This window comes from Planococcus sp. MB-3u-03 (assembly GCF_002833405.1).
Lineage (GTDB): Bacteria > Bacillota > Bacilli > Bacillales_A > Planococcaceae > Planococcus.
The window spans coordinates 3,332,269-3,378,540 of sequence record NZ_CP025135.1 but is presented as its reverse complement, the minus strand read 5'-3'; the positions used below and the strand labels follow the sequence as shown (position 1 = coordinate 3,378,540).

The window sequence follows — 46,272 nt, the reverse complement described above, 5'->3', positions numbered from 1 at the left end:
TAGCGTATCTCCTTTATATGTAAAGATTTTTTACAGTATACCATACACAAAACCACAGCCTGTGGATAAGATCTATAAACAGGCTTGGGGAAAACTATCCACACCTTACCCACAATATGTGGATAACTATTTCGGGATAGAAATTGTTAACAAGTGAAAACAAAACAATGTTATCAAAAAACGATAGACATTACAAGCATTTCTTTCACTTATCCACATGACAGCTTTTGTGCACATTTTTGATATCCACAGGCAGTTCCTATGTGAAAAACCTGTCGATAAGGCATGTGGATAAATCAAATTCGCGAAAAATGAGATCACAGGAAGTTCACCGAAGATCCTCCGTGATTGTGTATAACTTTCCTTTTCGGATTGCCTGGCGGATCTCTTGCATTTAAAAGAAATGATTGACATGGACAAGCCAGCGCCCTTATAATAGTCGAGACTGTCTTTAGAAAATAGTTAACTTTTATATAGGAGGTGTAAGGTCATGACATTGCGCACATACCAACCAAATAAACGCAAACACAGCAAAGTGCACGGCTTCAGAGCACGCATGAGCACAAAGAACGGACGTCGCGTTATCGCTGCCCGTCGCCGTAAAGGAAGAAAAGTACTATCAGCTTAAAGTCCACTGACCGCATCAGTGGTCTTTTTTTCTTTTTCGCGGAATTTGAGCGAAAATGCATCAAAATAAGCAAGTAGCAGGTGAAAAAATGAATAAGCAGCAGCGGATCAAGAAGAATACGGAGTTTCAGCGCGTTTTCAAAAAAGGAAAATCATTTGCGAATCGGCAATTCATCGTCTATTTGCTGAAAGGTGAGCAGGAGGAATTTCGCCTGGGCCTATCCGTCAGCAAGAAAGTCGGCAATGCGGTCGCTAGAAACCGCGTCAAGCGCTATATCCGCCAAGCCTTCTTGGAATTGAAGGATGATCTCCTGCCGAACGCGGATTACATTATCATCGCCCGACCACAGGCGGCCAATTTAGATTTTCATGAAAGCAAGAAAAGTCTGGAGCATGTGCTGAAAATCGCACGCGCTTTGCCGAAGAAGTAGATGCCGGATCAATCCGGATGTTACTATAGGAAGTAATTGAATAGAGTTTGGAGGAAGCAAAGTGAAGAAGAGAATAGGATTGCTCTTCGCCTTGGTGGCTGTTGCCCTCTTATTATCGGGCTGTATGGAGTTTGATCAGCCGATCAGCGACCAAAGCGAAGGGTTTTGGAATGAGTTTGTCGTTTGGCCGTTAGTATCGATCATCGTATTCTTTAAGGATTTCCTAGGCACGTATGGATTCGGGATTATTGCAGTAACGATTCTCATCCGTCTGGCCTTATTGCCATTGATGATCAAGCAGACGAAAAGTTCGAAACGCATGCAGGAAATCCAGCCTGAACTGGCTAAGTTAAAAGAGAAGTATAAATCGAAAGACGCCGTCACCCAGCAGAAATATCAGCAGGAAATGATGGCGATGTTCCAGGAAAAAGGCGTCAACCCGATGGCCGGCTGCTTGCCGATCGTCATCCAGATGCCGATTCTGATCGGGTTCTATCACGCGATCAGCCGCATGAATGCGACGCCTGAAATCGATCTTGGCACATTTTTGATCTTCCCGCTGGCAGAACCGAGCATTATCCTGGCCGTTACAGCCGGTATCATGCAATTGATCGTTCTGCGCACGGGCCCTGCGATGGACAACCCGCAAATGAAAGCGATGATGTATTTCATGCCGGTCATGATTGCCGGATTCGGGATCATCTTGCCATCCGCATTGACGCTTTACTGGGTAATCGGGAATATCATCTCGCTGATCCAAAACATGTTCATTTACCGTCCATGGGAAAAGAAAGAAGTGCAACAGCCTGTTAAAACGAAAACAGGAGGGGCTAAAAAGTGAAGCATCTTACACAAACGGGGAAAACGGTCGAACAAGCGATTGAAAATGCGTTGGAAATACTGAAGAAATCACGGGACGAAGTAACGGTCCGCGTTATCGAAGAAGGAAAAAAGGGGTTTTTCGGATTCGGGGCAAAAGATGCGGAAGTTGAAGTCACAGTGATGGAAACAGGACAGCCAGAAACTGAAAAGGCGCCGCAGCAGACGGAAAAAACGCCGGAACAAGCGGACAGCGCCAAACCTTCTGAAGAAGAAATTGCGGCAGAGATGCCGTCAGCTCCGACGGAAGAGGGAGAAGAGCCGGATTTCGGCGGATCAGCTGAAGAACCGGCAGTGAAGCCATCGAATGATAAAGCGATCGAAGAAACGAAAACCTATTTGCAGGACGTTGCAAAAGGCATGAAGATCGACGATTTGACCGTTGCGCATGAAAAACAAGGCAAAACGGTGCGTTTTAAACTGGAAAGTGAAAAAGTGGCGATGCTCATCGGCAAAAGAGGACAGACCTTGAATTCGCTCCAGCAATTGGCGCAATTGGTGGCAAATCGCCACGCTGAACAATTCATGATCGTCGAGCTGGATGCAGAGAATTACCGGGAGCGCCGCCAGGAAACCTTGGAACAATTGGCGGACCGGATGGCGGACAAAGCGATCCGCACCGGAAACCGTGTCCAATTCGAACCGATGCCGTCTTACGAGCGGAAAGTGATCCATCAGGCGCTGTCGCGGCGACTGGATATCGACACTTATTCGGAAGGCAAAGACCCGAACCGCTATTTGGTCATCGAACCGCATAAATAATAGAAGAAAATGCCCGCTGGCGTCATTCATATGACGCCAGCGGGCATTTTTTATGGAATGAAACAAAGAAGCGGCTATTTTACAGATGTATATTTATGCATATCATATTTGCGCAGTGAACCTGAAAAAAATACCAAAAACGAGCGCTGTATCTTTTGATTTTATGCATTTTGTGTTATTGTTGTACGTTGTACAGCCACGCGTATTTTGCCAGTTGTCCACATGTGGACAACTGTTTTAACCCATAAAAGCATGCTGTGGGCAACGTCAATTTGTTTGCCCTCGGTATTTTATTGCAAGAGGAGGAAACAGCATCATGATGGAATTCGATACGATCGCCGCGATTTCCACGCCAAGCGGTGAAGGGGCTATCGCCATCGTCCGTTTGAGCGGGCCGGAAGCGGTGGCCATCGCAGACCGTTTGTTCCGTGCGCCGTCTGCTAAAGCGCTCGCTGAACAGGCAAGCCATACCATCCATTACGGCCATATCGAAGATCCCGCGACGAAAGAAACGGCGGAGGAAGTAATGGTCGCATTGATGAGAGCACCAAAAACATTTACCCGTGAAGATGTTGTGGAGATTAATTGCCACGGCGGCATCGTATCGGTCAATCGTGTCCTATCACTCGCCCTAAGAGCGGGTGCACGGCTTGCAGAGCCAGGTGAATTCACCAAGCGCGCATTTCTTAACGGGCGCATCGACCTGTCACAGGCAGAAGCCGTGATGGACTTGATCCGCGCGAAAACGGACCGTGCCATGGACGTCGCCCTGACGCAGATGGAAGGGCGCTTGTCGCGCCTCATCAGTTCGCTGCGCCAGGCGCTATTGGAATCGATCGCACAGATGGAAGTGAACATCGATTATCCCGAATATGACGACGTGGAAGAAATGACACGCCCGATGATGCTCGAAAAAGCGCAATGGGTGCAATCGGAAATCGCCAAATTGCTCAAAACTTCCCAGCAAGGCAAGATTTTGCGGGAAGGCTTATCGACCGTCATCATCGGCCGCCCGAATGTCGGGAAATCGTCGCTATTGAACAGCTTGGTCCAGGAAAACAAAGCCATTGTCACAGAAATCGCCGGAACGACGCGCGATATCATCGAAGAATATGTCAATGTCCGCGGCGTGCCGCTGCGTCTCGTCGATACGGCAGGCATCCGGGAAACAGAAGACATTGTCGAGCGGATCGGCGTCGAACGATCGCGTAAAGTGTTAAAAGAAGCCGATTTGATCCTCTATGTATTGAATTACGCAGAACCATTGACAGAAGAAGATCTGCTGTTATTCGAAGCGGTCCGCGATATGAATTATATCGTCGTCATCAACAAGACCGATTTGCCGCAACAGATCGACTTGGATCAAGTAAAGGAACTGACCAGCGACACACGTCTCGTGACGACTTCTTTAATTGAAGAAGAAGGCATCGACCAGCTCGAAGAAGCGATCGCCGAATTGTTCTTTGAAGGGGAAATCGAGGCGGGGGATATGACCTATGTCTCCAACGTTCGCCATATTTCGCTGTTGCACCAAGCGCATCAAACGATTTCGGATGCGATAACAGCCGCTGAAATGGATGTGCCGGTCGATATGATTCAAATCGATGTGACCCGCACATGGGAAATCCTCGGGGAGATCATCGGCGATACGGCAGATGACGGCTTATTGAACCAATTATTCTCGCAGTTTTGCCTAGGAAAATAAATTTTTGAAGGGACTGAACGAACATGCCACAATACGAAGCAGGCACGTTCGATGTCATCGTCGTAGGCGCAGGCCATGCCGGAGCAGAAGCAGCACTCGCTTCTGCACGCATGGGCGCCAAAACACTCGTGTTGACGATGAATCTCGATATGATCGCCTTTATGCCGTGCAACCCGTCAATCGGTGGGCCGGCAAAAGGCATCGTGGTACGTGAAATAGATGCAATGGGCGGGGCTATGGGCCGCGTCATCGATAAAACGCATATTCAAATGAGAATGCTTAATACCGCCAAAGGGCCGGCTGTTCGCGCATTGCGTGCTCAAGCCGATAAAGTGCTCTACCAGCAGGAAATGAAGCGCTTGATGGAAGAACAGGAGAACCTGAGCTTGCACCAAGGCATCGCAGAAGAGTTGATCGTTGAAGATGGGGAAGTCAAAGGCCTCATTACACAAGTAGGCGGCATTTACCGCGCGGAAACGGTGGTCATCACGACTGGAACCTTCCTTCGCGGAGAAATCATCATCGGCGACTTGCGCTACTCAAGCGGGCCGAACCACCAGCAGCCGTCCATTAAATTGGCGGAAAATCTGGAGCACCTCGGCTTTGAGACGGTGCGTTTCAAGACCGGTACACCACCGCGCATCAACAGCAACAGCATCGACTATTCGAAAACAGAAATCCAGCCGGGAGACGATGTGCCGCGCGCGTTCAGCTTTGAAACGACGGAATTCATCATGGACCAAATGCCGTGCTGGCTGACGTATACGACGAGCGAAACACATCAGATCATCGATGAGAATTTGCATTTGTCGCCGATGTATTCCGGCATGGCAAAAGGTACAGGGCCGCGTTATTGCCCATCGATTGAAGACAAAATCGTCCGTTTCAGCGACAAGCCGCGCCACCAGATCTTCCTGGAGCCGGAAGGGCGCTCAACGCGCGAGGTTTACGTACAAGGCCTTTCCACCAGTTTGCCGGAACATGTTCAGCGTAAGCTGCTCGAATCGATTCCAGGGCTTGAGAAGGCCGATATGATGCGTTCAGGCTATGCCATCGAGTACGATGCCATCGTGCCGACGCAATTATGGCCGACGCTTGAATCCAAACAAATCACCAATCTTTATACAGCAGGACAGATCAACGGCACGTCCGGCTACGAAGAAGCAGCGGGGCAGGGGTTGATGGCTGGCATCAACGCCGCGGCGAAAGTGCTCGGCAAAGAAGAAGTCATCCTCAGCCGTTCTGATGCGTATATTGGCGTCTTGATCGACGATTTGGTCACCAAAGGCACAAGCGAGCCTTACCGCTTGTTGACATCACGTGCCGAATATCGCTTATTGCTGCGCCACGATAACGCAGACTTGCGTTTGACGGAACTCGGCTATCAGCTCGGCATGATCACAGAAGAGCGTTATGCACGCTTTCTGGAGAAAAAAGACCATATCGAAGAAGAAATCAAGCGCCTGCGCGGCATCATCATCAAGCCGAACGAACAAACGCAGGAAGCGATACGCAATGCAGGAGGCAGCGAGCTGAAAGACGGCATTCGCGCAGCCGACCTGTTGAAGCGCCCGGAAATGAATTACGATATGATCGCGTCCTTGACTGAATCGGATATCGCATTGAGCGACGAAGTGAAAGAGCAAGTCGAGATCCATGTGAAATACGAAGGCTATATCGAAAAATCTCTTCAACAAGTTGATAAGTTGAAGAAAATGGAAAACAAAAAGATTCCGGAAAATATCGATTACGATGCCATTTCAGGGCTTGCGACGGAAGCCCGCGGCAAACTGAAAGAAGTGCAGCCGCTGTCGATTGCACAAGCAACGCGCATTTCCGGCGTCAACCCTGCTGACATTTCGATTTTATTGGTGTATATTGAACAAGGAAGAATCGCAAAAGTCTAAATGGCATTTGCGCTTTACTGGGCGGCATGACCGCCAGCACATAACAGAACTCGAAATGGGCTGGTATCCGCCAGCCCATTTGCTTTTACATAAAAACGCTAATCCCGCTCCCGCAAATGTGCGGTGAGACAGGTGAGAGGGGGACATACAGTGAACGAACAGCAATTCGCGCAAGCATTGAAACAACAAGGCATCGAACTTTCCGAGCGCCAGTTGGAGCAATTCCGCATCTATTACAAGGAACTCGTCGAATGGAACGAAAAAATGAATTTGACGGCCATCACGGATCAGGCAGATGTCTATTTAAAGCATTTCTACGACTCCATTAGTGCCGCCTTTTACATGGATTTTACCAAGCCACTGTCATTATGCGACGTCGGGGCAGGGGCCGGCTTCCCGAGCATCCCGCTGAAGATCTGCTTCCCGCATATTGAAGTGACGATCGTCGATTCATTGAACAAACGCATCCAATTCTTGAATCATTTGAGTGAAGCACTTGGGTTGGATAAGGTTTCTTTCGTCCACTCGCGCGCAGAAGATTTCGGCCAGTCGCAGCACCGCGAAAGCTACGATATCGTAACCGCCCGCGCTGTAGCAAGACTCTCTGTGCTCGCTGAATTTTGTGTGCCACTCGTCAAGCAAGGAGGGGCGTTTGCCGCAATGAAAGCCGCATCCGCGCCCGATGAGCTGAAAGACGCTGAGAAGGCGATTCAAGTGCTTGGAGTGAAACAAGAAGCCGTGCATTCCTTCCTCTTGCCTGTGGAAGAAAGCGAACGCCATATCCAAGTGTTCCGGAAATTCAAGGCAACGCCGAAGAAATATCCAAGAAAAGCGGGCATGCCGAACAAATCCCCGATCAGCTAATGTTTCACGTGGAACATATGGAATTGCAAATGCGTCTTTGGAATGAAACAACAAGAGCAAGTTTTTAATAAGGTGGTGCCTGAGCATGAAAAGTCCTTTTGCCCGTCTTTTCGGAGGCGGAGATAAAGCAAACGATGCAGCAACAGCAGAAGCTTCAAGCCATGCTTCTGAAGAAGTGGTGAAAATACCGCTGGCTAAGATCCATGCCAACCAATTCCAGCCGCGGACCGTTTTTGACGAGGAGAAAATCGAAGAGTTGGCCCGGACGATCCACGTCCACGGCGTCATCCAACCGATTGTCGTCAGGGATTCGCAGCAGGAAGGATTTTATGAAATCATTGCAGGGGAACGGCGCTTCCGCGCGATGACATCTCTCGGCTGGGAAGAAGTTCCGGCGATTGTCCGTCAATTGAGCGATAAAGAAACGGCGTCGATCGCGTTGATCGAGAACCTTCAACGCGAGGAATTGACTGCAATTGAAGAAGCGCATGCCTATTCCAATTTGCTGAAAATCCAGGAAATCACCCAGGAGGCACTGGCGCAGCGGCTCGGCAAAAGCCAGTCAGCTGTCGCCAATAAATTGCGGCTGTTGAAGCTGCCGGAAGCCGTCCAGCAAGCGTTGCTTACACGAAGCATCACTGAACGCCATGCCCGTGCTTTGCTGCCGGTAAAAGACGCTGAACTCCAGCAGCACTTACTCGAACAGCTATTAGAAGAAGGGCTCAACGTCAAAGAGCTGGAAGAACGCATCAAAAGCTTGACGGAGGAAGTCCCGAAAAAGCCTAAGAAACGCCGGAAAGCTGTCAGCCGGGATATGCGCATTGCGATGAATACCATCAAAGAATCGTTGTCGATGGTCAAAAAAAGCGGCATTAAGCTCGATACAAAAGAGGAAGAACACGAGGATTATTACCAAATCACCGTGAAAATTCCGAAAAAACGCCCATAATCGCTCTTTCCGTTGAGGAAAGGGCTTTTTTTGGCAGATTTATCTCTATGAAACAGGAAATTTGATACAATATAGAAATGGAAGCTGTCGCGGATAGCCATAAAGGCGTTTCCGCAGTAAAATGAAGACAGTATCGAAGAAAGTTGGTGCACGTGTGGGTAGAACGATTGCCATCGCCAATCAAAAGGGCGGTGTAGGAAAAACAACTTCATCAGTGAATTTAAGCGCCTGTCTTGCATACTTAGGCAAGAAAGTGCTGTTAATAGATATCGATCCACAAGGTAATGCGACGAGCGGCGTCGGCATCAATAAAGGCGATGTCGATCAATGCATCTACGAAATTCTCATTGACGATGTGGATGTCAAAGACACGATCATGGAGACGAAAGTCGAAAATCTTCATGTGGTGCCGGCGACAATTTCACTGGCCGGTGCGGAAATTGAATTGGTTTCGACCATTTCACGCGAAGCACGGCTGAAAAATGCCTTGGCAGAAGTAAAGGACTTGTACGATTACATCATCATCGACTGTCCGCCATCACTTGGCCTGCTGACCTTGAATTCTTTGACCGCTTCAGACGGAATTATTATTCCAGTACAATGTGAATATTATGCTCTAGAAGGTTTAAGCCAGTTATTGAGCACCGTCCGATTGGTCCAAAAACACTTGAACCACGATCTGATGATCGACGGCGTACTGCTGACGATGTACGATGCACGGACCAATCTGGGCATGCAAGTCATCGAAGAAGTGAAGAAATACTTCCAGGATAAAGTGTATGACACTGTAGTTCCGCGCAATGTTCGCTTGAGCGAGGCCCCGAGTCACGGAGAGCCAATCATCATCTATGATCCGAAGTCCAGAGGCGCAGAAGTTTATCTAGAATTGGCGAAGGAAGTGATTCGTAATGGCTAAAGGATTGGGAAAAGGCATCAACGCATTGTTTCCAGGAGAAACAGTCAACGAAACGGATAAAGTGATGCAGATCAAATTGACCGATATTAAAGAAAACCCGCATCAGCCGCGCAAAGTATTCGACCAGCAAGCGCTTGAAGAACTTGCCGAATCGATTCGCGAGCACGGCATCCTGCAGCCTGTCGTGGTGCGGAAAAAAGGTACGAAATTCGAACTTGTCGTCGGGGAGCGCCGATTCCGTGCGGCGAAACTGTGCAAATTGAAGGAAGTTCCCGCCATCGTCAAAGATTTCAATGAGCAGCAGATGATGGAACTGGCAATCCTTGAAAACTTGCAGCGCGAGGATTTGACGCCGATCGAAGAAGCGGAAGCCTACCAGAAGCTGATGGATACATTGAATTTGACGCAAGAGCAATTGGCGTTCCGGCTTGGCAAAAGCCGCCCGCATATCACCAACCATATCCGCTTATTGACCTTGCCGAAAGACGTGCGCGAGCTCATTTCGGAGAAAAAGCTGTCGATGGGGCATGGGCGTACCTTGCTCGGTTTGCGCAGCAAAAAGGATATTTCCGAGACGGCGCAAAAGGCAGTCAAAGAAGGATTGAATGTCCGTCAGCTGGAGAACCTGGTGCAACGGTTAAACGACAATGTTCCACGTGAAACACCGGAAAAGAAAAAGGATATCTTTATAGAAGAAAAACAATCTGAGCTGCGTGACCGTTTCGGCACGAATGTACAGATCAAAAAACAGAAGAACAAAGGCAAGATCGAAATCGAGTTTTTCTCAGAAGATGATTTGGAACGGATCCTCGATTTGCTGAAATAATATTTCAACCGGCACAAGGCGCTTTTTGCGCTCGTGGCGGGTTTATCCAAATGAACCGTTACATCGGTATGAAAACGGCCTATTTTCCGGAGACGGAAAATAGGCGTTTCTTTGAAGCGGGAGAAAGCCGGGGCATTCGGAATATGGATCTGGCGCAAAGGCAGCTTAACGAACGGTTTATCGAACTTGATAAAAAGAGGGAGAAGAGCCGTGCGTTTGGCACATTCCGAAGCACGGAGAGGAAGGAGCTCGAATATGGTTCTTTGGGGAACATTGGTCAACGCGCTTTTAATTGTCATAGGAACACTGATCGGGCGGGCATTGCGCAATATTCCCGACAGGATGAAAGAGACGGTCATGTATGTCATTGGGCTTGTGGTCGTCGTGTTGGGCTTGCAGATGGGCTTTGAGAGCCAGAATTTCGTCATTGTCATCATCAGCCTGGTGCTCGGTGCGGTGATCGGCGAGTGGGCGAGGCTCGAAGACAAATTGAATGCATTCGGCCGTTGGATTGAACGGATGCTCGGCACGAAAGAAAGCCAGGGCAGCCTGGCGCAAGGATTTGTCACAGCAACGCTGATTTTCGTCATCGGCGCGATGGGCATTATCGGCGCATTGGAGAGCGGCCTCAGCAATGAGCACGGCGTTCTTGTATCAAAAGGCATCATTGATGGCTTTACATCGATCATCCTTGCCTCGACGCTCGGCATCGGGGTGATGCTGTCGGCGATTCCCGTATTTGTTTATCAGGGCTTGATCGCTTTGTTTGCGACGCAGATCAGCTTGCTTATCCCGGAAGCGGCGCTGGACTTGTTCATCACCGAGATGACGGCGACCGGCGGGGTGATGATCGCAGCGATTGGCCTTAATTTGATGGGCATCGTGAAGATCCGTGTGGCGAACTTATTGCCAGGGATCATTGTAGTTGCGTTTCTTGTCACGGCCGTGTTTAAATTCAATCTGATGTAAGTAATTTAAAGAAGGTGTAGACGTGTTTTATGAAAGAAGCGTTGTTGAAGGATTTGTAAATCGTGTGACAGCGAAGCTGATGGATGAGGAAATGTGGCTAGCCATTTCCGGAACAGCGTTGCGTGTCATCTTAATTGCCGTCGGTGCCTATATATTGACGCGTGTCATGCGGATCATCATCCGCAAATCGTTTTCAGTCCGTTTAAGAGGGCCGATCAAAACGAATGGGCGGCGTCATCAGACTTTGTCGAAGCTCTTGGAGAATATTGTTACATATGTCATTGGATTTATGGCGCTTGTCGCCATACTGTCGGCGTTCTCGGTCAACATCAGCGGGATTATCGCCGGTGCCGGGGTCGTCGGTCTCGCTGTCGGTTTTGGCGCACAGAACTTAGTGCGCGATGTGATTACTGGTTTCTTCATCATTTTTGAAGACCAATTCTCAGTCGGTGATTATGTTCGCATCAATCAAGCCGAAGGAACGGTTCAGGAAATCGGCTTGCGCACGACGAAAGTGCAGGCGTGGACCGGTGAGTTATTCATCTTCCCGAACGGCATGGTCACGGAAGTCGTCAATTTCTCGCTTCATAATTCGATCGCGGTCGTGGATTTGAGCGTTTCGCATGATTCCGACCTGGCAAAAGTGGAACGGTTGATTTTGGAGTTTTTGGAAACGGTACAGCCCACTTACGAAGAAGTCATCAGCCCGGCCGAACTGCTCGGCGTGCAGAATATGACGGCGACGGAAGTGGTCATGCGCTTGACGGCGGAAACCTTGCCGATGCAGCATTTTGCGGTTTCCCGCAGAATGCGCCGTGATTTGAAGGAGTTTCTCGATCAGCGCGGCGTTGAATTGCCGTACCCTCGCATGGTGGTCATGCACCGCGAGCCTGGTGATGCAGCCGCAATGAACGCGACTAAATGATGGAGGGACGCAGCCATGGAAATGAAAGAATTCGGGTTACATGATATTGTCGAAATGAAAAAAGGGCATCCATGCGGGGCGAACGCCTGGAAAATTATCCGCATGGGCGCCGACATCCGCATCAAATGCGAAGGCTGCCAGCACAGCGTTATGCTGCCGCGGGCCGAGTTCAATAAAAAAATGAAAAAAGTATTGGTAAAAGCCGAGGCGGAATGAGGAATGGACATTTCCGCCTCGTCTTTCTATAATGGAATGGTTGCAAAATTTGTGAGCGAAAAAGAAAGGTCGTGAATCCTTTGGCATTAACTGCAGGGATCGTAGGATTACCAAACGTGGGGAAATCCACATTATTCAACGCTATTACGAAAGCGGGCGCCGAAGCGGCGAACTACCCGTTCTGTACGATAGATCCAAACGTCGGCATCGTCGAAGTGCCTGATGAGCGCCTCGATAAACTGACGGAATTGGTCGAACCGAAAAAGACCATCCCGACAGCGTTCGAATTCACCGACATCGCCGGCATCGTCAAAGGCGCCAGCAAAGGGGAAGGGCTCGGCAATAAATTCCTTGCCCATATCCGCGAAGTGGATGCCATCACACAAGTGGTGCGCTGTTTTGCTGATGACAATATCACACACGTCTCTGGCGGAGTGGACCCGGTATCTGATATCGAAGTCATCAATTTGGAACTCGTTTTGGCAGACATGGAAAGCATCGAAAAGCGCATTGCCCGCAACGCGAAGCTGTTGAAGCAAAAAGACAAAGATGCCGTCGCCGAAGAGCCGGTATTGGCGAAGCTCCGCGAAGCCTTTGAAAACGGTGAGTTGGCCCGTTCGATCGACTTCACGGAAGATGAGCTGAAAATCGCGAAAGGCTTGAACTTGTTGACGCTCAAGCCGATGCTTTATGTAGCGAACGTATCGGAAGATGAAATTGCTGATGCGGCGAGCAACGAATATGTGCAGCAAGTACGCGATTACGCAGCTGGTCATGATTCCGACGTGATCGTCGTGTGTGCGAAGATCGAAGAGGAAATGGCAGAGCTTGACGACGAAGAGAAAGAAATGTTCCTCGAAGAGCTCGGCATCGAAGAGTCAGGACTTGATCAATTGGTCAAAGCCGCTTATAACTTGCTCGGACTTGCCACTTACTTCACTGCCGGCGTGCAGGAAGTGCGTGCTTGGACGTTCAAAAAAGGCATGAAAGCCCCGCAATGTGCGGGCATCATCCACTCCGACTTCGAACGCGGCTTTATCCGCGCAGAAACCGTCGCTTACGACGAATTGGTGGAAGCCGGTTCGATGGCAGCGGCGAAAGAAGCTGGAAAAGTACGCCAAGAAGGCAAGGAATACATCGTCAAAGACGGCGATGTCATGCTCTTCAGATTTAATGTATAAGGCTTACGCCTAATAGTTTATTGTCAGTCATTGCCATGGAAACAAGTTAAGAACGGATTGGCGGCTGGAAAAGAATACCGAACCGGGTGCTTTTTTGAGCATCCGGTTTTTTATGAGGAGGGAAACAAATGTATTTATTCGCATATGGAACCTTAAAAAGAGGCGGCAAATACCATTTCTATCTGGAAGAAGCGGAATTGGTGGCAGAACAAGTGACGATTTCAGGAAGCTTGTACGATACGGGGCTCGGCTATCCGGCGCTGGCACTGGCGGGAGACGATGTCATCCAAGGAGAGCTTTACGATATTCCGGATGTCTTGTGGCCGGCAATCAACGATTTGGAAGATTATTCGGGGAATGCAAAAACCGATATGTACGACCGTTTGACGATCGAGGTCGAAACCGAACGCGGCACAAAACAAGCGATTGTCTATACGGCGAAAGCGGAGCGATTGTTGAAGGAATATATCCCGGAAGGCGTATGGGATGTGGAACGGTCGTTTGTGAAATAAACAGTAAAAGGGAAGGGCAGTCCCAAAAGGTTATGTTTCATGACCTCTTGGGACTGCCCATTTTTTTATCCAAAAGAAATGTGAGATGTCCATTGCGACGGACGCTTTCCGCGGGCACGGCTTCAGCCGCTTCCCTCGCTGCGCTCAGTCCAGGGTCTTCAGCTCGCGTCGCTCCTTCGCTTTGCTCCGTCACTGCTCCCGCTGGAGTCGCCGTCTCCATTTCCATCTGCCATTCTATATACTGATGAGATCCTTCTTTCTCTTTTACATGCTGAGGATTATTCATCAAGTGGCGGATAGCCGGAATAGACGTGGAGGCGGGGGAGTTTCGGGTCGTCCCGTATCCACGCATCGTTCGGTTCTTTTCGCAGTTCACGGTACATGAGGAAGTCGCCGAATGCCCCGGCCGTCAGCATGGCGCCGAGCAGGACGAGCACTTGATCGCCAAGCCAAAAGCCGATGACGGTCGGCAAAACGGCTGTCGTCCAAAATGGCAATAGCAAGACCGCCCGCATGGCCCGGTTTTTCACGGGACGGTCGCTGGTCGCATAAGCGATGCCCAATTTTAAGTTGAGGCCGTATTGAAGTGAAGAGATGGGCACTTTTCCAAAGACGACGAAGCCGATCAAATGGAATAATTCATGCAGTACGATCAATAATGCGTAGCCGCCGAAGAAATAGAGGGTGCCGAACAGCGAAAAGCCAAAAGACAAAGGCTCGCGGAATAGCTGGTAGGCGAGCGCGAAGGCGACAACGAGCACTATATTGAACCACAGTGCTTTCGGTGCGATTTCTTCTATATTCAAATCGATGACTTTATGAGGTTCCATTGGCAACACATCCCGAACTTTGATGCTCCCAGTATAGCCTAAATTACAGCTTGCCGGAAGCCTGTGCGTATGCTACAATATATTGATGTGAGTAATATTTATGATTGCTTGCTCCTTGCCCGCTGGAAACAGCAGGGCCCAAGTCCATAAGGAGGTGACAATACGATGAGAGAATACGAAGTAATGTACATTGTACGCCCGAACATTGAAGAGGACGCGAAGAAAGCGCTAGTTGAGCGTTTCAGCGAAGTCCTAACTTCAAACGGAGCGGAAATCATCGAGTCGAAAGAATGGGGTAAACGCCGTTTGGCTTATGAAATCAATGATTTCAAAGAAGGTTTCTACCAGATCGTGAAAGCGAACGCTGGAACTGAAGCTATCAACGAGTTTACACGTCTTGCGAACATCAATGAAGACATTATCCGCCACATCGCTGTACGCCTAGACGTATAAGATAAGCGGAATACAGATAATACACGACTTGAAGAAGGAGGTTGAATTCTGATGATCAACCGGGTTGTATTGGTCGGAAGACTGACAAAAGATCCTGATCTTCGTTACACGCCAAGCGGGGCGGCGGTGGCTCGTTTTACACTTGCTGTAAACCGGACATTCTCCAATGCGCAAGGTGAACGCGAAGCAGATTTTATCAATTGTACCGTTTGGCGCAAGCAGGCTGAAAACACAGCGAATTTCCTCAAAAAAGGAAGTCTCGCCGGTGTCGAAGGCCGCATTCAGACTGGCAGCTACGAGGGTCAAGATGGCAAGCGCGTTTATACGACGGAAGTGGTGGCAGACAGCGTTCAATTCCTTGAACCGAAAAGCGCCGGCTCCGGATCTGGGGATCGTTCAAACGATCGCTCGTATGGACAGCAGCCATCTTATCAACAGAACCAACCGTCTAGTCCAAGTCAGCAAAACAATACTCGCGTAGATGACGATCCGTTTTCAAGCGGAAGCGGGAAGATCGAAGTTTCGGACGACGATCTGCCGTTCTAAACCAGGCGCCCATCAGCGAATAGAAAATTTGAAAACAAGGGAGGTAATTCGATATGGCACCACGTCGCGGAGGCAAGAAGCGTAAAAAGGTTTGTTATTTCACTTCAAACAACATTACACGCATCGACTACAAAGACACTGATTTGCTTAAGAAATTCATTTCTGAGCGAGGCAAAATTTTGCCACGTCGTGTTACGGGCACAAGCGCTAAATGGCAACGTCGTTTGACGATTGCAGTTAAACGCGCTCGTATCATGGCACTTCTACCGTTCGTAGCGGAAGAAAAATAAGATTGTCCAAAGAGGCCGGGAAACCGGCCTCTTTTTTATATGTGTTGGAAATGTATTCAAGTGAGTGGAAAAGCTAAGGCTGCGCTGCAAAGCTTACAACTGATGCGACAGAAATGAAAAGAAGCGAGGAAAAAGCTTCCGCTTTTGACTGCGTTGCAGGGGCACGCTTTCCGGAGGGCTCGCATTGAGCCGCTTCGTCGCTGCGCTCCTGCAGGGTCTCAATTGTCTCGCTGATCCTCCCGGAGTCGGCCCCTTCCACTCCGTCTCTAGTTCTAGAGGGGATGAAAACTTCTTCTGTCCACTCGATAGAAAATGAGGAAATGCTTCATGTTTTGTAGCTCAAGTTATCTATGGTCTAGAGAGGCTAGTTAGTTCTGATCCACCAACGTGCCAGACGCTGCATCCGGGAAGCGATTTCCTCGCTAGCCGGCAATTAGCTAAAGAAGTAGATCTATTTAAACGCACCCCAATCAATGAAATTACCAAGCCGCCCAGCGTAAAGAGGTGAGCCGATGCCGTAAGACAGGCGTTCTTCCTGGCTTATGGCAAGAGGCCAACCCAAAGCAAGGCGGCGAGTATTGAGAAGAAGCTTAAATAGAAGATCGGAACAGGTAAACAAGAAACTTCTTGCTATCTTCTTCTATGCTCATCTCAGGAAGCGATTTCCCCACTAGCCGGCAACTACCTAAAGAAGCAGATCTGCTTTAACGCACTCGACTTAACGAAATCTCTTAGCCGTCCAGCGTAAAGGGGTGAGTCGATGCCGTAAGACAGGCGTTCTTCCTGGCTTATGGCAAAAGGCCAACCCCAAGCAGGGCGGTGGATAATAAGATAAAGCTTAAATAGAATTCTGGAACAGTTCGACACGTAAACTCTCACTAGCTGCTCCAAACTTATCCCGGGAAGCGATTTCCCCGCTAGCCGGCAACTCGTAAAGAAGCAGATCTGATTAAACGAACCCGAATCAAAGAAATCTCTCAGCCGCCAAGCGTAAAGGGGTGAGCCGACGCAATAAGACAAGCGTTCTTCTTGGCTTATTGCCAAAGGCCAACCCAAAGTCGGGCGGCGAATAGTAAGATGAAGCACAAGTAGAATGCTAAAACAGTTCGACACGTAAACTCTCACTATCTTTTCATACATTTTCCCGGGAAGCGATTTCCCCATTAGCCGGCAACATAATAAAGAAGCAGATCTATTTAAACGCACCCCAATCAATGAAATCTTCAAGCCGCCCAGCGTAAAAGGGTGAGCCGATGCCGTAAGACAGGCACTCTTCCTGGCTTATGGCAGGAGGCCAACCCAAAGCGGGGCGGCGAATAGTAAGATGAAGTACAAGTAGAATGCTAAAACTGTTCGACAAGTAAACTCTCGCTAACTTCTTTTATATTTTTGCCAGGAAGCGATTCCCACACTTTATTTCCATCTACTATTTCCATCCGCCGGCGAATCAGCGATAATGATTTTCTATAGGCAGCCATTGCCGGAGGGCGCGAACTTTTTCCTTCTCGAAACGGGGCGATAGGTGTACAGTGAGGCAACCTCCCTTTTTTGTTCGGGGGCTTGAATCATGGTACAATTATACGGATGAAATAAACCCGAAAGAAGATGAAAAACGCAGATATGCCTAACCAAAAGACACGTCAGTTGACGAATGGAGCCATGATGACGGCGCTGTTTGCCGTCCTATTGGCTATTTCTGTATATGTACCGGTGCTGAGTTTAATCAGTACCCTGTTTTTGGCATTGCCGATTGCTTGGTATAGCGCCAAGTATCCGGCAAAGGCGTCGGCGCTGGTCGCAGCGGTCGGGGTCGTGTTAAGCTTTCTGATCGGCGGATTGCTGTCATTGCCTTTGGCGTTGATCCACATTCCGCTAGGGCTCATGATTGGGCTGTCGATCCATTATAAAAAAAGTAAATTGTTCATGTTCATGGGCGCGAGCATCGTCTTGCTGCTATCATTGATGTTGCAATATGTGGCAGCTATCGCCTTTTTAGGAATTAATTTCCTGGAAGAATTCATGGCGACGATGCGCAGTTCGTATGAACAGGCCGGTACGTGGCTGGAGCGCCTCGGATCGGAATCGATGCAAGAATACGAGGAGCTTGTGGCGCAGTTCATGCTGACCTTCGAGACCTTGCTGCCGACGCTATTGATTTTGTCGGTATTTACGACGGTGTGGATCTTGTTGTTGATTCTGTTGCCGATTTTGAAACGGCTTGGAATCGAAGTGCCGAAATTCCCGCCGTTCCGCGAGATGCGCTTGCCGAAAAGCGTGCTGTGGTATTATTTGATCGTCATTTTGGTGTCCTTGCTGTCGGATTTCGAGCAAGGGACCATGGCTTATTTGATTTTCGCCAATGCCTCGATGCTTTTGCAGTTCCTGTTGTTCTTGCAGGGGGTATCGTTCTATCATTTCTATATCCACCAAGAGGGCTGGCCCCGCTGGGTGATGGTTGTTGTGACGGTTCTGGCATTTCCTTTGCAGTCGTTTACGAGCATCATCGGGATTTTGGATCTCGGCTTCGACATCCGGGGCTGGATCAAGCGGGCGCACGAGTCTAAAGGAAAGTAAGGAGCTGAAGAGAAATGTCGGCTTTTTTCAGGAAACGTAATCTAAGATACCCATTGCTGGCATTGCTGGCTCTTGGCATGGCCGCTGTGATCCTCATCTCCCTTTGGTCTGAATGGGGCGCGGGCATTTTCGCCATCCTTTACGGGGCGGCGATCACCTCGGCGTGGGTACTGGAGAAACGCAACTATGAAGAGACCGAGAAGCATATCGAAACGCTGTCCTACCGGATGAAGAAAGTCGGCGAGGAAGCATTGCTCGAGATGCCGATCGGGATTTTGCTGGTCAATGAAAATCAGCAAATCGAATGGGCCAATCCCTATATCACCTCGGCGCTTGATTACGAGACGCTGATTGGTGAATCGATTTATAGCTTGACGGAAGAATTTAACCAATTGGTCAAGTCTGCCGAATCGAACGAAATGGTCATGTCGCTCGGCGGCCGCAAATACCGCGTCTATTACCGTGCAGATGACCGCTTGTTCTATTTGTTCGATATTACCGAACAAGTGGAGATTGAAACTTTGTATCATGCGGACCGGACCGTCATCGGCATCCTGTTCATCGATAATTACGATGAATTGTCTCAAGGGATGGACGATCAGGTACGCAGTAATTTAAATAGCCTGGTGACGTCCTTGATCAATCGATGGGGGACTGATAACGGCATTTTCGTGAAACGGATTTCTTCGGACCGCTTTATGGCAGTGTTCAATGAATCCATCTTGAAGAAATTAGAAGAAACCAAGTTCACGGTGCTTGATGACATCCGGGAAGTGACAGCGAAAGACAATATGGCGCTGACATTGAGCATCGGGGTCGGGGCAGGTTCTGCTTCCTTGATCGAACTGGGCGCCATGGCGCAATCGGGGCTGGATTTGGTGCTTGGGCGCGGAGGCGACCAAGTGGCGATCAAGCATCCGAGCGGCAAGGTCAAGTTCTACGGGGGCAAAACCAACCCGGTCGAAAAACGCACGAGGGTGCGCGCACGCGTCATTTCGCATGCGCTTCGCGATTTGATCCAGGAAAGTGACCAAGTCTTTGTCATGGGCCATAAAATGCCCGATATGGATTCGATCGGCGCAGCGGTCGGCGTTGCCAAAATGGCGGAAATGAACCGCGTCAAAGGCCGCATCGTCATTGATTTTGACGAATACGACCGCAGCGTCATGCGCTTGATGGAAGAAATCGAAAGTGATCCGGCCTTGTTCGAGCGTTTCATTACCCCGGAAGAGGCATTATCGGAAATGACCGAGCATTCCTTGCTGGTCGTGGTCGATACGCACAAACCGTCGATGGTCATCGATGAACGCCTGCTTCAGCGCATGGAGCGCGTCGTCTTGATCGACCATCACAGAAGAGGCGAGGAATTCATCACCAATACGATGCTCGTCTATATGGAGCCGTACGCATCGTCTACGGCGGAGCTCGTGACCGAATTGATCGAATACCAGCCGAAACACGAAAAATTGACGATGCTCGAAGCGACAGCGATGCTCGCCGGGATCATCGTCGACACGAAAAGCTTTACGCTGCGCACCGGCGCCCGGACCTTTGAAGCGGCCTCTTATCTGCGCTCGAACGGTGCCGATACGGTGCTTGTGCAGCGATTATTGAAAGAAGACCTCGAGACGTATATCGAGCGGGCGAAAATCGTCCAGAGCGTGGAATTTGTCGGCGACGGCATCGCCATCGCAAAAGGCGAGCCGGGGCGCATCTACAGCCCCGTGCTGATCGCCCAGACGGCGGATATCCTACTGACGATGAAAGACGTCAACGCGTCATTCGTCATCGCAGAACGGACAGAAGGCGGCGTGGGCATCAGCGCACGCTCGCTCGGTGAAGTCAATGTGCAGGTCATTATGGAAAATCTCGGCGGCGGCGGCCATTTAACGAACGCGGCCACGCAAATGCCGGATGCAAGCCTTGAAGAAGCGGTCGGGCAATTAAAGGCCGTATTAACGGAAAATGATGGAGGAGGATCTGAAGAATGAAAGTGATTTTCTTGAAAGACGTAAAAAACGTAGGTAAAAAAGGCGACATCAAAAACGTGGCGGACGGCTACGCGAACAACTTCCTGTTGAAGAACAATCTGGCTGTAGAAGCTGACCAGGCGGCGATGAGCAAACTCGCCGGCCAGCAGAAGAAACAGGAAAAGGAAGTCGAGCAGGAATTGAATGAAGCGAAAGAGCTGAAAGAAAAACTTGAAGCTTTAACGATTGAACTGACAGCGAAATCCGGTGATGACGGGCGCTTGTTCGGCTCGATCACGACCAAGCAAATAGCGAAAGAACTTGAAAAGACCCATGGCCATAAAATCGACAAGCGTAAAATGGAGCTCGACGACGCAATCCGCGCGCTCGGCTATACGAATGTGCCGGTGAAATTGCATCACGATGTAACCGCGACATTGCGTGTGCACGTTACTGAAGAAGCGTAAGGGGAATAGATATGAACGAATCGATCGACCGCGTCCCGCCGCATAACCAGGAAGCCGAGCAATCCGTCATCGGGGCCATTTTCCTGGAGCCACAGGCACTTGTTTCCGTAGCGGAAATCGTTATGCCGGAGGATTTCTACCGCGTCGCCCATCAGAAGATTTTCCAAACGATGATCGATTTGACGGACCGCGGCAAAGCGGTGGACTTGGTCACGGTGACAGAAGAGCTATCGGTCAAGAAAGAGCTGGAAGATGTCGGCGGCCTATCGTATTTGACCGAGATCGCCAATGCGGTGCCGACAGCCGCAAACGTTGGGCATTACGCCCATATCGTGGAAGAGAAAGCTTTATTGCGCCGCCTCATCCGAGTGGCCACCACAATCGTCGAAGACGGCTTTACGCGTGAAGACGAAGTGGAGGCTTTGCTTGCCGAAGCGGAGAAGAAAATGATGGAAGTGTCGAGCCGCAAAAATGCGGGCGACTTTATCCATATTAAAGATGTATTGGTGAAAACTTACGACAATATCGAGCTATTGCATACGCGTAAAGGCGATGTCACCGGCATCCCGACCGGTTTCCGCGATTTGGACAAAGTAACAGCGGGCTTTCAGCGCAACGATTTGATCATCGTTGCTGCCCGCCCGTCCGTCGGTAAGACGGCCTTCGCGCTCAACGTCGCGCAAAACGTCGCGACGAAAACCGAAGAGAATGTCGCGATCTTCAGTTTGGAGATGGGGGCAGAGCAGCTCGTCATGCGGATGCTCTGCGCGGAAGGCAATATCGATGCCCAAGTCATGCGGACCGGTGCGTTGCAGAATGAAGACTGGCGCAAGCTGACGATGGCCATGGGCAGTTTATCGAATGCCGGCATTTTCATCGACGATACGCCGGGTATCCGCGTCAACGATATCCGCGCGAAATGCCGCCGTTTGAAACAGGAATACGGCCTCGGCATGATCATGATCGATTATTTGCAGCTGATCCAAGGACCCGGCAAAGCCGGCGAAAACCGCCAGCAGGAAGTATCCGATATTTCCCGTTCTTTGAAAGGGCTGGCGCGTGAACTCGAAGTCCCGGTCATCGCCTTGTCGCAGCTATCCCGTGGGGTTGAGCAGCGGCAAGACAAACGGCCGATGATGTCCGATTTGCGTGAATCCGGATCGATTGAGCAAGATGCCGATATCGTATCGTTTTTATACCGCGAAGATTATTACGATAAAGAAACCGAAGATCAGAACATGATTGAAATCATTATCGCCAAGCAGCGGAACGGCCCGACCGGCACCGTTAAGCTGGCGTTTGTGAAGGAATACAATAAGTTCGTCACCATCGATTGGGCTGACCAAGAAGGCGGCGGCGATTTCTAGCACAACTATTAAACACGAACATTAAATGCAGACATGCATTTCGATGTTCGTGTTTTCTTTGATTTCATATTGACGCCGCGGCGCTCTATTGGTACAATAAAGACTGTTTGAAACAGGGCGACAAGCCTAACGGAGGTGCGGACGATGACATCAGTCGTAGTAGTAGGAACGCAATGGGGAGACGAAGGAAAAGGGAAAATCACGGATTTTCTGTCGGAACACGCAGAAGTAATCGCGCGTTACCAAGGCGGCAATAACGCCGGCCACACAATCATTTTTGGCGGCGAAACGTATAAATTGCATTTGATTCCATCGGGGATTTTTTATAAAGATAAAACATCGGTCATCGGCAACGGCATGGTCGTTGACCCGAAAGCGCTTGTGCAAGAGCTGAAAGGCCTTCACGACCGCGGGGTGACGACGGAGAACTTGCGCATTTCAAACCGCGCACACGTCATTTTGCCTTACCACATCAAGCAAGATGAAGTGGAAGAAGCGCGCCGCGGCGCCAACAAGATCGGTACGACCGGAAAAGGCATCGGGCCTGCGTATATGGACAAAGCGGCACGTGTCGGGATCCGCATCGCAGATTTGCTGGACCACGTCGTGTTCGAAGAGAAATTGCGCATGAACTTGAAAGAGAAAAACCGCATGTTCGAGAAATTCTATGAAACAGACGGCTTCACGGTCGAAGAGATCATGGAAGAGTATTATCAATACGGACAGGAAATCGCACAATATGTGACCGACACATCGAAAGTGCTGAACGATGCATTTGATGCCGGCCGCCGCGTATTGTTCGAAGGCGCACAAGGCGTCATGCTCGATATCGACCAAGGCACCTATCCGTTCGTCACGTCATCCAACCCGGTAGCGGGCGGGGTAACGATTGGCGCAGGAGTAGGCCCGACGAATATTTCCCACGTCATCGGCGTCTGCAAAGCCTACACATCACGCGTCGGCGATGGCCCGTTCCCAACGGAATTATTCGATGACATCGGCGATAAGATCCGCACAGTCGGCAAGGAATTCGGCACAACGACAGGCCGTCCGCGCCGCATCGGCTGGTTCGACAGCGTCGTCGTCCGCCACGCACGCCGCGTCAGCGGATTGACGGATTTGACTGTCAACTCGATCGACGTCTTGACGGGGCTTGATACGGTGAAAATCTGTACAGCTTACCGTTACAAAGGCGAATTGATCACGGAATACCCGGCGAACTTGCGCATGCTCGCAGACTGCGAACCGGTCTACGAAGAAATGCCAGGCTGGTCTGAAGACGTAACATCGTGCAAATCATTGGATGAATTGCCGGAAAACGCGCGCCATTACTTGGAGCGCATCTCGCAATTGACCGATGTCCAAATCTCGATTTTCTCTGTCGGGCCGGACCGCAACCAGACAAACATCGTCAAAAGCGTTTGGCGTTAAGCGAATACCCACAAGCCACTGCCTCTAATTAAGAGGGCAGTGGCTTTTTTTGCGTTTGTTACAAATTCGCCATAAATGAAAAAGCCGTCTCGCGTGCTTATATGTTGTTTATGACAACAAGGTCACAGGAAATAGCTGCCAAATGGAAAATAAGGACGGAAATCATAAGTTTTTTACCTCTATTTGCAGAATTAAAGAAAATCATGACAATAACTGGATAATACTGTATGGTAAATAACACTTCTGTAACAATGAGTTTATCGGGTGAGCCTTTGAAAACGGATGTGGTAGAGTGGGGAAGTTAAAAAAACGGAAGACCCCGCGATGGGAGAACGAAAGGAGCCAGACCCGCAACATGAACGCGAAACACCAGAACGAAGATAAGTTGAAACTGCGCAAATGGAAAATCGGAACCGCCCTCGTTTTAGCTGCCAGTGCATTCGGCGCCAACACGATTTTTGCCGAACCGAATGAGCCGCAAAACCTGGAGCCGGTTTATCATATATATCACAACACCAGTTACCTCGGAGCCGTATCAGACGACGCGCCGATCGACGAATTAATTGATGAAAAACTGGAAACGGCCTCAAGCGAATACGACAACCTGCGCCTCGCGCCGAGTGACAAGCTGAACATTTTAACCGAACAAGCCGTGGCATCCAGCTCGACGGACGACGAGGCGGTCATCAGCCAGCTGGACGAGCAATTAAAGGTTAAAGCGGAAGCCTTCGCCCTGCAAGTCGACGGTGAAGCGGCGGTCTATGTGAAAGACCGGAAAGCTTATGAAGAGACCGTCCAGCTCATGAAACAAAGCGCCTTAACAGAAGAAGAGCTCGAGCAATTCGAAGAGCAGCAAGATGAAAACGAACTGCCTGAGCTAAAAGCGGGCGAATCGCGCATCACCGATATTTCCTTTTCGGAACCGATCAATGGCTTGTCGAAGCAGATTGACCCAAAACAAGTGATGGAGCCGAAACAAGCTGCAGAACACGTAACAGATGAGCTCGGCGTGGACGTGCTCGTCAATAAAGCCGAAAAAGCTTTGAAGAAAATGCCATACGAAACGGTCGAAAAAGACAGCAAAGATGTCTATATCGGCGAAACGGAAGTCGGCCAAAAAGGCAAGCGCGGCGAAAAAGCCGTGAGCTACGCTGTACGCGAAGTCAACGGCGAACGCGTCGGCCGTTCCGAAACACGCGAGAAAATCCTGAAAGAGCCGGTCGACAAAATTGTCCTTGAAGGCGAGAAAGAATTGCCGGGCATCGGCACAGGCGAATTCACGTGGCCGGCAGATGGCGGCTACGTTTCAAGCAAGAAAGGCCAGCGCTGGGGCCGTGCCCATAAAGGCATCGACATCGCGCGGCCCGATACGCTCGATATCGTCTCCGCAGACCATGGGACGGTGACAAAAGCAGGTAAAGCCGGCACATTCGGCAACCGCGTCGTCGTCGACCATAAGAACGGCTATGAGACGATCTATGCGCACCTGTCATCGATTGACGTCAAGGTGGGCGATAAAGTATCCCCGCATACGAAACTCGGCGACATGGGCACGACAGGACGCTCTACAGGCATCCACCTGCATTTCGAGCTTTCCTACGAAGGCCAAGACCGCGACCCTTTGGATTATGTGAAGAAATAAACGATTGAAAAGCTGCCAGCGTGCTGGGAGCTTTTTTTTTTGCGTATTTCAGTATAGATAGCTTGTGGGATAGTTTGAAATGGGTGATTAGAAAAGCTTCCGCTTTTCGACTGCGTTGCAGGGGGCTGCTTGCCGTGGGGCGGGTGTTGAGCCAACGTGCCGCAAAGGGCGCGCCACGTTTGTCTCGCCAGCCCGCATGGTCCCACAGGCGTCAGCCCCCTTCCACTCCGTCTCTAGTTTTAAATGGGAAGAAAACTTCTTCTGTCCACTCGATGGGAAATGAGGAAATACGTCATGGTTTGTAGCTCGTATCATTTGGATCAAAGAGAATGCGATTTTCAATCCTCATCTTCCAGCAAGATATTCGGTTCAAGCACCTATTTGTCAGATGCTGCATCTTGGGAAGCGATTCCTCCACTAGCCGGCAACTCGTACAGAAACAGATCTATTTAAACGCACCTGAATCAACGAAATCTCTCAGCCGCATAGCGTAAAGGGGTGAGCCGAAGCCGTAAGACAAGTGTTCTTCTTGGCTCATGGAGAGAGGCCAACCCAAAGCAGGGCGGCGACTACTAAGCTGAAGCACAAATAGAATGCAAAAACAGTTTCTACAAGCAAACCCTTATCAGGCGTTTACGACTCTAGAACCCTCACGCCGCTGAGCCCCGCTGTGACCATCCAAAGGTGCGAAATGCTTGAAATAATGGTAAAGTAAAGGATAGCAAAGAATGTCAAAACGGCTGTGTACAGGTGAAACAAATGGGAATCAGAGGGGGAGAAGATAGATGAATAAAACAATATTAGTTGTGGATGATGAGAAGCCCATTGCGGATATTTTGCAATTTAATTTGAAAAAAGAAGGCTTTAATGTGGTCGTGGCTTATGACGGCGACGAGGCGATCAAAGTGGCGGAAGAAATTCAGCCGGACTTGATGCTGCTCGACATCATGCTGCCAAACCGCGACGGCATGGAAGTATGCCGCGAAGTGCGCAAGAAATTCGATTTTCCGATCATTATGCTGACGGCGAAGGACTCAGAGATCGACAAAGTGCTAGGGCTTGAGCTCGGAGCGGATGATTATGTGACGAAGCCATTCTCGACGCGTGAATTGATTGCACGTGTCAAAGCGAATCTGCGGCGCCAGAACGTCGTGCCGGCAGAAGAGGAAGGCGTAGGCTCGAACGATATCCAGGTAGGGTCGTTGACGATCCAGCCGGATGCATATTTGGTGTTGAAGCGTGAAGAGACGATCGAATTGACACATCGTGAATTCGAGCTATTGCATTATTTGGCGAAGCATATCGGGCAAGTAATGACGCGTGAGCATTTGCTGCAGACGGTATGGGGCTATGATTATTTCGGCGACGTGCGGACAGTGGACGTCACGATTCGCCGTTTGCGTGAAAAAATTGAAGACAATCCGAGTCACCCAGCGTGGATCGTGACGCGTCGCGGCGTCGGCTACTACCTGCGGAACCCTGAACAGGAGTAGGCTGAATGCTGAAAACCAGTTTTTTTAAGTCGATCCATGTGAAATTTGTGTTGATTTATATTTTGCTTATTCTCTTGGCGATGCAGATCATCGGCCTTTATTTTTCCGAGCAGCTTGAAGGAACATTGCGAGGGAACTTCGAGGATTCCATTAGAGACCGGATGGAAATCATCGAATTCAGCGTGCGCGAAGAAATGATCCGCAATCGGACAGATGAAGACTTGACCATCGAGCAGAGCCTGCGGTCGGTCCTTACGAATTTTGATTCGGGTGATATTGATGAAATCCGCGTGGTCGATAATCGCTACCGTATTTTGGGAACTTCCACGGGTGAGAATCAATCGCTCGTCGGCCAGCGTTCGACAGATGACCAAATTCGCCGTTCCATTATTGGCGAGACCTTATTAGAACAGACGTATATAGACGACAACCGGGAAGAACGGGTATGGGTCAGGACTTTGCCGATTACAGCGGTAGGGGGCGAAATGCTCGGTACGCTCTATGTCAAAGCGGAAGTTGAGAACGTCTATGACCAAATGGATACCATCAACTCGATTTTGGCAGGAGGTACAGCCATTGCATTGGTGATAACGGCTGTGCTTGGGGTGTTGGTCGCCCAGACGATCTCAAGGCCGATCGCTGATATGCGCAAGCAAGCGCAAGCGATGGCAAAAGGCAATTTCTCGCGCAAAGTCCGCGTCTATAGTGAAGATGAAATCGGCCAACTTGCCCGTGCATTCAACCATTTGACGAATCGGCTACAGGAATCCCAGCAGTCAACGGAAAGTGAGCGGCGAAAGCTCGCCTCGGTGCTTGCCAATATGACGGACGGTGTTCTTTCGACCGATCGCAGAGGGCGCATCATCTTGATCAACGAACCGGCTTTGCAATTATTGAATGTTTCACGTGAAACAGTCATCAACCGGCCGGTCACGACAGTGCTTGGTCTTGATGAATCCTATACATTTGAAGATTTAATCGATATGCGCGATGCAATCACGCTGGATATCAGTTCGCAGGATCAAGCGACGCTGTTGCGCACGACTTTCTCGGTCATCCAAAAAGAGACCGGTTTTGTCAACGGCTTGATTGCCGTTCTGCACGATAATACAGAGCAGGAGAAGATCGATATGGAACGCCGCGAGTTTGTGGCGAACGTATCGCATGAATTGCGGACACCGCTCACGACGATGCGCAGTTATTTGGAGGCGCTCGCTGATGGGGCGTGGCAAGATCCGGATCTTGCACCGAATTTCCTTAATGTGACGCAGACCGAGACCGAGCGGATGATCCGCCTCGTCAACGATTTGCTGAAACTGTCGAAGATGGATTCGAGCGAAGCGGATTTGAGCCGCGAAATGGTCGAATTCGGCGTGTTCTTCAATCGAATCATTGACCGTTTCGAGATGTCGAAATCACAAAACGTGTCATTTGAGCGTAAAGTGCCAAAATCGCAGTATTTTGTGGAAATCGATACCGATAAATTGACGCAAGTCATCGATAACATCATTTCTAATGCCTTGAAATACTCACCGGAAGGCGGTAAAGTGCGCTTTTCCGTCCGTGAGAAAGAAGGCGAATTGCTCGTCTCTATCAGCGACGAAGGAATGGGCATCCCGAAAGAAAACGTCGAGCGGATTTTCGACCGTTTCTACCGTGTCGACCGTGCGCGTTCGCGTGCAATGGGCGGAACGGGACTGGGCCTTGCGATTTCGAAGGAAATGATCAATGCCCATGGCGGCAGAATCTGGGCACAAAGCAAGTACGGCAAAGGGACTTCGATTTACTTCACCTTGCCATATGAAATTGATGATGGAGGTGAATGGGATTGAAGTATTTGGAGCATGTAAAATCCATTGCCCTGTTCATCCTGATTTTTCTCAGCTTAGCACTGACCTTCACAATCTGGACCTTCACCCCGTCGCTTGAAGAGATTGAAACGCCTACACAAGTGGACGTGGCAATCGGCGATAAGCGCAGTGCAGACGAAGTCGTCCGGCCGGTGAAAGTGCTGTATCATCACGAAGATAAAGTGACCGGCACTTTTTCCCAGACTGAAATCGAAGAGATGCTGGAAACAATCCAGCAATGGCAAATTTCCGATGTCCAGATATTTGAAGAAGAAGCAGGGACAGAAGTACTGAAGCAATATTTACAAAATCCAGGGCGCACCGTGCTGTATTATCCAGGTGCTGTGCCGTTCCCTGTGTTCGATGCCATTATGGACATTACCGATAATAATCTACCGGAATCGACCTTCAACCGCGTTGTTGTCGAATGGGGAACAGAGGAAGATCCCGATTCCGTCATTTATTTTATCAACACCGGCTCGGGCCGTGTATACGAGGCACAAGTATCGGAAACAGAGTTGGTAAAATTCCGCGGCGATTATGTGCAACAGTCGGAAGAATATGATCGCTATATCACGGATCCGCGCATCGGCAATTTGCCGGTTTATGTGCCGGAAGATCCGATAGAGAAGACTGGCTTTGACTACCTATTGGAAGAAACCTCGGCGGCCATCTTTGCGGATGCCATTATGGACAGCCCGTCTGCAGAATTTGCAGGGGATCTGCAAAGTGAGGAGTTCACCGATGATTCGGGTGCGATCATGCGTGAATTGGATAGCCAGAAAAGCATCAATTACGTGCAGCCTAAAGCCGAAACCTCTGACCCGGCGATTCCGTCCGATCTCGTGTTCAACTCCATCAACTTTGTTAATGAGCATGGAGGATGGACCGATCAATACGTGTATTTTGGCATGAAATCGGTCAATCAGCAGATCAGCTATCAGCTGTTTTTCGAAGGTTCCCCGGTTTTCAGCAATATGACAGCTGTAAGTTTAGATGTTGAATGGGGTATAGACAACGGCATTGAGCAGGCATTCCGCTATAGCCGCCCGACTTACTTGCTTGATTCGGTCGCAGAAACCCGCACAATTGAAATGGCGTCTGGCGAAGCGGTATTGGATGCTTTGGCCCGACTTGAAATGGACCTATCGACAATTGAAGCGGTAACGATCGGCTACGAACTGACTGAATCAGAGCCTTTGATCACCTTTCAACCCGCTTGGTATTATAAAGCAAATGGCAAATGGACACGGCTATCTGACGAATCAGTAGGAGGCGTGAAGCTTGGATTGGAGTAAAACAAAAACCATTTTCATAGTTGTCTTTTCGATTCTAAATGTCTTCTTGTATTCGTTGTATATCGACCGCTATACGGAAGCAGAACGAATTGAATTGCTTCCGGAATCGACCATCGATGAGAAATTACGCGGTGATAATATCACTTATTCCGCTTTGCCGGAAGTCTCAGAAGACAAGCCATACGTACGCGGTGAATCGAAATCTTTTGCTGGCACCGAATTGGATATTGATGGCATCGTCAACGTCCTGGAAGACCGGATGCTGCAAGTAACTTACGATGAACCGATTGACTTGGAGGGCGACAAAGCAGACGCATTGGCAGCTTTCATTGAAGAGGAAGTACCGGAAAGCTCGGAATACAGCTTTTGGCAAATCGATGAAGATCAGAACCACGCGGTGTTTTTCCAGCAGATGGCGGGTGTCCCGTTGTTTTATAGCAAGGGCGGCCAATTGACCGTGTTCTGGGATGAGAATGACGCCGTTATCGGTTTTGAGCAGACCTTATTCGACAACATCATCGAAAATGAAGAACAAAAGAAATTGATTTCACCACTTCAGGCAATCCATACCCTTTACCAGAAGAGCTTATTGGAGACAAACAGCCGCATCACCGAAGCTGAACTTGGCTATTCGACACATGTTCAAGTATCGGAGAACCGGCAAATGTTCGTCCCAACTTGGCGCATCCGCGTGAAGGATTCCGAAGGCGAGGAAACGGATCATTTCGTCAATGCCATCAAGGACGGTGTCATTGAGCTGAACAAACAGAAAGAGGAAACAGCAGAGTAAGGAGATTTTAACTATGCGCTTTAGTGTATTGGCCAGCGGTTCGACTGGCAATGCCATCTATATAGAAAACGACGAGCATGCGTTTTTAGTGGACGCAGGGCTTAGCGGCAAGAAATTGGAGTCGTTATTCGCCTCCATCGGCCGCGATATGGGCAAGCTCGACGGCATTCTTGTCACCCATGAGCATAGCGATCACATTAAAGGGCTCGGCATCGCCGCGCGCCGGCATAAAGTGCCGATTTACGCCAACGCCAAAACGTGGACGGCGATGGACGGGCTGGTCGGCGAGATTCCGGTCGAGCAGCGCTTCCATTTTGATATGGAGACGACGAAATCGTTTGGCGGCCTCGACATCGAGTCGTTCGGCGTGTCGCATGACGCGGCGGACCCGATGTTCTATGTGTTCCACGAGAACGGCAGGAAGCTTGCGCTGATCACCGATACGGGCTATGTCAGCGACCGCATGAAAGGCATCATCGGCGCGTCCGATGCTTATGTGTTTGAGAGCAACCACGACATCGGCATGCTGCAGATGGGGCGCTACCCATGGTCGGTCAAACGACGCATCCTGAGCGACGTCGGGCACGTGTCGAATGAAGATGCGGCGGTGGCGATGTCGGAAGTGCTCGCGGAGAAGCCGACGCGCATCTACTTGTCGCATTTGAGTAAAGACAATAACATGAAAGACCTCGCGCGCATGAGCGTCGAGCAGACCTTGCAGACGAAAGGCATCTTCGTCGGCGATTATGTCGATTTGTTTGATACCTCGCCGACTGAAGCGACGCCTTTGGTTGTGGTGTGAATAGATGTAGAGAGAGACTGTTCTGGAAGTCATGAAAATGGCTACTGGGACAGTTTTTTTAGATTTTTTGAACCGCTGATGTCCGTGAAAGTGGACGCTTTCCGGAGGGCTCGCATTGAGCCGCTTCCTTCGCTGCGCTCAGTCCAGGGTCTCAAATGTCTCGCTGATCCTCCCGGAGTCGCCACTTTCACTCCCATCAGCTAGAGTGGAATGAATATAGATAGCGCAGCAACAGTTGCTGGAGTGCATCACCTAACTGCGTTGCGACCAATCATCCAGTTAAAAAGTGTACAAAGTAAGTTGAGTGATGACTTCCTGATGGGCTTGTACAGGTAGGATTGCTTGCATTTTAGCGGGTACATCTTATGATAAAAAGAGAGGCATAAGAGAGGATGGAGGCTATGGGTTATTACAATCAAACGCCGAATGGCAGGCAGCCGAAGCCGAGCCATGCAGGCAGTTTCTTTGCAGGGGTGTTCGGCGTGCTGGTCGGGGCGCTATTGATGTGGCTATTGTTTTCGCAAGCACCGGGCTTATTGCCAGGGACCGAGTCAACTGATTCCGGCACCCAGATCCAGCAGCAAAACCGTGAGCAGCAAGGCGCGTCGCTTGATATCACGACCGATGTGACGAAGGCCGTCGATGAGGCGTCGGATGCGGTAGTTGGCGTGTCGAATCTCCAGACAGGCGGGGATTTCTTCTCGCAAAGCCAGGAACAGGCAGTCGGCACGGGTTCTGGCGTCATTTATAAAAGTGAAGGCGATACCGCGTATGTCGTGACGAACCATCACGTCGTTGACGGCGCGAGTGGCATCGAAGTGACATTGGCCGACGGGACGAAAGTCGATGCCCAAGTAGTCGGCAGCGATATTTGGACTGATCTGGCTGTCCTTGAAATGAGCAATGACAAAGTGCAAGGCGTTGTGGAGCTGGGCGATTCGGATGCATTGAAGCGCGGAGAAGCGGTCATTGCGATCGGCAATCCGCTTGGCCTTGAATTTTCCGGTTCTGTGACGAGCGGCGTCGTATCAGGGACTGACCGGGCCGTTCCGGTCGACTTGGATGGTGACGGCACAGAAGACTGGCAAGCGGAAGTTTTGCAGACAGATGCGGCGATCAACCCTGGTAACAGCGGCGGCGCACTCGTCAATTTGGCGGGCCAATTGATTGGCATTAATTCGATGAAAATCGCCACTTCGCAAGTCGAAGGCATCGGCTTCTCGATTCCGATCAACTCGGCACTGCCGGTCATCAATCAACTCGAAGCAACGGGTGAAATGGTGCGTCCGGCGATGGGCATCACGCTGATTGATTTGGCGCAAGTGCCGAGCACATACCGTGAAGATACATTGAATTTGACGGATGACATTACAGCGGGCGTCGTCGTCAGTTCAGTGGTTCCGTCTTCTGCGGCGGATGAAGCGGGCATGCGCCAATACGATGTTATCGTCGAGCTGGATGGTGAAGAAATTGGCGATATTATCGAGTTGCGTCAGCATCTTTACAACGAAAAACAAATCGGAGATATGCTGCAAGTAAAAGCATACCGAAACGGCGAATTGCTCGAATTCGAACTTGAACTTACCGACAATTCCACACAATAATATCGCAACAGTTCCAAATGGTGTTTTATGCACCGATTGGAACTGTTTTTTTTCATTTCCGAAAATGAAAGGAAGAAATAAAAATCAGCTGAATATTATACACTTCGTAGCACGAATTTTTAGCTGAAATGGGGCAATTGTTCGGGAAAATGGCATGTGGATAACTTTTTTGTTAAAAATCGATTGTTAACAATCCACAGGTGCTAAAAGCTTCGCTATCCGTAGTGTTTTATATCTGTTAAAATGGATTGTGGATAAAAGGGAACGAAATGTGTATAACTGTGTTGAATATTCGGAAATCGAAAGGAGGCGTAAAAATGGAGCTATATTGCTGCCAAACGCATGTGGGACAAGGGCTTGACGAATTTGTTGCCAAAACGGAAAGCTATCCCATACTGACTGAATTATCAGATAGTAAAAAGTTATCCACAAAGTGCAACTACTGTGAAGAACAGGCATTGTATCTTGTGGCGGATAAATAAAATTCTACAAGATGTAGAATGGCCTGTGGATATGTGCATAAACTCTGTGGGCAACTTGTTTGTAAATTTCGTGTAAAGGGGATAAGTTGTGAACATTTCCATTGTGACCGTCGGAAAACTGAAGAAATACTTGAAAGCGGGCATTGCAGAATATGCAAAACGCTTAGGGGCTTATGCAAAATTATGGAAGTGGAAGTCGTGGACGAAAAGCGCCGGAGCAATTGAGCGAAGCGGATATGGAAATCGTCAAAGAAGAAGGCGAGCGCATACTCGCTAAAATCCCACAGACGCCTACGTCATCGCCCTCGCGATCGACGGCAAGATGAACCTCCGAGCAGCTCGCCAAAGACATGGAATCACTTATGACTTACGGCCGCAGCAAAGTTGTCTTCGTCATCAGGGGCTCTCTTGGGTTGCATGATGAAGTCTTGAAGCGCGGATGAGAAATTATCGTTCTCGAAGATGACATTCCCGCATCAATTGATGAAGTTGATCTTGCTGGAGCAGGTTTATCGTGGTTTTCGGATTATGAAGGGTGAACCGTATCATAAGTAAATGAGGTTATTTAGAGGAAAATAATATGATATTACTGAAAGTAGATTTTAGGTGAGCATTTGCATGGTTATAATCTAATGAACATTTAATATTTTGAAGATAGAAAAGTTTTGCTGTGAATCATCAATCCTCGATTGCCTTTACTTCCACTTCCAACAATCACTTTGTTTTTATTTTCTCGAAATTAAATTCTAATGAAGAAGGTGTTACTAATGGAAGCTGCCAAAATTATGGATGTCATAGACAAACTTGATGATTTGCCCTATCGAAGAATATTATTTGATGGAACGTGGGTATTGGGAAAACAATACACAATGGATTCTATAAAGATAAAGAAAACTTTTACTATATTTCATTGTTTGGCAAAGAAATATTGATGCTTTCTACCAAGAATTATATTATCTATTATTGTCTAAACACGAAGCTAAATTTAAAAGGTATTAAATAGTATGAAGAATATTAATATTTCTCACTTTGGGTTCAATATTTCAATACCCTTAATCTCCGATATATTTATAAGTATCCAAAACAATTGAAAATTAAATCCAACATAACAATTATTGATGACTTAGAAAGAAAAATGATGATTTCGACATCAAAGAAGTATTTGGTTTTATAGATTCTATTACAAAAATAAGGAATTAAAATAATTTTAGTAGCTTCGTCCGACAACTTTTCAAATCAGGAAAAATAACATTCGAAGAATACGCTGAAAAATCTATTGATCGTATTTATAAAATTAACTTATTCAAAAGATGCCCTGAAAAATAATGGGTAACAATACTTGGCCAATAATTAAAGGAATCTATCAAGAGAATGAATTTAAAAATTTACGCACTTTAGAAAAGCGATTTATTTATAAAAAGTAATTCATGAAATACCTGAAGATATGTTTAACGCAAAATTTAATAAAGAAGATATTTATAAAATTTGTTTTCTGTAGTTTTATTTGTAGTAGATCATAAATGTAAAATGGTACTATTGCCGGAAAAGATGAAGAAAATACTAGCATATTTTTGATACATACAATTCTAAAGAAAACTTTCCGGATTATATGGCATTATATTAAAGAAATTTAAATAATAGTATGATGCAAACCTCATACCAATTATTTTCGAATGGTTCTTAACAGGTGATTTTCTAAAGCCCAATTTAGGAAATAGTTAAACAAGTGGATACATATGTAGAGTCAACAATTCCTTTATTCATGTCGGACGAACAGATTATAAATGAGGTTAACCATTTTCGATATTCATTAAAGATTTGGATCACGATATATCTATAAAAGTTTCTTACAAAGGTTGGACGAATTAGCTAGTATAGCCGAAAAACAAATTTGAATTTTAAATATAGTGTTGACAAGTAGTTGACTGGATGAATAAGAATAAGGATTTCAGTATAAATTATGATGATATTCATTTGAAAATTTACTAAGGAGAGTCTAGTTTTATAAATGAAGTTATATTAAAGCTACAAACCAGAACAAAAGTAATTACAGAAATCATCTCCTAAAATAATGGCCGAAAATACAAGAAAACAAAATTTTACCGATACTGATACAGACAAAGTAAATGAATTTAAAATATTCTTTTATAAATTAAAAATGACAATAGTTTAAGAAAGAAAGTGTAATAACAGAAATGAAAAATAATAAATGGTTTTGCCTTTACCGCTAGGTGAAATAACACATTCTCACTGGTCTTATTGCCATGAAATATTTCAGTGTATTGCAGCAATAGGTTATAGGAAGAAGATACTATTATAAGAGATGCAATTGAATATTTTAATGAAGAAATTGATAATCATCCAGATGAAATATTTAAATATCGATTGCGGCACTTAATTAAGCAGTATTTAAAGCAGCTTAGTTCTAAATTTTTAACAAAAATAGTAAATTCGTGTTTATTTAATATGAGAAGACTAGAGAACTTTTAGTTATAGTGCGATGAGTCTTATATAATCTCTTAATTCTATCCATGAATTTGAAACGATGAAAGAGGTATTTATTTTAAAGGGAAATGCATGAATAGGTTAGATTTGTATAAGAAATCCACTTTATTACGTACTTTTATTACAATGAATGGCGAGAACACTGACGAAGAATATGAAAGGTATTCATCTACAAAAAGACGTTGAAATAAATATAGAGAAATATGAAAAGGATTCTGAGTTTTACAAGATTGTTAAAGAAATGATTTTGACGTAGATCAAGATGACAAACCGCTACTTCACATTATTTGTTATACATTTAATAGCTCCTATAACAGTCTTGAGATGGTAGCATTATTGCAAACATCTGTTGAAGCGTCGTAAGATGAATTAGACAAACAATACTTCATGAATTGGCTATGTCAGTTATTTACAATATACCTGTTTTCCTAAATCACGATAAATTGGAAGAGCCTTAGCGGCTATTATAACCAGTTATATGAACATGGTTTCGAGTTAATAGATGAAAATAATGAAGTAAAAATACAAACTTGCAGATACTTTGGTTCCAGATTTTGAAAACAAAGGTGAATTGACAGTAGCGAAAATACCCAGAATTTATTCATTCGGTGAAGTAAATTATTATAAGAATAAATTAATGGAAAACTAAAAACTGGATAGTGCTCAATTTGTAATTAATAATTTAAAAGATGGAATTAATGAATTGTCAGTAGGATTAAATAATATCTCGAGAAATGAGAATAGACTACAAGAAATATTAACGACTTATCCAATTTTATTTGGAACAGAATATATTGAGGTATTAGATAAGCATAGGTTTGGTTCGGAATACGAAGCTGACTATGTTTTGAAAAGATATAATGGACTTTATGATGTTGTTGAAATTGAAGCTAGTACTTTAAATGTTTATACCAAACAAGGCAATCCAGCCAGTGCGTTGGTACATGCAGAACAACAAATAATGGACTGGTTAGAGTGGATTGAACATAATAACTCATATGCACGTGAAAAATTCAAGAATTGTATTCACCAAAAGGCTATGTGGTAATTGGAAGATCTAATACTCTGACACTAGAAACAAAGAGAAGCTTAGAAAGAAATTTAGTTTTAGAGATAAAATCGAGGTAATTACCTATGATGATTTATTAGAAAATGCTAAATCATTATTAACGTTATTAACTGGTAGTAAGTTAGAGGCGGATTAAATTTTATTACTATCAAATTTCAATGCAACTAGATAAATCGGATTAATACAGGTAACTCGAAAATATCTTGCTAATCCAAAATTTTCTTGGGATATGCCCCACTTTTCGGTCACCTCTGATACAGCTAGAGAGGTCTGAATCAATAAAGGCAGCCTTCTTAAGTTGGAGATTAACTTGAGTAGATTATTAAATACATAAAGATGAAACGACACCTCATTTATATACAGTACGGTGAGACTTATCATAAGTAAATGAGGTGTATCCTATTAAATAAAGTCTAACTTATACATGCCTTGTCCAAATGCTAAAGACAATCCGGTTATTAAACTGAATTGTCATGCGTTCTTTATATCAATAAATCAAATTAATTCAGTTATTGAAACTATCCGAGAGAAGCGGAATTTTATCGTTTGGATATGCTAACATTGATTTGAGTTCTGTTATTTTAGTTGAATGTATCCTCGGTGAGGCCACTGCGCTTTTTAGGATAAGCCACTCAATGAAGCAATTGGACCGATTTACTTTTTTTCAAAAGTTTATAATCATAAAGAGTGGATTTTTATTTAGGAGTATCTCTTAAGGCGTTTTTATCCCTAGAGTTAAGAGAGTTTGAAGTATAAAAGGTGGGACTGAACTTAATGAAAAAAATTGGATTTGATTCGGAGAAATATTTGCAAGAACAATCAGCCTACATCCTGGAGCGGGTGCAGCAGTACGATAAACTTTACTTGGAATTTGGCGGAAAATTGATAGGCGACAAACATGCCAAGCGTGTCTTGCCTGGATTTGATGAAGATGCCAAAATCAAACTATTGCATACACTGAAAGAAAAGGCGGAAATCATCATCTGTGTCTACGCTGGAGACATCGAACGAAACAAAGTCCGTGAAGATTACGGCATCACTTATGACCAAGATGTCCTGCGCTTAATCGATGAATACCGGGCATACGGCATTTCTGTCAACAGTGTTTTGATCACCCGTTACCAGGGGCAGCCAACAGTCAAAGTATTTATGACAAAGCTTGAGAGAAGCGGAATTAGCGTCTGTATTCACCGCGAAATCGAAGGTTATCCGGCAAACGTGGAGGCGGTCCTTGGGGAAGAAGGATTTGCGACAAATCCTTATATTAAAACGACAAAGCCGATCGTGGTAGTAACGGCCCCTGGCCCGGGCAGCGGAAAGCTCGCCACCTGCCTTAACCAAATGTACCATGAGAATAAACTGGGGAATGAAGCCGGCTATGCCAAGTTTGAGACTTTTCCAGTTTGGAACCTGCCGTTAAAGCACCCAGTAAACATCGCTTATGAAGCGGCTACCGTCGATTTAAAAGACGTAAACATGATTGATAATTATCATTATGAAGCGTATGAGAAAGTAGCGGTCAATTACAATCGTGATATTGAGACATTTCCTGTCATCAAACGGATTATTGAAAGGATTACCGGCAAAGAGTCTGTTTACAGCTCACCGACTGATATGGGGGTTAATCGCCTGAAATCGGGCATCACGGATGATAGCGTGGTCCAGGAAGCTGCCAAGCAGGAAATCATTCGGCGCAGTTTCGTCGTAGAGAACGATTATAAAAAAGGGCTTGCCGATGAAGACAGTGTACGCCACATGCAAGTGATTCTAGAAGAGACCGGTTTAAAGAAAGAGGATCGGGCACCTGTATTGCCGGCGCGTAATTATGCGAAAGAAGTCCAAGCACAAATTGACAGCACGAATTTACAAGCCGTAATTGCGATAGAACTGCCGAATGGCGAGATGATCACCGGTCGAACGACCACTTTGATGGATGCTTCGGCAGCCGCGATTCTGAATGGGTTAAAGAAATTGACCAATATTTCCGATGAAATTGATTTATTGTCGCCGATGATTTTACAAACGATTCAACGGTTGAAAACCGATGACTTGAATAGCCGCGTCCCGACATTAAGCGCCAATGAAGTGCTCATTGCACTGGCAATCAGTGCGGTCACCAATCCTACTTCTGAGCTGGCTTATAAGCAATTGCCACATTTAAAAGATACCCAAGCACATTCGACGGTTATATTGAATAGAGAAAACGAACAGACCTTTAAGAAACTTGGAATCGACATCACCAATGATCCGGTATATCCAACTGAGAACCTATATTACAATTAGATTTTAGAAAACACCTGCCTTTTTCTCCTTCCATAGAAGCCTGAGACGGATGTATTTTCATTTATAGTATTTACTGAAAAGGTTCATTCTTCTCTTAATGAGAAGAATGAACCTTTTTGCTTTATTGAATCAATCAAGCGCTACTTGTGAAAGACTGTAAAAAATAACTTTACTTCACCCGACAACAAAATAAAGCTCTACAGTAAATGGTTAAACTAACCCTATCTTGTTTCCTCAATCTATTTATTTTAACGAGTAACCACCATCTACAACGATTTCCGCGCCGTTTACATAAGATGCTTTATCTGAAGCTAAAAATAGCACGACTTCTGCGATCTCACTTGGTTTCCCGTAGCTTCCTCTCGGGTGTCCCTGTGATTGTTTATCATAATTCTCTTTTCCGCTATATGCTTTAATGGCCAGGTCAGTTTCTGTTGGGCCAGGGGAGATGCAGTTGACGCGGATTCCTTGATTGGCAAAGCGCAGTGCGGTGCTTTGGGTCATCGCGACAACGGCTGCTTTGGTTCCGCTATAAGCTGGCAGCATCGGATTGACCTTATCGTTTCCAAGGATCGCCGCATTATTAATAACGACCCCGTGTTTTTGCTTGCCCATGACAGCTAAAGCATATTTCATGTAGAGGAAAATCGCCGTTTGATTGACGGCAATCAACTGATTCCAGTCATCCAGTTTTACGCGAGATAAGGGTCCCATTCCGATAGACAGAACACCGGCATTGTTGAAGAGAATATCGATAGTATGCCCATCAGTTTCAAGTGCTTTAAAAAAGCTTTCGATTTCGTCTGTGTTTTCGTTATGGACTTGGTAAAAATGAGCTTTACCCTCGCATTCCTTCTCCACCTGAGAGCCTTTGTCGCGGTCTCTTCCCGTAAAATGAACGGTCGCTCCTTCTTTGCAAAAGAAACGAACCACTTCCTTGCCAATTCCATCCGTTCCACCGTTAACAACCACTACTTTGTTTTCGAACATCATCTGATCTCCTCCAAACGTCATAGTAAAGTCATAAAGAATTTGTAATCAGTATATAGCATTCGGATCACTGTAGGAAATTTGGGTTCGTGGCATTCGAAGTATTCGAAGAAAAAGGTCTCATCGCTGCCTTGTTAGAATATATACAGGAGGAAGCATCACTCGTACAGATGGGCCAAGCGTTCTTGGACGGGAAAAGCATCCAAGAGATACGACTAGGGTGACAGATGCATGTTCATGAGGAGGAGCGCATGAAATGAAGAGAGACAATAGGATGCAAGCTGTCTTTGAGTCGAAAAGGTGCTACATCAGGCCTTTTATTGAAAGCGATTTGGACGCTTTTATTACATACCGCAATAATCCTGAATGGATGGAATTTCAATATTTTAAAGGTCTGGCCCGAGAAGAATATGAAGAAATTTTAATAAGAGAACCATCTGTGGAAAAAGGTGCTCAATTAGCAATTATCCGTAAAGCCGACGAGTCCCTAATGGGGGATGTGTTTATTAAAAAGGAAGCCGATGCTTGTTGGATTGGCTATACCATCAACCCGATGTTTAAAAGACAAGGCTATGCTTATGAAACGATTAGAGCCATGATTCAGTGGATTCGACAGGCATATCCTGGGGTCAAAATTAAAGCCGGGACATCTCCTGAAAACTTGGCTTCCATCCAATTGCTTAAAAAGCTGGAGTTTACACCAGCAGGCACAGAAGAAGGCGAACTTGTTTTTCAGTATGTGTAATAAATCCTTCTTAGGTCTATCATAGAAAGTGTAGCGAATTAAATATGTGGGGGAACTAAACGATGAAAAAATTGATTGGAATTTTATTCTTTGTATTAATTATAGGGGCAGCGGCTGGATATGCATTTTCACAAACAAGTTTATTTGGCGTCACTACCAATAGCAGTTCTGATGCCTCCTTGGTGAAGGATCAGATCGTAAAGATTGCGGAATTGGCATCACTTGAGTATGAGTATAGCAATGTCATAGTCAGTGAGACCGATAAGAACATTTCCTTGCCAGGGGTGTCGGATATTAAATTTGCAGAAGCAATCAGATTAATTGAATACGATGGGTATATAAAAGCGGGATCCAAAGCTTCGGAAATTGAAACTTCATACGACGAGAGCACAAAGCAATTGGTCGTTAGAGTACCGAAAGCAGAGATACTTGAGAATGTGGCTGATACTGAAAATATGGAAATCAGAGATATCAAAGATGAGTTATTCTCGGACTATCCTTCTCAGAAAATTGTAGAGGATATAAACCTTGAAAAAGAAAAGCTTGAAAAAGAGAAAATCGAACAAGGATTCCTGGAAGAAGCAGACAAAAACACAGAAGAGATTTTAACTGCACTTCTTGAAACTCCTGCATATAACGAAGTAATTATCGAATTTTATTAATACATATAACCAACAAGCCATCAAGGTCCCTGACTTTGACGGCTTTTTGTATGGATTGATTCTTGAGTAATCATAGAGAAACTCGCTATCATTTCACTCCAAGCCCTGACTAGCGTAAACTTAAAACCAACAGAGTAGAAAAGGTGGTTTTGAAGGATGGCCAGATTGCCGATGATGATCGATACGGACCCGGGAATTGACGATGCGATGATGCTGACGTTGGCGTTCGCGCATGATGACGCGTTGGATGTGCGCTTGGTGACGACGTGCTCGGGCAATATTTCGCAGAACAAGACGAATTATAATGCACGCACGTTTCTCAGTTATATTGGGGCAGAAGTGGAAGTGGCGCGCGGTTTGGAGAAGCCGATGTTCCGCGAACTCGAAATGGCAGAAGAAATCCACGGAGAAAGCGGGTTTGGGAATGTTGAGTTTCCACCGCCGACTTTGCCTGTGAGCGAACGGCCGGCCGTTGCTGCGATGCGGGAAACTTTGCTTTTGAGCGAGGAGAAAATGACCATCGTGGCAACGGGCCCTTTGACGAATGTGGCGGCCTTATTGCTGGCGCATCCGGAAGTGAAACCGAAAATCGAACGCATTTCGTGGATGGGTGGAGCGGCAGTCGGCGGCAATATGTCGCCGTCCGCTGAATTCAATGCCTATGTCGACCCGCACGCAGTCGAAATCGTCTTCCGCTCGGGCGTGCCGGTCGTCATGAGCGGCTTGGATGTGACGCATAAAGCATTCGTGACGCTGGAAGAAGCTAAGAGCATTTTGGATATCGGCACGGAATTTGCGGAGAAGGCGTATGGCCTCGTCACCCATTATTTGGATGTCATCAAGAGAACGCCTTTTCATGAGGAGAATTACGATCAGGTGCTTCATTTCCACGATGTCTGTGCAGTCATGTATTTACTGCGGCCGGATTTGTTTGAAGGACAGGATTGCTTTGTGGAGGCTTCACTCGAAGGCATTACGGCGGGTGCGACGGTAGTGGATTTCACGAACCGCACGGGGGAGGAGCCGAATGTCCATGTTTTGCATAGTGTGGACCGGGAAGCGTTCGTTGCGGAATTCGTGAAAGCCGTAAAAGTCATTTCGGACCGCGTGGAATCTCGTTGATTCGACAGCTCGACAACTCATAAGAAAGCAAGGTGAAGCGTGATGAAAATCATCATATTCGGGGCGACGGGCGGCGTGGGCCAATCGGTCGTCAAGCAAGCATTGGAGCAAGGCTATGAAGTGACGGCGTTTGTACGTACGCCGGACAAATTGAAAGTGACCGGTGAAAAGTTAACGGTAGTGCAAGGAGATGCGTTCCACGTGGAACAAGTGGCCGCAGCGATTGCCGGCCATGACGCGGTCGTATCCTGTTTGGGCTCGAATCAAGGGATGAAAAAGTCAGCGGATCTGCAAACGATGGCGAAAAATATCGTGGCTGGCATGCAACAGCATGGCGTCAAGCGCATCGTTTACACGGCATCTGCAGGAATTAACGATGAACTCCCAGGCATTGGCGGAAAGTTGATGATGGGCGTGCTGAAGCAGGTGCTCATCGATCACCGCGCCGCTGTCGATGCCATTCAAGAAGCTGGACTGACCTATACGATCGTCCGGCCGATGGGCTTGACCAATGATTCCTTTAGCGGGCAGTACCGTGAATCTGAAGAAGGCGTTCCGGGTAAATCGAAAACCATTCCGCGCGCAGATGTGGCGCATTTTATCGTCAAAGCACTGGGAAATGCAGAGTATGAAAACAAGTCTGTGGGGATTGCGACTTGAATCCTCACCAAGACGAGCAGCTGCAAATATTGCGGCTGTTTTTTTGGTTCATTTCCACGATTTTCTTTATTGAAATTTTGGCTTATAGTAGAAACATCTGTTTACAAGAACTTTTCCGCAGCAAAGAATGAGGTGCATCATGGCGTTTTTGTCACGATTTAAATTGAGTACAATCATTATCTCGTTTGTGCTATTGGTGGTGTTGGTGTCGCTCGTGATTACCAATCTGCTGGTGGCCGATACATCGGGCGACCGGATCGAGCAGCAGCTGGAAGATAAGGCCGTCAGCATTTCCCGCACCGCCGCAGAGTCGCAAGTGATTCGCCAAGGCTTGGAGAGGGAAGCGGCGGAAGCGAATATACAGGATTATGCGTTGGCCGTGCAACAAGCCGCAGATGTGTTGTTTGTCGTCGTCATGGACATGGACGGCATCCGCAAATCGCATCCGAATCCGGACAATATCGGCAAGGCGTTTGCCGGTGGCGATGAACTCCGTGTGCTAGCAGGCGAAGAATACACCTCGCGGGCGGAAGGGACGCTCGGGCAATCGGTCCGTGCGTTCACGCCGGTGTTTGATGAAGACGATAATCAAATCGGTGCAGTCTCGGTCGGTATTTCCTTGGAGGAAGTAGAAGCGGCGGTCGGGCAAAACCGGCAGACCATCTGGATCGGTTCGCTGACAGGCTTGTTGTTCGGCATCATCGGCGCATTGTTTTTAGCGCGATATATCAAAAAGAGCCTGTTCGGGCTGGAGCCTCCCGAAATTGCGCGCATCCATGAAGAACGCAACCAGATGCTTCATTCCGTTTACGAAGGCGTTATCGCGATCGATCAAAATTCGCGTATCATGCTCGCCAACCGGTCGGCGAGAGAGCTGTTCGAAAAAGCGGGCTTCACGGGCCGTGAGCCGATCGGCAAGGAGATCCATGACTTTTTGCCAGGCCTCAAGACGCACCGTGTATTGCTTGAAAAACATACCGTTTTGGATGAAGAGCAGGAGCTTAATGGCCTGTCGATCTTGTCGAACCAAGTGCCTTTATTGGTGAATGACCAAGTGATCGGCGCAATGGTGACATTCCGGGACAAAACGGAAATCGACTTGCTTGCCGAACAATTGACCGGCGTCGAGATGTATGCAGAGACTTTACGGGCGCAGTCGCACGAATTCATGAATCAACTGCATGTCTTGCTCGGCTTGATTAAAATGGAGCAATACGAGCAAGTGTCGCAGTTTATCGCGAAGTTGGTCGACCACCAAGCCGTAGAAGTCGGCAATGTGACGCGCTCCATCAAGGACCCGGTGCTAGCAGGCTTTATTCTCGGGAAAATCAGTTTCGCGAGAGAAGCGCAAGTAAATCTTTCGATCAGCTGCGAGACCGATATCCCAAAACCGGACGATCCGGCGGTCACGCACGAGTTGATCACGATCATCGGCAATGTGGTCGACAACGCGATCGACAATGTCCAAGCGACCGAACACAAGCAGGTGCATGCCGCGTTTTCCTATATCGATGAATTGCTGACGATCACGATCAGCGATACAGGAACGGGGATCGATGAGGAATTGCAGGAAACAATGTTCGAAAAAGGCGTCTCCAGTAAGGAAGGCTACCACCGCGGATTCGGATTGCATTTGGTGAAAAATAGCGTAGACCAACTCGAAGGTTCGATTGAAGTGGCCTCCGAGAAAAACGAAGGTACGACGTTCGAGTTGGTGCTGCCGTATGAAGCAAGGGGTGAAACAGATGATTAAGGTAATGATAGTAGAAGATGACCCAATGGTGGCTGCCTTGAACCGGCAATTTGTCGGGCGCATGGACGGCTTTGAGGTGATCGGCGCCGCCGAAAACGCCCAGCAGGCCATCGCGATCCTCGCGGAGTCGGACATCGATTTGGTCTTGCTCGACATCCACATGCCGGGCTTGACCGGCATCGAATTTTTGCAGATGCTCCGCGAACAACAGCAGGACCTTGACGTCATCTTGATCACGGCAGCCTCTGAAATCCAGCAAATCCAGCACGCCTTGAGGCTCGGGGCTTCCGATTATTTGATCAAGCCCTTCGAGTTCAGCCGTTTCCAGGAAGCGCTGCTGCAATACCAAAAACATTTCCATAAACTGAACGATAATAAACAAATCAGCCAGCAAGAAATCGACAGCCTGCTCGGCAGAAAACAGCCAGCCACTTCTACATCAGCCACGGTGCAATCATTGCCGAAAGGGCTGACAAAAGGAACGCTGCAGACCATCCAGCAAGTGATCCTGGCGAACGAAGCTGCGGTGTTTTCAACAGATGAACTGGCGCAGTCAGCCCACATTTCCAGGGTCTCCGTCCGGAAATACCTGAAATTCCTCAGCGCCATCGGCTATTTGCAGGAAGATTTGACCTACGGCGTCGGCCGGCCTATCTATCAATACCGTGTGGCGCCGGAAAACGCACATCGTCTCGATCCTTATCTTTGAGGGTTAAGGTGGAGCTTTGGAAACACGATTTCCACTAAAAAAAGCAGCCAATGCGGCTGCTTTTTTTAATTACAATAAAACCAATACTTTCATAAGCTAGAAGTTGTCTGAAATTTGTCTAAAATATGAAATACATTGAAAGCGCTTACCTGAATGGCGCAAGCTCAAGAAAACGAGGTGTCCAACGATGAAGGAAACAAATAAGGTTCCGCCGCA

General features: G+C 47.4%; 44 protein-coding genes and 1 pseudogene (1 of these 45 only partly in view). 43 read left to right on the top strand and 2 right to left on the bottom strand.

The window, feature by feature from the left end; all coding sequences use genetic code 11:
• Positions 1-490 precede the first annotated feature (490 nt).
• The 15 genes from rpmH (at position 491) to CW734_RS18030 (ending at position 13,669) form a co-directional block, all read left to right on the top strand.
• On the top strand, positions 491-628 hold the full coding sequence (gene rpmH, locus CW734_RS18100; RefSeq protein WP_033544046.1) for a 50S ribosomal protein L34: 138 nt from the start codon (positions 491-493) through the stop codon (positions 626-628).
• 88 nt (positions 629-716) lie between these two features.
• Positions 717-1,058 (top strand): ribonuclease P protein component, encoded by a 342-nt coding sequence (gene rnpA, locus CW734_RS18095; protein ID WP_101192101.1) that lies wholly within the window; start codon positions 717-719, stop codon positions 1,056-1,058.
• Positions 1,059-1,119: 61 nt separating this feature from the next.
• Complete coding sequence (gene yidC, locus CW734_RS18090) at positions 1,120-1,899, top strand: membrane protein insertase YidC (protein WP_101192100.1); 780 nt, start codon at positions 1,120-1,122, stop codon at positions 1,897-1,899.
• Complete coding sequence (gene jag / locus CW734_RS18085; RefSeq protein WP_101192099.1) at positions 1,896-2,699, top strand: RNA-binding cell elongation regulator Jag/EloR; 804 nt, start codon at positions 1,896-1,898, stop codon at positions 2,697-2,699. Before yidC ends, jag begins: the two co-directional genes overlap by 4 nt.
• 319 nt (positions 2,700-3,018) lie before the next feature.
• Positions 3,019-4,404, top strand: a complete 1,386-nt coding sequence (mnmE, locus tag CW734_RS18080) for a tRNA uridine-5-carboxymethylaminomethyl(34) synthesis GTPase MnmE (protein WP_101192262.1) — start codon at positions 3,019-3,021, stop codon at positions 4,402-4,404.
• Between the two features lie 23 nt (positions 4,405-4,427).
• Complete coding sequence (gene mnmG, locus CW734_RS18075; RefSeq protein WP_101192098.1) at positions 4,428-6,311, top strand: tRNA uridine-5-carboxymethylaminomethyl(34) synthesis enzyme MnmG; 1,884 nt, start codon at positions 4,428-4,430, stop codon at positions 6,309-6,311.
• A gap of 150 nt (positions 6,312-6,461) precedes the next feature.
• On the top strand, positions 6,462-7,175 hold the full coding sequence (rsmG, locus tag CW734_RS18070) for a 16S rRNA (guanine(527)-N(7))-methyltransferase RsmG (RefSeq protein WP_101192097.1): 714 nt from the start codon (positions 6,462-6,464) through the stop codon (positions 7,173-7,175).
• An 85-nt stretch (positions 7,176-7,260) separates the two neighbouring features.
• Entirely contained in the window at positions 7,261-8,124 is an 864-nt protein-coding gene (noc, locus tag CW734_RS18065; protein WP_101192096.1) for a nucleoid occlusion protein, read from the top strand.
• Positions 8,125-8,278: 154 nt separating this feature from the next.
• Positions 8,279-9,040 carry a ParA family protein gene (locus CW734_RS18060; RefSeq protein ID WP_058382274.1) on the top strand — a complete coding sequence of 254 codons (762 nt, stop codon included), beginning with the start codon at positions 8,279-8,281 and terminating at the stop codon, positions 9,038-9,040.
• Complete coding sequence (locus CW734_RS18055) at positions 9,033-9,866, top strand: ParB/RepB/Spo0J family partition protein (protein ID WP_101192095.1); 834 nt, start codon at positions 9,033-9,035, stop codon at positions 9,864-9,866. The genes CW734_RS18060 and CW734_RS18055 overlap by 8 nt, the downstream gene beginning before the upstream one ends.
• 255 nt (positions 9,867-10,121) lie before the next feature.
• On the top strand, positions 10,122-10,835 hold the full coding sequence (locus CW734_RS18050) for a DUF554 domain-containing protein (RefSeq protein ID WP_101192094.1): 714 nt from the start codon (positions 10,122-10,124) through the stop codon (positions 10,833-10,835).
• Between the two features lie 22 nt (positions 10,836-10,857).
• Entirely contained in the window at positions 10,858-11,760 is a 903-nt protein-coding gene (locus CW734_RS18045; protein ID WP_308302132.1) for a mechanosensitive ion channel family protein, read from the top strand.
• Between the two features lie 15 nt (positions 11,761-11,775).
• Positions 11,776-11,976: a DUF951 domain-containing protein gene (locus CW734_RS18040; RefSeq protein ID WP_058382277.1), complete on the top strand. Its 201-nt coding sequence runs from the start codon at positions 11,776-11,778 to the stop codon at positions 11,974-11,976.
• An 80-nt stretch (positions 11,977-12,056) separates the two neighbouring features.
• Positions 12,057-13,157, top strand: coding sequence for a redox-regulated ATPase YchF (gene ychF / locus CW734_RS18035; protein WP_101192260.1), 1,101 nt, complete (start codon positions 12,057-12,059; stop codon positions 13,155-13,157).
• A 128-nt stretch (positions 13,158-13,285) separates the two neighbouring features.
• Positions 13,286-13,669, top strand: coding sequence for a gamma-glutamylcyclotransferase family protein (locus CW734_RS18030; RefSeq protein ID WP_101192093.1), 384 nt, complete (start codon positions 13,286-13,288; stop codon positions 13,667-13,669).
• A 278-nt stretch (positions 13,670-13,947) separates the two neighbouring features.
• On the opposite strand, the gene CW734_RS18020 is transcribed toward CW734_RS18030, so the two are convergent.
• On the bottom strand, positions 13,948-14,499 hold the full coding sequence (locus CW734_RS18020) for a DUF3267 domain-containing protein (RefSeq protein ID WP_101192092.1): 552 nt from the start codon (positions 14,497-14,499) through the stop codon (positions 13,948-13,950).
• Between the two features lie 165 nt (positions 14,500-14,664).
• Between CW734_RS18020 and rpsF the strand changes: the two genes are divergently transcribed.
• The 20 genes and pseudogenes from rpsF (at position 14,665) to CW734_RS17920 (ending at position 39,415) form a co-directional block, all read left to right on the top strand.
• The gene (gene rpsF / locus CW734_RS18015) at positions 14,665-14,952 is read left to right on the top strand and encodes a 30S ribosomal protein S6 (protein WP_101192091.1); all 288 of its coding nucleotides are present in this window, start codon (positions 14,665-14,667) and stop codon (positions 14,950-14,952) included.
• Between the two features lie 51 nt (positions 14,953-15,003).
• Complete coding sequence (ssb, locus tag CW734_RS18010) at positions 15,004-15,498, top strand: single-stranded DNA-binding protein (protein WP_069577003.1); 495 nt, start codon at positions 15,004-15,006, stop codon at positions 15,496-15,498.
• Between the two features lie 53 nt (positions 15,499-15,551).
• Positions 15,552-15,788, top strand: a complete 237-nt coding sequence (gene rpsR / locus CW734_RS18005; RefSeq protein ID WP_058382282.1) for a 30S ribosomal protein S18 — start codon at positions 15,552-15,554, stop codon at positions 15,786-15,788.
• Positions 15,789-17,408: 1,620 nt separating this feature from the next.
• Positions 17,409-18,362, top strand: a complete 954-nt coding sequence (locus CW734_RS18000; RefSeq protein ID WP_101192258.1) for a YybS family protein — start codon at positions 17,409-17,411, stop codon at positions 18,360-18,362.
• A gap of 14 nt (positions 18,363-18,376) precedes the next feature.
• Positions 18,377-20,353, top strand: coding sequence for a DHH family phosphoesterase (locus CW734_RS17995; RefSeq protein WP_101192090.1), 1,977 nt, complete (start codon positions 18,377-18,379; stop codon positions 20,351-20,353).
• Positions 20,350-20,799, top strand: coding sequence for a 50S ribosomal protein L9 (rplI, locus tag CW734_RS17990; RefSeq protein ID WP_068459461.1), 450 nt, complete (start codon positions 20,350-20,352; stop codon positions 20,797-20,799). Before CW734_RS17995 ends, rplI begins: the two co-directional genes overlap by 4 nt.
• A gap of 11 nt (positions 20,800-20,810) precedes the next feature.
• Positions 20,811-22,166 (top strand): replicative DNA helicase, encoded by a 1,356-nt coding sequence (dnaB, locus tag CW734_RS17985; protein ID WP_058382286.1) that lies wholly within the window; start codon positions 20,811-20,813, stop codon positions 22,164-22,166.
• Positions 22,167-22,310: 144 nt separating this feature from the next.
• Complete coding sequence (locus tag CW734_RS17980; RefSeq protein ID WP_101192089.1) at positions 22,311-23,597, top strand: adenylosuccinate synthase; 1,287 nt, start codon at positions 22,311-22,313, stop codon at positions 23,595-23,597.
• Between the two features lie 355 nt (positions 23,598-23,952).
• Positions 23,953-25,239, top strand: coding sequence for a M23 family metallopeptidase (locus CW734_RS17975; protein ID WP_101192088.1), 1,287 nt, complete (start codon positions 23,953-23,955; stop codon positions 25,237-25,239).
• 785 nt (positions 25,240-26,024) lie between these two features.
• Positions 26,025-26,732, top strand: coding sequence for a response regulator YycF (yycF, locus tag CW734_RS17965; RefSeq protein WP_058382289.1), 708 nt, complete (start codon positions 26,025-26,027; stop codon positions 26,730-26,732).
• Between the two features lie 5 nt (positions 26,733-26,737).
• Positions 26,738-28,564, top strand: coding sequence for a cell wall metabolism sensor histidine kinase WalK (gene walK / locus CW734_RS17960; protein WP_101192086.1), 1,827 nt, complete (start codon positions 26,738-26,740; stop codon positions 28,562-28,564).
• Positions 28,555-29,880 (top strand): YycH family regulatory protein, encoded by a 1,326-nt coding sequence (locus CW734_RS17955; protein WP_232787131.1) that lies wholly within the window; start codon positions 28,555-28,557, stop codon positions 29,878-29,880. Before walK ends, CW734_RS17955 begins: the two co-directional genes overlap by 10 nt.
• Positions 29,867-30,670: a two-component system regulatory protein YycI gene (locus CW734_RS17950; RefSeq protein WP_101192085.1), complete on the top strand. Its 804-nt coding sequence runs from the start codon at positions 29,867-29,869 to the stop codon at positions 30,668-30,670. The genes CW734_RS17955 and CW734_RS17950 overlap by 14 nt, the downstream gene beginning before the upstream one ends.
• A gap of 13 nt (positions 30,671-30,683) precedes the next feature.
• Positions 30,684-31,472, top strand: coding sequence for an MBL fold metallo-hydrolase (locus CW734_RS17945; RefSeq protein WP_101192084.1), 789 nt, complete (start codon positions 30,684-30,686; stop codon positions 31,470-31,472).
• A gap of 401 nt (positions 31,473-31,873) precedes the next feature.
• Positions 31,874-33,076 carry a S1C family serine protease gene (locus CW734_RS17940; RefSeq protein WP_101192083.1) on the top strand — a complete coding sequence of 401 codons (1,203 nt, stop codon included), beginning with the start codon at positions 31,874-31,876 and terminating at the stop codon, positions 33,074-33,076.
• Positions 33,077-33,393: 317 nt separating this feature from the next.
• The gene (locus tag CW734_RS17935) at positions 33,394-33,558 is read left to right on the top strand and encodes a CxxH/CxxC protein (protein WP_101192082.1); all 165 of its coding nucleotides are present in this window, start codon (positions 33,394-33,396) and stop codon (positions 33,556-33,558) included.
• A gap of 88 nt (positions 33,559-33,646) precedes the next feature.
• Positions 33,647-34,113, top strand: a pseudogene (rlmH, locus tag CW734_RS17930) (23S rRNA (pseudouridine(1915)-N(3))-methyltransferase RlmH).
• Positions 34,114-34,325: 212 nt separating this feature from the next.
• Positions 34,326-34,490, top strand: a complete 165-nt coding sequence (locus CW734_RS18435; protein WP_157824193.1) for a hypothetical protein — start codon at positions 34,326-34,328, stop codon at positions 34,488-34,490.
• A gap of 2,276 nt (positions 34,491-36,766) precedes the next feature.
• Positions 36,767-37,111, top strand: a complete 345-nt coding sequence (locus tag CW734_RS17925) for a Shedu anti-phage system protein SduA domain-containing protein (RefSeq protein ID WP_157824192.1) — start codon at positions 36,767-36,769, stop codon at positions 37,109-37,111.
• Positions 37,112-37,906: 795 nt separating this feature from the next.
• Positions 37,907-39,415, top strand: coding sequence for a DUF1846 domain-containing protein (locus CW734_RS17920; RefSeq protein ID WP_101192080.1), 1,509 nt, complete (start codon positions 37,907-37,909; stop codon positions 39,413-39,415).
• Positions 39,416-39,658: 243 nt separating this feature from the next.
• Here the strand turns inward: CW734_RS17920 and CW734_RS17915 are convergent, their stop codons facing one another.
• Positions 39,659-40,408, bottom strand: a complete 750-nt coding sequence (locus CW734_RS17915) for an SDR family NAD(P)-dependent oxidoreductase (protein ID WP_101192079.1) — start codon at positions 40,406-40,408, stop codon at positions 39,659-39,661.
• A gap of 86 nt (positions 40,409-40,494) precedes the next feature.
• Here CW734_RS17915 and CW734_RS19510 point away from each other — a divergent pair, with 86 nt between their 5' ends.
• The 8 genes from CW734_RS19510 to CW734_RS17880 all read left to right on the top strand — a co-directional run.
• Positions 40,495-40,629, top strand: a complete 135-nt coding sequence (locus CW734_RS19510; protein ID WP_257968627.1) for a hypothetical protein — start codon at positions 40,495-40,497, stop codon at positions 40,627-40,629.
• A 32-nt stretch (positions 40,630-40,661) separates the two neighbouring features.
• Positions 40,662-41,150 (top strand): GNAT family N-acetyltransferase, encoded by a 489-nt coding sequence (locus tag CW734_RS17910; RefSeq protein ID WP_101192078.1) that lies wholly within the window; start codon positions 40,662-40,664, stop codon positions 41,148-41,150.
• A gap of 62 nt (positions 41,151-41,212) precedes the next feature.
• Entirely contained in the window at positions 41,213-41,812 is a 600-nt protein-coding gene (locus CW734_RS17905) for a DUF4230 domain-containing protein (RefSeq protein WP_101192077.1), read from the top strand.
• 156 nt (positions 41,813-41,968) lie between these two features.
• The gene (locus CW734_RS17900; RefSeq protein ID WP_101192076.1) at positions 41,969-42,934 is read left to right on the top strand and encodes a nucleoside hydrolase; all 966 of its coding nucleotides are present in this window, start codon (positions 41,969-41,971) and stop codon (positions 42,932-42,934) included.
• Between the two features lie 42 nt (positions 42,935-42,976).
• Entirely contained in the window at positions 42,977-43,594 is a 618-nt protein-coding gene (locus CW734_RS17895) for an NAD(P)-dependent oxidoreductase (protein WP_101192075.1), read from the top strand.
• A gap of 139 nt (positions 43,595-43,733) precedes the next feature.
• Complete coding sequence (dcuS, locus tag CW734_RS17890; RefSeq protein WP_101192074.1) at positions 43,734-45,347, top strand: DcuS/MalK family sensor histidine kinase; 1,614 nt, start codon at positions 43,734-43,736, stop codon at positions 45,345-45,347.
• Positions 45,340-46,056, top strand: coding sequence for a response regulator (locus tag CW734_RS17885; RefSeq protein WP_101192073.1), 717 nt, complete (start codon positions 45,340-45,342; stop codon positions 46,054-46,056). Before dcuS ends, CW734_RS17885 begins: the two co-directional genes overlap by 8 nt.
• Before the next feature lie 187 nt (positions 46,057-46,243).
• Positions 46,244-46,272, top strand: partial view of a 2-hydroxycarboxylate transporter family protein gene (locus CW734_RS17880; protein WP_232787130.1) — the 5' end (the start) only. It continues 1,279 nt past the right edge of the window; only the first 29 of its 1,308 coding nucleotides appear in the window; its start codon is at positions 46,244-46,246; its stop codon lies off the right edge, out of view.

Bases quoted from the DNA above. Each gene is read 5' to 3' on its own strand.
- CW734_RS17975 (WP_101192088.1), top strand. From the start codon at position 23,953: ATGAACGCGAAACACCAGAACGAAGATAAGTTGAAACTGCGCAAATGG.
- dcuS (WP_101192074.1), top strand. From the start codon at position 43,734: ATGGCGTTTTTGTCACGATTTAAATTGAGTACAATCATTATCTCGTTT.
- CW734_RS18040 (WP_058382277.1), top strand. From the start codon at position 11,776: ATGGAAATGAAAGAATTCGGGTTACATGATATTGTCGAAATGAAAAAA.
- rpsF (WP_101192091.1), top strand. From the start codon at position 14,665: ATGAGAGAATACGAAGTAATGTACATTGTACGCCCGAACATTGAAGAG.
- CW734_RS18050 (WP_101192094.1), top strand. From the start codon at position 10,122: ATGGTTCTTTGGGGAACATTGGTCAACGCGCTTTTAATTGTCATAGGA.
- CW734_RS17895 (WP_101192075.1), top strand. From the start codon at position 42,977: ATGAAAATCATCATATTCGGGGCGACGGGCGGCGTGGGCCAATCGGTC.
- CW734_RS17945 (WP_101192084.1), top strand. From the start codon at position 30,684: ATGCGCTTTAGTGTATTGGCCAGCGGTTCGACTGGCAATGCCATCTAT.
- CW734_RS17915 (WP_101192079.1), bottom strand. From the start codon at position 40,408: ATGATGTTCGAAAACAAAGTAGTGGTTGTTAACGGTGGAACGGATGGA.
- CW734_RS18435 (WP_157824193.1), top strand. From the start codon at position 34,326: ATGGAAGCTGCCAAAATTATGGATGTCATAGACAAACTTGATGATTTG.
- rnpA (WP_101192101.1), top strand. From the start codon at position 717: ATGAATAAGCAGCAGCGGATCAAGAAGAATACGGAGTTTCAGCGCGTT.
- CW734_RS18020 (WP_101192092.1), bottom strand. From the start codon at position 14,499: ATGGAACCTCATAAAGTCATCGATTTGAATATAGAAGAAATCGCACCG.
- rpsR (WP_058382282.1), top strand. From the start codon at position 15,552: ATGGCACCACGTCGCGGAGGCAAGAAGCGTAAAAAGGTTTGTTATTTC.
- CW734_RS17980 (WP_101192089.1), top strand. From the start codon at position 22,311: ATGACATCAGTCGTAGTAGTAGGAACGCAATGGGGAGACGAAGGAAAA.
- ssb (WP_069577003.1), top strand. From the start codon at position 15,004: ATGATCAACCGGGTTGTATTGGTCGGAAGACTGACAAAAGATCCTGAT.
- CW734_RS17920 (WP_101192080.1), top strand. From the start codon at position 37,907: ATGAAAAAAATTGGATTTGATTCGGAGAAATATTTGCAAGAACAATCA.
- CW734_RS18055 (WP_101192095.1), top strand. From the start codon at position 9,033: ATGGCTAAAGGATTGGGAAAAGGCATCAACGCATTGTTTCCAGGAGAA.
- yycF (WP_058382289.1), top strand. From the start codon at position 26,025: ATGAATAAAACAATATTAGTTGTGGATGATGAGAAGCCCATTGCGGAT.
- CW734_RS17935 (WP_101192082.1), top strand. From the start codon at position 33,394: ATGGAGCTATATTGCTGCCAAACGCATGTGGGACAAGGGCTTGACGAA.
- CW734_RS17905 (WP_101192077.1), top strand. From the start codon at position 41,213: ATGAAAAAATTGATTGGAATTTTATTCTTTGTATTAATTATAGGGGCA.
- CW734_RS18000 (WP_101192258.1), top strand. From the start codon at position 17,409: ATGCCTAACCAAAAGACACGTCAGTTGACGAATGGAGCCATGATGACG.
- CW734_RS17910 (WP_101192078.1), top strand. From the start codon at position 40,662: ATGAAGAGAGACAATAGGATGCAAGCTGTCTTTGAGTCGAAAAGGTGC.
- dnaB (WP_058382286.1), top strand. From the start codon at position 20,811: ATGAACGAATCGATCGACCGCGTCCCGCCGCATAACCAGGAAGCCGAG.
- rplI (WP_068459461.1), top strand. From the start codon at position 20,350: ATGAAAGTGATTTTCTTGAAAGACGTAAAAAACGTAGGTAAAAAAGGC.
- rpmH (WP_033544046.1), top strand. From the start codon at position 491: ATGACATTGCGCACATACCAACCAAATAAACGCAAACACAGCAAAGTG.
- CW734_RS17900 (WP_101192076.1), top strand. From the start codon at position 41,969: ATGGCCAGATTGCCGATGATGATCGATACGGACCCGGGAATTGACGAT.
- CW734_RS17995 (WP_101192090.1), top strand. From the start codon at position 18,377: ATGTCGGCTTTTTTCAGGAAACGTAATCTAAGATACCCATTGCTGGCA.
- mnmE (WP_101192262.1), top strand. From the start codon at position 3,019: ATGGAATTCGATACGATCGCCGCGATTTCCACGCCAAGCGGTGAAGGG.
- CW734_RS17955 (WP_232787131.1), top strand. From the start codon at position 28,555: ATGGGATTGAAGTATTTGGAGCATGTAAAATCCATTGCCCTGTTCATC.
- CW734_RS17940 (WP_101192083.1), top strand. From the start codon at position 31,874: ATGGGTTATTACAATCAAACGCCGAATGGCAGGCAGCCGAAGCCGAGC.
- noc (WP_101192096.1), top strand. From the start codon at position 7,261: ATGAAAAGTCCTTTTGCCCGTCTTTTCGGAGGCGGAGATAAAGCAAAC.
- CW734_RS17885 (WP_101192073.1), top strand. From the start codon at position 45,340: ATGATTAAGGTAATGATAGTAGAAGATGACCCAATGGTGGCTGCCTTG.
- walK (WP_101192086.1), top strand. From the start codon at position 26,738: ATGCTGAAAACCAGTTTTTTTAAGTCGATCCATGTGAAATTTGTGTTG.
- mnmG (WP_101192098.1), top strand. From the start codon at position 4,428: ATGCCACAATACGAAGCAGGCACGTTCGATGTCATCGTCGTAGGCGCA.
- CW734_RS18030 (WP_101192093.1), top strand. From the start codon at position 13,286: ATGTATTTATTCGCATATGGAACCTTAAAAAGAGGCGGCAAATACCAT.